We start from the raw sequence: 57,671 nt of genomic DNA on the forward strand, positions 1-57,671 counted from the left end.
TAAACCTCCATCTTCAATATAAGAGTTATGAATTAAAGTAATTATTTTACATATATTGTGTTTTGTATTAAATTTACCTCTATATATAGTATATATGGCTAGATTACATATAACTTATATAGGAGTATAAAAATAATTAGATTTATGTTGTTACTTAGGTTTTTAATATTAAAGTTCTTGGTTGTAGCATATAGCTTCTCTTTAAAGGTTATAGGCTAAAAGATAGGACTGTTCTCAAAAAATAATGAGAACAGTCCTATCATATTTATCAATTCAAATAACTATATCAATTTCACACTAAGTCCAAGAAACTCCCAATTAAAAAAGTCAATTATATATTGGAATTTAATAAACTTGTCCACTTATTTTGCTTGTTATTTCTTTCCACCATAGTTTTTATATGTTTTATATACTGCGTTTGCATATTGATCAGCTAGGATTGGTCGACCATATGAGTCTGTGCAACCTGGATACCAGTTTGGACCTCCATTATAATGCAATAAACCATTATATACACCACCAAATTGATCAACCATCTCCTTTATAATCAATCCACCTAATGCTACCTGATCTTGAAGATTTCCATGATCATAAGTTCGTCCATATGTTGATTTAAACTTTGTTGCATATGCATTTCTTGTACTTGGTTCCACTTGCATTAATCCATCACCAGATGAGGGACTGCCAGATAAGCCTGCACCAAAATTACTCTCTTTTTTTATAACTGCACATAATAATAATGCAAAATCTCCATTCTTACTAAATTTCTTATCTACATTATATGCATATTTCCATATGTTACTTGGAACTTCACTAGGCTTTGATACTGATGTCTCTGTTAGATTCGCAAGTTTTGCTGGATTTGTAGTTATTGTTGAATTTGTTGTTGCTGCCTTAGCAAGCATCGGCATTTCAGTTAATGTAAGTCCAATTACTAAAGTGAGAGCAACTAGTTTTTTTAATTTCTCGTGTTTCATAATACATCACTCCTTTAAATTTTAATGAAAATCCATAAGACACATTTACCCCATAGGGGAGAGTGCAACTCACAGGTATTTATTTCATGACTCTTTAGAGCCAAAAAATCATGTTAATACACTTACTTGGAATATAAAGATTTAATTTTGAAATTATTTTGATTAATAACCTTAAATTAAAACCTATATTATATAAATTCGAAAAGAGTAATTTTTTTCAGTGGGATAAATTTAGTTATTTTGCAATAAAATGTTTTTAGAGTCTAAATTAGTTTCGCATAATGTCTAGAATGGGTAGTTGATGTAATGGGATAAAAAGAATTAATATTAGAAGATGATTTAGGATAATGAATGGTGAACCAGTGCGGTTGAGCAAGGCTGTGTAATTTAAATGGTGGAAATCTATTCTGAAAAGATTAAGTCAAATCATTCAGTAGCGAGTCATGGAAATAAATAGGTAACTATTTATTTTAAGCGTTGACAGTTAGGTAGTAGGCTTGAATGTGAATGAGCCTCGTAATAAGTATAAATTGGGGAAGGCTGACGGTGTCGGTTCTCTGGAAAGCAATATTATAGTAGGTGATAATGACGAATCTACTATAACTTCCTCGGGGTCAAAGAGCCAAGCATGCTATACAATGATTACATAGCAACTCAGGAGACCTTATCAGCGCTCAAAAAAATGAGTATAATAAACAACCGATAAAAAGGAAGAATATTAAAAGGTTGATGGGGAGTCGGATAATCTCATAGTACCAATGATAGTGGGTAATGCCAAAGTAGGGAAGGAGATTACATATTATTGTCTTAACTAAGGAAACATTAACTGCACACAGGAGTAGATGAATTAATGGAAACAAAATTACTTAAGATAGCAGAAATTGCTAGACAAAATCCAAAAGAAAAATTTACATCATTATATCACTATATTAATAAAGAAAGCACTTTTCAAGTGGTTAAATCGCAGAAGCCAAAAGCGAAGTTTTGATTTGGAGAAGTTTAAAATGTATATGAAGTACAATCCTTTACCTAAGCCTAAAATCAATGTAAATGTATATAGATAGCAAGTTCTGTAAAATAATATGAGGAGCCGTATGCCTTAATTGGGCACGTACGGATCTGAGAGGGGGAAAGTTCGTGAGAGCTTTCTCTACTTGACTACCATATATAAAATTCAAATTCATATTATTCATATAATTAGAAGTAAAACATCTATAGAAATATAGGTGTTTTTTAATTTTAGCTAGAATAAAATTGCGAAACAGGACCTAAAAACACAAATTAAAAATATGAATCTATTAATAAAAAACTATGGCGTTAAAATGGAGTTAAAAATAGAAAAATACCAACATCCGAATCTCTTCAAACGTTGGTATTTCTAACTTGGTGACCCATAGGAGAATCGAACTCCTGATTTCACCGTGAGAGGGTGGCGTCTTAACCGCTTGACCAATGGGCCTCACAACAAATATTATTCTACACTCATTTATCTATTATGTCAACAACTTTTTTGAATATATCCGTAAAAAAGGAAAGAGTTAGAGAAGAGTGCTTTAAATGTAAAAATGATTTGTTACATTTTATACAAATCATAATTTTCTAAATATTTAAAAAACATACTTGTTTTTCGCTGAAAATCTGTTAAACTATTATATAGTTAGTAATTTAAATAGAGGTGTATATTGTAAAATATACTCATCGCTCCTCTTGTATGATTTTTTGATCATACGGAATTACGACTCCTTTTTAATATTTTGTGGGATATCCATTGAGATTTTATTGTTTATGAACAGTTTAATTTTGATGGGTATTATTTTTTATGGTAAATTACTATATTTTATAATAAATCCACATTTAGATCTCCAGTAGCCCAAATGCTTAATTAATATTAGAATGTAGAAAATTAATTGAAAGTTATGTTAACTAATAATTTTAAAAGCAAAAAGAGGATTGTCAAAATAAAATTTGATAATCCTCTTTTTAATTTATACTACAAGTTTAAGTTATATTCCTTGAAACTATTATTTTGAAATCCACTCTAATACAGCAGGATTTGCGCATGCTGAAGTTTCACCATCAATCTTTGTAACAAAAATAATATCTCCTCCATTAGCGACAGAGCTTACTTCATCAAATATTTCTTTTGCAGATAATGTATCTGTTTTTACAAAGAATCCTTCAGGCATAAATTGAGCCCATGAGCCTAAAGATTTAATTTTTCCTGGTATATTAGTACCACTGTGTACATGTTCATGAGAATGATCTTCTCCGCATCCATAGCCATCACCATGTTCATGAGAATGATCTTCTCCACATCCACAATCATCACCGTGTTCGTGATGATGGCCTTGAGTATCGCTTAAAAAATATGTAATCATATATGCTGACATTATTATATCAATCCCTTCTAGCTTTTTTTTATTTATATTAGGTTAACAAGTTATATTTAAATTATACAGTAATATTGATGGTTGTAAATTATTTCTTTGAAAATGTTAAATGTGGTTAGTATTTCAGTAAGTGGAATAGTTAACTTTTATTTAAATATAATTATTAGTGGGGTACTTGCAAAAAACAGATATTAAATCTATTTTATGGCAATTAGAGAAGTGAAAATTTGATGAGAATTTTATTAATGTAGAAACAAAACTTGACATAACGCATATAACGTAATAAAGCAGAATATTATATCATATTTAAAATTATTTTAAGTTAGAGAAATTTTTTAGTTAAAGGAGGGACAAGTATATGGATTTTGCACAGTATATAACACAAAATGCTCTGATTTTGATTCCTGCTCTATATATTGTTGGTATGGTAATAAAAAATACAGAAAAAATTAACGATAAATATATTCCGATGATATTATTATTTCTAGGAATATTAGGGGCTGTTGGAATCATGGGCCCTAGCGTAGAATCAGTAATTCAAGGCATACTGGTAACGGGAGCTACAGTCTATACTAATCAACTAATAAAACAAAGCTGTAAGAAAGAATGAGGATTTTAATTTACCAGTAAAGATTTAATGACTACAATTTTATGGTTACCTTATTATATTAAAATTATTTTGAGGTTTATTGCTGACAAGCAGATACTGTCAACAATAAACCTCATTTTTAGTTGAATAAAATACAATAGTCCTATATAATTTAAAATACAATAAGAAATGATTTTTAGGTTCATATAAGGTTAAGTGTATATGATTAAAAGGGAAAGTGGTTAAAATCCACTACAGCCCCCGCTACTGTGATGGAAGACTAATCTCTAAAGTATATATAAAAGTGCTCATTAATTAAAAATTAGCTGCTTTTAAATAGTATACTAAAAAATCCACTGAGAAATTTTCTTGGGAAGGAAGAGAATTAGGATGAGGCCAAAGTCAGGAGACCTGCCTAGGAGTTTATAAAAATGCTATTCTTCGGAGGGAAGAAAACTTGCAAATAGCGGGATGTAGTAGAGTAGATTCTACATTCTTAATTTGTTATGTATTTCCTCCTTATCTAACGATAAAGGGGATTTTTATATATTCCAAATTATAAATCTTATGAAATATTTATAAATTTATTAAATTAAGGTCTTTTTTAAGACAATTTTAGGAGGAAAATACATGAGAAAAGCTATTTTAGTAGTTAGTTTCGGAACAAGCCATTTAGAGGCGCTTAAGAATTCAATTGAAAAGATTGAAAATAAAATCAAAGAGGAATTCAAAGATTATGAAGTTTTTAGAGCTTTTACAGCTCATTTTATAATAAAGAAATTAAAGGCAAATGAAAATTTGGATATATTAACGCCAGAAGAAGCCCTAGAAGATTTGAAATCTAGAGGATTTGAAGAAGTTATAGTGCAGCCGCTTCATATAATTCCAGGAGAAGAATTTGATTACATCAAAGGTGTTGTGGAGCAAAGGAAAAATGATTTTAAAGATCTTAAGCTTGGAAGACCAATATTTTTTTATCAAGGAATGAATGGATTACCAGAAGATTATTCTTTATTTATTGAAAGTATTAAAGATGTTTTCAAAGGTGAAGAAAGTGTAATATTATTTGGTCATGGTACAGAACATCCATCTAATGCAGTCTATGGAATGCTGCAAACTGTTTTGGTAGATGAAGATTATGAGAATGTTTTTGTGGCAACAGTAGAAGGGTATCCAACAGTTGAAAATGTAGTAAAGAAGTTAAAGAAAAAAGGAATAAATAAGGCAAAACTTGTTCCTTTATTACTTGTGGCTGGTGATCATGTAAAGAATGATATGGCATCAGATGAAGATCATTCTTTAAAGACTAGGCTTCAAAAAGAAGGAATTGAAGTGGAGTTACATATGCACGGACTTGGAGAGCTTGATAAATTTGATGGACTCTATATAAATAGAATTTATGACTCAATTGAGAATAAATATATAAACGCTGGAAGGACTAAAAAACTTAGATAGTTCAATTTTTATAGTTGCAAAATTCTTTGCAGGTATTTAGGCAGAGTTAAAAAGTCTTGTTAGTACAGAAAGGAAAATAATATGAGGTCTATAATTATATCTTCGAATTGCAGCGGAGGAGGAAAAACTACTTTTACTCTTGGGCTTATGAAAGTACTTAAAAGTAGAAATTTTCATGTACAAGGTTATAAGGTAGGACCGGATTATATAGATACAGCATTTCATAAAGCAGTCACAGGGATAGCTTCAAGAAATCTTGATACTTTCTTAATGGGCGAAGAAGGTGTGAAAAAAAGTTTTCAAAAAGGTTCTGGAAATATTGGTATAATAGAAGGTGTTATGGGATTATATGACGGAATTGGAGCAAGTGAAAAAGGTTCCACTTATCATGTCTCAAAACTTTTAGGAAATATGCCGATAGTGCTAGTATTGTCTCCTAAGGGGCAAAGTGCAAGCATATGTGCTGAAATTAGCGGTTTTAAAAATTATAAGGATGCTAATATTGTTGGAGTCGTATTAAATTCTGTAAGTGAAAAGTATTATAATTTATTAAAGTATGCAATAGAAAAAAATTGTAATATAAAAGTTTTTGGATATATTCCTAAAACGCCAGAAATAGCAGTAAGCAGCAGGCATTTAGGGCTTGTTCAGAGTATGGAAATCCTTAATCTTGAAGAAAAATTAGATATATGTGCAAATTTAATGGAAAAATATGTAGATATAGATGGAATTATAAATGCAACTCAGGAGTATAAAATAAGTACAGATGGTGATCTTAATAATTCTTTTAAAGCAGATGATAAACAAAAAAGTTTTGAAAGTTTAAAAGAAGAATCTAAAAATAGAAATTTAAAAATAGGAGTGGCTTTAGATAAGGCGTTCAGTTTCTATTATAAAGATAATTTGGAAGCTTTAGAAAACTTGGGCGAGGTTGTTTATTTTAGTCCAATCAATGATAAAGAATTGCCACAAAACTTAGATTTTTTATATATAGGTGGAGGATATCCAGAAGTATTTAAAAAGGAATTAGAAAACAATTATTCTATGCGAAAAAGCATTAAAGAAGCTTTAGATAGCGGCTTGAGATGTTATGCAGAATGCGGTGGACTTATGTATCTTACAGAATCAATAGATGGATCAGAAATGGTTGGTTTTTTCCATGGCAATAGCACAATGACTAATAAGCTTCAGAATTTTGGTTACTGTAAGGTTAAAATAGATAACAAGTGTTTTAATAATAAGGGCTTAGAAGATAATGAATTTGAAGTTAATGCCCATGAGTTTCATAAGTCAAAGGTAGATTTGGATGAGGATAATGTATATGAAGTAGAAAAAACTTTATATAATGGGGAAGTATTAAAGTGGAAATGCGGATACTTTAAAAATAATACATTAGGAGGATATGCCCATATAAACTTTCTTGGAAATGAAGAATTATTAAAAGCGTTGGTTAACTATTAATCAATTTATTAAACTTGGAAAGAGGTGAGCTTGGTGAGGTGTTTGTTAAACCCCTCGCTAAAAATATATGGAATATTTAAAAAATCCTATGGGAATTGAAGAAAAAAGTTTTGAGATTATTGGTAATGAAATGGGGTCGCACTCATTTAGTGAAGAAGAACTGCTTATAGTTAAAAGAACTATTCACACTACTGCAGACTTTGAATATAAAGATTTGGTAGAAATAAGTGAAACAGCAATTGAAACTGCAAAAGGTATTTTTAAACAAGGTGCAAAAATCTATACGGATACTAATATGGCTTTAAACGGAATTAATAAAATGGCGTTAGCTAAAACTAATAGTGAAGTTATCTGTTATGTGAATGAAGAAGTAGTTCATAAAGAAGCAAAGGAAAAAAATATTACTAGAAGCATGGCTGCAGTGGAAAAAGCTTGTATGGATAATGTAGATATATTCGTTTTTGGTAATGCACCAACAGCTCTTTTTAGGCTTAAAGAGTTAATAAAAGAAGGAAAGGCAAAACCAAAGCTTATAATAGCGGCGCCAGTAGGGTTTGTTGGAGCTGCAGAAAGTAAGGAAAATATGAATGAACTTAATATACCTTACATAAGAATTAAAGGAAGAAAAGGTGGAAGTACTGTTGCAGCAGCAATAGTTAATGCCCTTATGTACATGGTGGTTTCAAGATAATTAAATTTATTAGATTAAAGATAGTTAAAAAGTTAATGATGTCAGGAGGTGATTTTTATGTTTGAAATGTACGTTGATGTAGATGGAAAAAGGTTAAGATGTGGATATACAACGGGTTCTTGTAGTGCTGGGGCAGCAAAAGCAGCAACAATTATCTTATTTAATAAAGAGAAAAATCTTAATGAAATAGAGATTGCAACTCCTAAAGGAATTGATGTAACAATGCCTATAGAATTAATAGAAAAATTTGATGATTATGTTGAGTGTACTATTTTAAAAGATGGTGGAGATGATCCTGATAACACTCATGGAATAGAAATAAAGGCCATGGTTAAAAAGATCAAACCAATAAATAATAAGATATTTCAAAATGAAGACTTGCAAAAGTATGATAGTGCTTTAGTTGAAGATAGCAGAGCAGAAAAAGAAGATGAGTTAGAAAGAGTAGTGCTTAAAGGCGGAGCTGGAGTTGGAATTGTTACTAAGGATGGGCTTTTTATTCCTAAAGGACAAGCGGCTATTAATCCGGTTCCTAGAAAGATGATAAAAGAAGAAGTATTAAAAGTGTTACCTCCAGGAGAAAGAGTTGAAGTAATAATTTCAGTGCCGCAAGGAGAAAAAGTAGCAAAAAAGACTTTTAATCCTAGACTTGGGATTGAAGGTGGGATTTCTATTCTTGGGACAACAGGAATTGTATATCCTATGTCAGAAGATGCACTTAAAGCCTCCATAAAGATAGAAATTACCCAAAAAGCAATAAATAATGAAAGATTAGTTTTAACTTTCGGAAATTTAGGCGATAATTATTGTAAGGAACTTGGGTTTAAAGAGGAAGAAGTGGTAACATGTTCAAATTTTATAGGATTTGCATTAGAGACTTGTGTTTCGTGTAAAGTTAAGTCTATTATAATAGTTGGACATATAGGAAAGATGAGTAAAATAGCTTATGGATGTTTCAATACTCATAGTAAGGTCAATGGAGTGAGGCTTGAAGTTATTGCATTAGAACTTGCGCTTCTTGGATATGATATGTCACTTGTAAAAAGAGTGCTTGAGGAAAAGACATGCGAAGGTGCAGTTAAAATGCTTGGAGATGGATATGAGAAACTTTATGAGAACATTGGAAATAAAATAGTTCAAAAAATCAAAGAGCATGTTTATGGAGAGCTAGAAGTTGACGCTGTAATGTATTATGGCGCATCAAATCCGATTTTATTATGGAAGTCCATTAAGGATAATTAATAATAAAGTTCAATATAAATTTTAGGATAATTCATTAGATTATGGATTGTGTAAAATATTTTAGGGATTAATATTAAAAAGTTAATTAAGCTTTCATAGGGGGACACAAAAATGATTTATATTGTAGGGCTTGGTCCTGGACACAGGGATTATATTATGCCTAAGGCCTTGGAAATATTAAAAAAATCTAATATAATAATAGGTTTTAAAAGAGCATTGGATTCCTTAGAGTTTATAGATAATAAAAAAATATATATAAATAAGCTAATTGATATTAACGAATATATATGTGATGAGAAAAATAGAAGTATGATTATTTCGATTGTTGCATCTGGTGATCCAACTTTTTATGGGATAACAAATTATATAAAAAGTAAAGCAACTTTAGAATTTCAAGTGATACCAGGCATAAGTTCTTTTCAATATCTGATATGTAAATTAAATATGTCATGGAATAATGCGTACCTAGGAAGTTTACATGGAAGGAAAGAAGACTTTTTGAATGTGGTTAATAATCACGACTTAAGCATTTGGCTTACAGATAAAGAGAATAATCCTGCTATTTTATGTGAAATTTTGCATAAAGAAAAAGTTAGATGTAAAGTTGTAATAGGAGAAAATTTATCCTATGAAGATGAGATTATAACTAATGGTACTCCAGAGGAATTTATGAATAAAAAATATGATTCACTGATTGTGTTTATAGTAGATAGAACAAGTCGATAGAATTTATAATGATTTTTGTGTGACGTTGACGTTTGATTAATACCTGAAATAGAGGAGGAAATTTTCATGGTTTTTATAAAAGATGAAGAGTTTATTAGAGGAAACTGCCCAATGACAAAGGAAGATATAAGAATACTTTCAATTGCGAAAATGAACTTAACAGATAATTCTTTAGTACTAGATGTTGGAAGTGGTACAGGGAGTATTACAGTTCAGGCTGCTAAAATTGCAAAAAACGGTAAAGTGCTTGCAATAGAAAAAAATTATGAAGCATATGAAATTACAGAAACTAATGTGGAAAAGTTTGAATGTGATAACGTAAAGATTTTAAATAAAGAAGCAAGTAGAGTGCTGGATACTTTGATTTTTCAAGGTTTAAAATTTGATTCCATATTCATTGGAGGAAGCAGCGGGCATTTAGAGGAGATATTACTTAAGGTAAATGCAATCGTAGTAAAAAAAGGCACGATAGTTATGAATTTTATTACCTTAGACAATGCATACAGAGCAATTGAGGTCATGAAGAAACTAGATTATAAAATTGAAATTTCATTAGTTAATATAAGTAAAAACCGTGAAGATACTTTAATGATGATAGCTAATAATCCAATATATATAATTCAATGTATAAGGAATTAAGTATAATTTAATAAAGATTTTTAAGATAAAATAATACATAGTTGTTATAAATAAAAGTGTATAAATAAATAAAGATAATATGATATCGGTAACTAGAATTAAAATAATAATATATACATATGTAGTTACTTAGGAAGAGAGGAATTATAAAATGGCAACATTATACGGAATAGGTGTAGGACCTGGAGATACTGAACTTTTAACTGTAAAGGCAGTAAGAACAATAGAAAGGTGTCAAGTTGTAGTTGCACCATCTGCTACTGAAGGTGGGGAAAGCATTGCGCTTGAAACAGCTAGAGAATATATAAAACCAGGTACCGAAGTTATTGTAAAGCATTTTCCAATGGGGAAGAAAGATAGAGTAATAAAAGCATTGGAGGCTTATGAATTTATAGAAGCAAGGCTTAAAGAAGGAAAGGATGTTGCATTTTTAACTATTGGAGATCCGTATATTTACAGTACATATAGTCATATGTTAAAGCATGTTAGAGATTGTGGATTTGATGTTCAAACAATTCCTGGAATAACATCTTTTTGCGCGGCTGGGAGCTTAGTTAATAGGACTTTAGTTGTAGGTGATGAGAAGCTAGTGATTATGCCGGCTACTAAAGTGAAAGAAATAACAGATGAAAAGTTTGTTGTAATAATGAAAGTATACAAGCATGAAGAAGAAGTTATAAATACATTAGAGGAAAAAGGCTTTGATTATGTTTATGCAAGTCGAGTTGGTAGAGAGGGCGAGACTGTTTTAACTGAAAGAGAAGAAATACTAAAACTTAGAGATTATATGTCTTTAATAATAGCAAACAGGGAATAAATATAATAAAATATTAGTTAAAGTAATATTAAAAAAGGAGTGTTTTAAGCATGATTTATTTTATAGGGGCAGGTCCTGGAGCAGCTGATTTAATAACAGTTAGAGGTCGTGATTTATTAGAAAGAGCAGATGTAGTAATATATGCTGGTTCTTTAGTTTCAAAAGAACATTTAGAATATTGCAGACTAGACGTTCAAATCTATAATTCTGCTAATATGACGTTAGAAGATGTAATGGAAATAATGACAATGGAAGAACAAATGGGAAAACTGGTTGTAAGGCTACATACAGGTGATCCATCAATTTATGGAGCTATAAGAGAGCAAATGGTTGAACTTGACAGGGTTAGTGTACCTTATGAAGTTGTTCCAGGTGTAAGTTCATTTACAGGTGCAGCAGCTGCTATAAATAGAGAATTTACTTTACCAGGAGTATCACAAACTGTCATTTTAACTAGGATTGAGGGAAGAACTCCTGTTCCAGCAAATGAGGATCTTGAAACATTGGCATCTATTGGAGCATCAATGGCTATATTTTTATCTATTTCAATGATAGACAAAGTTGTTGAGAAACTTAGAAAAGGGTATAAAAAGAATGTTTCAATAGCTGTAGTTGAAAGAGCTACATGGCCTGATCAAAGAGTAATTATGGGAACTCTTGATGATATAGCAGAAAAAGTTAAGGAAAATAACATTACTAAATGTGCTCAAATATTAGTTGGAGATTTTATTGATAGCGATTTTGAAAAAAGCTTGTTATATGATAAGAGCTTTTCGCATATGTTCAGAGACGCTGAGGATACAAGTAATGAATCGAAATAATGAAGAACTGTCTAAAAAGTCCGAAAGTGAGGCGATAAATTCACTTAGTAAAAATATAAGTATAATTTGTCCATCACCTAAAGGAAAAGAGATAGCATTGAAGCTTAAAGAAAGCTTTAATGGAAGATTATATATAAAAGAAAATGATCCATCACAAGATCAGATTAATAATGGGAAATCAGAAATAAACACTTTCGTATATGGTAAGGATTTTAATTTAAAGACTATTACAAAAGAAGCTATGAATAATTCAGAAGGGATTATATTTGTATCTTCAACAGGAATTGCAGTAAGAGCAATAGCTCCATTTCTTGAAGGCAAGGATAAGGATCCGGGAATTGTAGTAGTTGATCTATCATGTAAATATGCAATAAATATATTAAGTGGACATTTAGGTGGAGGCAATGAGCTTACTTATAAGGTATCAGAAATATTAAATTCTATGCCTATTATAACCACTGCAAGTGATAATTTAGGGCTGATTGCCCCAGATATTCTAGCCAAAGAAAATAATTTGATTATTGAAGATTTAAAAAAGGCTAAATATATGGCGGCGCTTCTAATTGATAAAAAAATAATTGGAATTAAAGATGAGTATAATATAATTAAAATCAGCAATGGATACGAAAAGATACAGTGCTTAAGAGAGGATTGTATTTGGATAACTCATTGTTTAAAAAGTAGCAACGATGAAGAAATCGAAAAAACTGATTATTCTAAGATACTTAGACTTATAAAAAAAGATATAGTTTTAGGTATCGGGTGTAGGAAAGGCACAACTTATGAAAAATTATATGACTTTGTAAATGCGAATTTAATAAAATATAATTTGGATATAAGAGCAGTGTCAAGAATTGTTTCTGTAGATATTAAAGCTAATGAAGAAGGTATTATAAAATTAGCGGAAAAAATTAATTGTCCATTCAAAACTTTTAGCAAAGATGAAATAAAAACCGTTCAAGATAAATATGATAAAAGTGAATTTGTATTTAAAACACTTGGAATAACTGGGGTCTGTGAGCCTTCCGTTGATCTTGCAGGTGCAGAGGTTATTATAAGCAAAATAAAGCATGAAGGTATGACATTAGCTATAGGGGTACTTAAAAACATGCTGGAATAAGTTCTAAAATCAATCCTTTATGTTCATGCATTGGGAAAGTATGCTATAATATATCTGATAAAGCATTTATTTTAAAAAGTAGGGGAGAAGAGAATATGACGATTTTGGACATGCTAAATAAAATGAATGAGAATAATAAATTAATGGCTAAATCATTAGAAATTATTAAAGACAATTATACAAGTTTAGTAAATGACAATTATGAATTGACTCTTGATGAAAATAGAGAATTAAGCGTAAAGATTCCTAGTCTTGAAAGAAGAAATGAATATGTATATAAAAGTGTGGCTGAGTACCCTTATCCATTAATTATGTGCATGAGAATCTTAGAAAGTAGTAATGTTGAAAGATATAACTATATGTTGTCTAAATTCATGGATTTATATAGAGATAAGTTGGATTTGTTATTTAAGGATGTACATATCGTTGATACATTAAAGGCGAAAATAGTAAAAACTAAAGATAGAATAGATTACGTAACATATTATTCAATAGCTACAGGAGCTATTGGTGCAGTATTATTAATTATATTCAATTTTACTAACAATGTAAAAAATGCAATTACAATAGGAATTATAGTTTTTTTTATTCTTGCCTTATTCATGCAGATTACAAAAGAAAGCCAAGTGAAAAAGATAGTTGATGCATATATAAGTTTAATAAAAACAGAATGGTATCAAAAAGAATTAAATAAGCAATATACATACCTTTGCAATTTTATAGAATAATATAAATTCATTTTCATTAACTAAATATCCTATACAAAAAAACTTACTAAAAATTTATTTAGTAAGTTTTTTTTGTATTTAGGAAATTATAATATAATTAAATCAGCGGATAACGTTTATATTAATCTATTTTACTAGGGTTAAATACTATAAAAGAATAAAAAATGTCATTTACTATGCTTAAATATTTTTTCTTAAAGATGATGATTCAACAAATACAAATTTATCTGGTCTATGACGAGATTCTGTATATTCAAAAAGTTTACCGGAATCAGTATAAGCATATGTTTTTACGACAGCAACACAATCATATGTACCTAAATCTAAAAATCTTTTATCCAATTCTGTTGCATGTTCAACAACAATAATCTTTTTTGAAGCAAGAATTTTTGTATTTAAATCTTTTTCAATATATTCATACACGGAATTTTGAGCAATTTCTATAGTCAAATCTTTTGCTACATCAGCACTAAAATAATTTACATCAAGAATAATTGGTTCATTATCATAAAATCTTATTCTATGAAGGTGATATACTTCAGTATCTAGTTTTAAAGCAGTTATTCTTGATAAGGATTCATCTATAGTTATTTTTGAGAAATGCACAACACTGGTAGTGAATTTCTTTTTTGTATGTAATTCTTGTAATCCGAGTAGATTACCAATAGGAAGTTCTATTGATTCTCTGCTTTCTAGTATGATTACGCCCTTTCCTTTAACGCTTTTAACATATCCATCTTTACTCAGTTCATTAATTGCTCTTCTAACAGTATTTCTACTACATTCGAATTTGTCAACTAATTCCATTTCGGTTGGAAGCATCATAGAATTATCATACTTACCACTATCTATATTGCTTTTTAATATGTGATATATATCTTTGAATTTTACATTAGGCAAAGTTAACACTCCCTTAAGTTATCTTGGGGTATATATGCTGCAATTGGATTTCTACATCTTATACTTAATTGAGCGTTTATCCAACTAGAATTTTAAATGCAGATTTATCATTGGAGCACATATAAAATATTTGTACCTTTATAGGATTCGATGAATATATTATACTTTATTTTTTTTAATAAGTTAACTAAATAATTAAAATAATAAGGCGATAAATTACTTAGTGTAATTTATTACTATAAGATAATGTCAGGTACTTCAATACCTAAATAATTTGCATTGTACACAAATAACACTATATAGATAACAAATTTTAAAACTGAATTTGTATGGTAACTTACCTAAATCATAAATATTTTTGTTATGAAAAGCTATGAAAATATATTTATGATTTCTAGTAAAGATATGAATTTGAAACTTTAATAGATTTGTAAATTTAAACTTGATTTGAGAGTTATTAAAATGATAGAAAATCTAAAATTTGAATAGGTTATTTGAACAAATTTAAAATGTGTTTAAACATATTTTGAATTTGTTTTATATAATAAAATGGCTTTAATACTGAATATTAAACATTTTCAAGAAATTTGTTTAAACAAATATTAAAAATATTATTGACTATATGTTTAAAATAGATTATTATGATATTGTAAACATTTAAATGTTAGGTTTAATATAAAATTTATTAATTAATTGTTCAATTGGACTAATACAAAACAAAATTGTATTAATATTCATGAACTTATTCTTTAAAGTAATAAAAATCAAATTGGAGGTTTTAATGATGGGGAAATTTCAAAATGATGCAAAAGAACTATTAAAGCTAGTTGGTGGAAAAGAAAACATCTCAGCAGTTACACATTGTGTTACTAGAATGAGATTTGTATTAAACGATCCAAGTAAAGCTGGCGTAAGTGAAATTGAAAAATTAAAAAGTGTAAAAGGAACATTTACACAAGCAGGGCAGTTCCAAGTTATAATTGGGAATGAAGTATCAACATTTTATAATGACTTTATAGCAGTTTCAGGAATAGATGGAGTAAGTAAAGATGCAGTAAAAGATGTTGCTAAAAACAACATGACTTTTATACAAAAGCTTATGGCAAATATAGCAGAAATATTTTCACCACTTATTCCAGCAATCATCGTTGGAGGTTTGATTTTAGGATTTAGAAATGTTATCGGAGATATGAAATTATTAGAAGGCGGAACAAAATCTTTAGTTGAAGTATCTCAGTTCTGGGCTGGGACAAACAGTTTCTTATGGTTAATTGGAGAAGCCATATTCCACTTCCTACCAGTAGGTATTACATGGTCAATTACAAAGAAAATGGGGACAACCCAAATTCTTGGTATAGTTTTAGGTATTACATTAGTTTCACCACAACTTTTAAACGCATATGCAGTGGCAAGTACACCAGCTGATAAAATACCTTTCTGGGATTTCGGATTTGCACATGTAAACATGATTGGATATCAAGCACAAGTTATACCAGCTATACTTGCAGGTTTTGCATTAGTATTTCTTGAAAGAGGCGCAAGAAAGATAAGTCCAGCATCAATATCAATGATAGTTGTACCATTCTTTGCTTTAGTACCAGCTGTTTTGATAGCTCATATTGTTATAGGACCTATAGGTTGGGCAATTGGTGCAGCGATTTCAAAAGTAGTATATGGTGGATTAACATCTTCATTTGGAATGATTTTTGCAGCAATCTTTGGATTCCTTTATGCACCACTTGTTATTACAGGACTTCACCACATGACAAATGCAATAGATCTTCAATTAATGGCACAATTTGGAGGAACATCACTTTGGCCAATGATAGCATTATCTAATATCGCACAAGGTTCAGCAGTTTTAGCTATGATATATTTACAAAGAAAGAATCAAGAAGCTCAAGAAGTTAATGTACCAGCTTGTATTTCAGCTTACCTTGGAGTTACTGAACCGGCAATGTTTGGTGTTAACTTAAAGCATGGATTCCCATTCTTCTGTGGAATGGCAGGATCAGCAATAGCAGCAATAATTTCAGTTGGAAGTGGCGTAATGGCAAACTCAATCGGTGTTGGAGGACTTCCAGGTATATTATCAATAAAACCAGCGTTCATGATGATATTTGCATTAGCAATGCTTGTAGCAGTAGTAGTACCATTTGTTCTTACAGTAATTGTAGGGAAAAAGAAAGCAATAAGCTAGGATTGGAAGGAAGAAATTATGAAGGATTTTAAGAAAAGTACTATCTATCAAATATATCCTAAATCATTTTATGATACAAACGGTGATGGAATTGGAGATTTAAACGGAGTAATAGAAAAATTAGATTATTTAAAAAATTTAGGTATAGATTATATATGGCTTACTCCTTTTTATCCTTCTCCTCAAGTAGATAACGGATATGATATCTCTGATTACTATAATATTGACCCAAGCTTTGGTACATTAGAAGATTTTGAAAAATTAGTACAAGAAGCAGAAAAAAGAGATATATATGTAATGCTTGATATGGTACTTAATCATACATCAACAGAACATAAATGGTTCAAAAAAGCTATAAGCGGAGATAGAAAATATAAAGATTTCTATATATTTAAAGAATCAGAAAAAGATAAACCACCTACAAATTGGAAATCTAAATTTGGTGGGAATGCATGGGAATATGTAGAAAAGTTTGATGAATATTATCTACATCTTTTTGATAGAACTCAGGCAGATTTGAATTGGGATAATGACGAAGTTAGAAATGAGATTTATGGTGTTGTTAACTTTTGGCTTAAAAAAGGTGTCAAAGGATTAAGATTTGATGTTATAAATTTAATTTCAAAACCAGAAAAGTTTGAAAGTGATACAGAAGGTGATGGAAGAAGATTCTATACAGATGGTCCTAAAATTCATGACTATCTCCACGAGCTTAATGAAAATACCTATGGAAAATATGAAAATATTGTAACTGTAGGAGAAATGTCATCAACTTCTCTTGAGAATTGTATAAGATATTCTAATCCAGAAGAAAAGGAATTATCAATGGTATTTAATTTTCATCATTTAAAAGTTGATTACTATAAAGGCGATAAATGGACTGTTATGGATTTTGACTTTATGAAGTTGAAGGCGTTATTTAAAACTTGGCAAGAAGAAATTCAAAATGGGTGGAATGCTCTGTTTTGGTGTAATCATGATCAGCCTAGAATAGTTTCTAGGTTTGGAAATGACAAAGAATATTTAAAAGAAAGTGCTAAAATGCTGGCAACTACAATACACATGATGAGGGGGACTCCATATGTGTATCAAGGTGAAGAGATTGGAATGATAAACCCTTATTTCGATAGCATAGAGAAGTATAGAGATGTAGAATCTATAAATTATTATAATATTTTAAAAGAGCAAGGAAAATCTGAAGAAGAGATATTACAGATTTTAAAAGCAAAATCTCGTGATAATTCTAGAACTCCAGTACAATGGGATGATAGTGAAAATGCTGGGTTTACTAAAGGTGAACCATGGATACCTGTTAGCAGTGAATATAAAAGAATAAATGTTGAACAAGCATTAAAGGATGAAGATTCGATTTTCTATCATTATCAAAAGCTAATAAGGTTGAGAAAAGATTATGAAGTGATTTCAAATGGAAGTATAAAGTTCATTCTTGAAGAAAATAATAAAGTACTTTCATATGTAAGAAATTTAGGCGACGCTACAGTACTTGTCATAAATAATTTTTATGAAGAAAGTGCAAAAGTAGAGATTCCAGATGAATATGCAAATAAAAGTGCTAAGAGTAAAATATTAATATCAAATTATAAAGATAGTAGTGTATTAAATAAAGAGTTAAATTTAAGACCATTTGAATCAATTGTATATCATATATAGAAATTACAGTAGCAACTGCTCAGCAAATGGGCGGTTGTTACTTTTTTGTACAGAAATTTATAGGAGATTCCAGCGTTAATACATGAGTTTATAATCTTTTATGTGTGCAGTTTATATATAGAGAGAAAAGATGAAGTTAAAGTTAGTTATATTAATATTTAACGAAGTGGCTGGTGGTTTTAGAAGATAAGTCTTATAAGTATAGGAATTAATATAAAAGCTATATTAATATATCTTATGAATTAGTATAATAATTAAATAAGATATATTATTGAGAAGGAAGGTGGATTAGCTCTGGGTATACTATTAAAGTATGCTGCAGACTAAAATGTAATTATGAATGAAAAGATTAGTACTATAATAAATGAAATGATAAAATACTATGCAAAAGATCCAAGAAGGGTTAATCACTTTTTAAAGGTATTTTCTTTTGCTAAATCTATAGGGGAACTTGAAAATGTAGATAAGAAGACTCAGGAAATTTTAGAAGTAGCTGCAGTAATGCATGATATAGGAATAAAAGTTAGTGAAGAAAAATATAATTCTTCTGCTGGAAATTATCAAGAACTTGAAGGGCCTCCAGTTGCAAAGGAAATGCTTTCAAAATTTAATTTTAGTGAAGAATTTATTGAAAGAGTATGCTATTTGATTGGGCATCATCATACATATAGCAAAATTGATGGCATTGACTATCAAATATTAATAGAAGCTGATTTTTTAGTTAATATTTATGAAGATGAAATAAAAACTCCTCAAATTGAAAGTATAAAAAATAAATACTTTAAAACAAAATCAGGAACAGAATTTTTAAATAGCTTATACCTGTAATATAAAATAAGGGGTAATAAAATGATAGAATATAAAAATTTAGATAGAGAAATTATTAGAGAAATTTCAGAAGTTTATGTAAAAGCTTTTAATTGTGAACCGTGGAATGACAAATGGACTATTGAAAGTGCATCTAAACGCATATCTCAGATGATAAATTGCGAAGGGTTTAATGGACTGGTTGCATTTGATGAGGAAAAATTAGTGGGAATGATACTTGGAAGCATTGAATATTATTATGATGCAGTACTTTTTCAAATTAAAGAACTTTGTGTAGACCATAAAATTAAAGGTGCAGGTATAGGTTCAAAGTTGCTGAGTGAATTTATAACAAGATTAAAAGCTAAGGGGATAGATAGAGTGATTTTGCTGACACTTAAAACTAATGAAACAGAAGGTTTTTATAAGAAGCATGGATTCAAAACTTTTGAGAATGTGATAATGATGGGAAAGGAAATCTAAAAAATATATAATATCATCGAACTGGTTTTTATATGTAAATAAACTGTCTAAAATTATATATGGGTATTCTGAAGAATAGATATTTAAATATTCTTCAGAATATCTATTGTTAGGAATATTAGAATATAGAACACTTAATCATATATTCTAATTATTCTCTAGAATCGTAACTAGCACATTTAGTTTCAGTATATAATTGGGCTCCATTACCTGCTACTTGTATAGAATCTAGGCTACAAAGTTTGTTAGTGTTATGATTACATGTTTCAACGTTGCAAGTTAGAGCATCGCATTTTCCTTGAGAATTAGTATTATTAGTTAAGTCGCTATAATGAGATTCTTGTAAAAATGAACCGCAGCAAGTTCCTCTTTCACTACTTGCAGACATTCCACCAATATCAACTCTATTTGAATAGCAAACTCCACTATTGTTGTGTGAACAATTATTTACTTCACAATTAATTTTTTCCACAAAAAACACACTCCTTTAAGTTAAATCTTAATCTAGTTATAATATTATTTGCTAAAGTATCTATCAAGTAAGCCTTTAAATGCTTTACCATGTCTTGCTTCATCTTTACACATTTCATGAACAGTATCATGTATAGCATCTAGATTATGCTCCTTAGCTAAGGTTGCAAGTTTCTTTTTGCCTTCGCAAGCACCATATTCAGCTTCAACTCTAGCACTTAAATTAGATTTAGTATCAGGAACAACAACTTCCCCTAAAAGTTCTGCGAATTTAGCAGCATGTTCTGCTTCTTCATAAGCAATTCTTTTATATGCTTCACCTACTTCAGGATAACCTTCACGGTCAGCTTGACGGGACATTGCTAAGTACATTCCGACTTCAGTACATTCACCTATGAAATTAGCTCTTAAACCTTCTAATAATTCATCATTAAGACCGCCGGCAATACCAATTCTATGTTCATCAGCAAAATTTAATGAGTCAGTCATTTCCTTGAATTTGTCAGCACCTGCTTTACAGATAGGACAAACGTCTGGTGGTGTGTCACCTTCATGGATATAACCACAAATAGTACAAACAAATCTTTTCATTTAAAATTCCTCCATAAACTATTATTGTATTTTTTAGGTATTAAACAACCTTAAAAATAGTATTACCAATTAAAACAAAAATATTAATATATAATTTTTATTAATTAAATTATTCAGGTGTCGTATAATTTTCTAAATATGTTATAATTTATTGGAGTGAGTTAAGAGTGATAAACAAGGAGGAATTTTTACTTGAATAACAATTTTGAATATATATTATTTGATTTAGATGGAACACTTACTGATTCTGGCGAAGGAATAACTAAATCAGTTCAATATGCTTTAAAGTCTTTTGGAATTTTAGTTGATGACCTTAAAGAATTAAACAAATTTATTGGACCACCTTTAAAGGATTCGTTTAAAGAATATTATAACTTCGATGAGGAAAAAGCACAGCTTGGATTGGTAAAATACAGAGAATATTTTGCTGAAAAAGGTATCTATGAAAATAAGTTATATGATGGAATACCAGAACTTCTAGAGGTACTTAAGAAAAATAATAAAAAAATTGTACTTGCTACATCAAAACCAGAAGTGTATGCAAGGCAAATTTTACAATATTTTAAAATTGATAAATATTTTGATTTTGCAGCTGGAGCAGACTTTGAAGAAACAAGAGTAAATAAAGGTGATGTAATAAAATATGCTTTACAAGAGGCTAATATTGCAGACTTATCAAAGGTTATCATGGTAGGAGACAGAGAACATGATATTATCGGCGCAAAAGAAAATAATATAAAATCAGTGGGAGTTCTTTATGGTTTTGGAGATGTTATTGAACTAACCCAAGCCAGAGCAGAATATATAGTTAAGGATACAGAAGAACTATTGAATATTCTTCTTTAAAAAATTATAAATCAGTTATATAAGGATAATTATGTTGATACCTTCAATACTCAGTAAAGAAATATAAAAATTAATTTTATTGTAACATCAGTTACGGAAGTAATGTGGAATAAACATTATAATAAGATTAAAGATAAACAATAAAAACTTAAAAGATAACTTATTAAGACATATGAGAGGAGAATGTCAACATGATAACTAAGGATTTAACAATAGGAGAAGTAATTCGTATAAAGGAAAATGCACCACAAATTTTAATGAGCTTTGGAATGGGATGTGTTGGATGCCCATCTGCACAAGCTGAAACAATTGAAGATGCAGTTAAAGTTCATGGAATAAATTTAGAAGAATTATTAGAACAATTAAATAAATAATATACTTAATAGAAAGGCTGCTTAAAACTAAGCGGTCCTTTTTTGTGTAAAGAAAATCATAGATATTTATAAATCATAAAATCTAGATTATAATATCAAATAAAGGATTTTAGCTGAAAGGGGGAAAAACATTGACTTTGCAACAATTAAAATATGCTCTTGAAATTGCAAGGTACGGGTCAATAAACGAGGCAGCTAAAAAATTATTTATATCTCAGCCAAGTCTATCTAATTCAATAAGAGAACTTGAAAGTGAACTGGGAATTGTAATATTTGAGAGGACAAATAGAGGAATTAGCATTTCTTCAGATGGGATTGAATTCTTAGGGTATGCTCGCCAAATAAGTGAACAAGCTGAATTTATTGAGGACCGCTATCATGGAAGAAGAGAAAAGATTATGCATTTCTCTGTGTCAACTCAGCATTATGCTTTTGTTGTAAATGCATTTACAAAACTCTTAAAAGAAATTGAAACAAATCAGTATGAGTTTAATTTAAGAGAAACAAAGACATATGAAATAATAGATGATGTAAAAACTCTTCGTAGTGATGTTGGGATTTTATATATTAATGAAGTGAACTCTAAGGTTATGAATAGAATTTTTAGTGATAGTAATTTGAAATTCACTCCGCTTTTTAATGCAAACCCACATATAATCATAAGTAACAATCATCCTCTTTCTACTAAAGAAAGTGTTACTACTAATGAGATGTTAGAATTTACTTATATAACATTTGAACAGGGAATTAATAATTCATTTAATTTTTCAGAAGAAATGATGAACATGACTAATGTTCCGAAAAGTATTAAAGTTATTGATAGAGCAACACTTTCAACTTTATTAACCAGTACAGATAGTTATACAATTGGAACAGGATTTATAGACTCTGATTTTGATGAAAGCAAACTTAAAGCAATACCAATAGAATGTGATGAAATTTTCACAGTTGGATGGATAGCCCATAAGGATATTAAGCTTAATAAAATAACAATGCGCTACATTGAGATTTTAAACGAAATTATTTCAACAAATTATTTAGACTTAAATTATTATCTGTTATAGCAGTTTAAATGGAGGAAAATATGAGTAATGAGATTATAGGTACAAAGAGAAATAGTCCACCTTTTCGATATGATATAGTTGGAAGTTTTCTTAGAACTGATGAAATTAAGATTGCACGGAAACAATATAATAGTGGAGAGATAAATGCTGAAGAGCTGAAAAATGTTGAAGATATAGAAATAAGGAAGCTTATAGAAAAGGAAAAAGAAATAGGATTAATAGCTGTTACTGATGGAGAGTTTAGGAGATCTTGGTGGCATCTTGATTTTTTTGTTGGAATTGAAGGTACAAAGAAAATAATATTAAATCAAGGAGGAAGTGTTCAGGGATCTAGAACAAAAGCTGAAAGCTTTCAAATTGTTGATAAGATAAGATTTAATAGGCATCCAATGTTAGAGCATTTTAAGTATTTAAATAGCATTGTTAAAGATCAAAATATTGCTAAATTTACTATTCCATCACCATCTCTATTTCATTTTGTTCAAAGTCACAATAAAAATAATGTATATAGTAGTGATGAAGAGCTGATGGAAGACATTATTAGTGTTTACAAATCTGCAATAAAGGAGTTTTACGATGCAGGCTGTCGTTATTTGCAGCTTGATGATACTGCGTGGGGAACCCTATGTAGTGAAAGACACAGAAGTTATTTTAGAAGTCAGGGAATTGACCCAGAAGCTCTTTCAAAGAATTATGTAAGATTGATAAATGAGAGCATTAAAGAAAAACCAGAAGATATGATCATAACTTTGCATGTTTGCCGTGGGAATCTACATTCAATAGGATTTGCATCAGGTGGATATGAACCTATTGCAGAAGAATTATTTTCTAATGCTAAGGTGGATGGATTCTTTCTTGAATACGATAGTGAAAGATGCGGAGATTTTAAGCCGCTAAGATTTATAAATGATCAGTTTGTTGTATTGGGAGTTGTAACAACAAAGCATGGAGGCCTTGAAAGTAAAGAGCAATTAAAAAATCGTATTGCAGAAGCTTCTCAATATGTAGATATTAATAAACTTTGCCTAAGCCCACAGTGCGGTTTTGCATCAACAGAAGAGGGAAATATAATTACTGAAGAAGAACAATGGGAGAAAATTAAACTTGTTATTGAAACAGCTAATGAAATTTGGAAGTTATAGATTTTCATAAGGGTGACTCTGTATATTGCTAATATATCTTAGGAATATGCGGAGTTGTTTTTTATTCTTTAGGAACAGCTAATGAAAGCAAAGCCTTCACAAAGCATAATGAAAATAGTTCTATTTTGGTAGGAAATTATATTATTAGATAAGCTGTGGATATTGTATGCCCTTTGGCAATATAAATTATGAGAAGGGCTAATTTATAAATTCGTCCTTTAGAAGTGAATTTGTTTGCTATAGGAAAAAATTATAGCTGGTAATAGTTTTTTGAAGTTACCTTACATGAGGTTAAACATGCTATACTGATTTCAAGAATAAAGCAAGGCAATTAAGGGGGATTAAAAAAATGAGTATAGAATTTAAAAATGCAAAACAAAGAAGTGTTGCACCATTTAGGGCTGATATTGTAGGAAGTTTTTTACGACCAGAGGTTATTAAAGAGGCGCGAGCTAAATTTCAAAATCAAGAAATTTCAAGTAATGAATTAAGAAGAATAGAAGATGAAGAAATAATAAAATTAGTGAAAAAACAAAAGGAACTTGGACTTAAAGCAGTAACAGATGGAGAATTTAGGCGCTCATGGTGGCATCTTGATTTTATGTGGGGATTAGATGGGGTAGAAAAACGTGTACTAGAAACAGGTTATAAATTTAATGGGCTAGAAACTAGAGCAGAAACAGCCACATTAACAGGAAAAATAGATTTTAGTAATCATCCGATGGTTGAACATTATAAATTTTTAAAGAGTATCTCGGGAGATGATGTAGTCGCTAGACAGACTATTCCAGCACCAGCACAATTTCTTGCAGAACTTCAACGTGGTGAAAATAAGGAGATTACAGAATCTATTTATAAAAACATAGATGAGCTAATTTTAGATATTGCAAATGCTTACAAAAAAGCTATTAAAGCATTTTATAACGAAGGTTGCAGAAATCTTCAACTTGACGATTGTACTTGGGGTATGCTTTGTGATAAAAAATATTGGGAAGCTAGACAACAAGAAGGCGTAGATACAAATGATATTGCTAAACTATACGCAAAGGTAAACAACTTAGCAATTGAAGATCATCCTGAAGATTTGGTTATTACAATGCATGTTTGCCGTGGAAATTATAATTCAACATGGGCAGGATCTGGCGGATATGAACCAGTAGCAGAAATTCTTTTTGGAACTGTAAATGTAGATGGATTTTATCTAGAGTATGATACAGATCGTGCAGGAGATTTTGCACCATTAAGGTTTATTAAAAATCAACAAGTAGTTTTAGGGTTAATAAGTTCCAAGACAGGAATATTAGAAAATAAAGAAGAAGTTAGAGAAAGAATTAGAGAAGCAACAAAATGCGTAGATATTAACCAAGTTTGCTTAAGTCCACAATGTGGTTTTGCCTCTACTGAGGAGGGAAATATTCTAACAGAAGAGGAGCAATGGAATAAGATAAAGTTAGTAAGAGAAATTTCAGAAGAAATTTGGAAATAAAAATATATGATTTCTTCCTTAAGTGAGTATAATATAATTATATTTATAGGCTAATTTGAAAGATAAAAAGCAAATTAGAAGGAGGATTCAAATGAGAGTAATGACCTTTAATTTAAGACGCGATGTTCCTATAGATTTTAATGATAGATGGAATACTAGAAGGAGCTTAATTTATAACGTAATAAATGAGTATAAATGCGATATAATAGGGGTTCAGGAAATTAAAGATAATATGCTTAATGATATTAAAGAAAATATTGAGGGATATAATATTATTGGAGCTCCAAGAGGGAAAAAAGTTTCTTCCGAAAGGAACAGTTTATTAATCTCTAGAAATTATTTAATTGAAGATTATAAAACTTTCTGGCTATCTGAAACTCCAGATAAGATAGGAAGCCGCGTATGGTACTCATATCTTCCAAGAATTTGCACAACAGCCATTTTACAAATGGATAATGGAAGAAGAGTTAGGGTTTGTAATACTCATTTAGATAATCTGCTTCCAAAGGCAAGAATGTATGGTTTAAGAAAAATTCTAGAATTTATAGAAGATGAAAAATTTCCTGTTATACTAATGGGAGATTTTAATGATAGACCTAATAGTAAGTTGATTAAAAGTCTTAAAGAGGGGAAAATATCAAGTAAAAAATTATTACCAGTACAAGACGTAAACATGGGTTTATATAATGAATCTACAATAGGAAATTTCAAAAGGTCAGGAAAAGGGCTTCATATAGATTATATATTTGTATCGGAGGAAATAGATGTGGTTAATGCTGAAATAATTAAATATAATGATAACGGGAAGTATCCCTCTGATCATTACCCTTTAATGGCAGATATAGTAATAAATTAAATATATAAAAATTGAAATAAAGCATTAGTAAAAAAAACTTGGAATTCTAAGATTATGAATCCAAGTTTTTTTTATTGTCTAGGAAAGTATAAAAAAATTGAATTTTGAAAGCTAGTTATATGAATGGTTAAGAGGATGTTGGCTTGTAAAAATATGATTAAGAAAATAAATCATATTCGCCTACATAAAATGTTCTTATATGCACAATACGGAACTTAACAACAGTCGCCTGCGATTTTTTTACTTCTCTAGAATTTTATATTATAGTGGAATCTCAAGCTACACAGCCGGCGGAGATTTTGTTGTTATGGGATTTTTAGTAAATTAACAAGTTGAAATTATATTTTGTTGATTATACTGGATATAAATACATAATACCCCAATTAACTTTAAAGTGAAGAAAAAATATTATATAATAGTATATATTGTAAATAAATTAAAAATAAAATAAAAAAATATATTATTAATATAAAGGAGAATAAATTTATTGTCGAAATTAGAGAAATGTGTATGCGTAACATACATATGTTTAGCAATTGTCTTAGGTGGGCTTGCAGCTTATTGTAAAGTAACATTTGGAGAAATAAATTACAGCGGCTTAATAGCTAGAAAAGATAAGAAGCCCTCTGATGTAAATGTGAATACTACTAATAACAATGAGAGCATAGAAAAAGTATTAATTGCCGCACCTAAAGTGCCGATAAAAGCAGAATTAACAGCCTACTGTAATTGCGCTATATGTTCAGAAGCCTGGGGCTCAGAAACTGCAATGCAGACTCATACTAGAGTTGGAACTATAGCTGTACCTAAAAACATTCCGTTAGGAAGTAAAATATATATTCCGGATTTAAAAGATTACAAAGATGACGGTATTTTTGATGCAGAAGATAGAGGTGGCGCAGTTAAAGTTAAAAGCGATGGCACCTATATAATAGATGTGTGGCTTCCAACCCATGAGCAAGTCAAGGAATTTGGAAGAAAAAAGACTACAGTTTATTTAATAAAATAATAGTAGCTTGAAGTTTTTCTAATATTCAATTAAAATTATGTTAGTATGAGGAAATAAAGCAAGAAAAAAATAGAATATATATATTGTAAAAATAGTCCTTTATCATAATTCTAAAAAATATTACAAGAATTTTAGTTGTAATTGTGAATTGTGAAATGTGCATTGTGAATTGCAATATATATTACATATATTTTGTTAAGAAGAGTCTTTTTTAGACTAAGGGGGACAATAGGCTTATGGGTCAATCAAAAGAAAATGATCAAATATTTTGGGACAGTAGAGAAAACATTATATCACCAGAATTAGTTGAAGAAAGAATAGAAGAGATGAATGAAACGTTACTTGTTTATAGATCAGCAATAAAGGAAGTTAAGACTAAATTAGATATTTTAGATGATGAACTTAAGATAAAGAGGAAGAGGAATCCGATTGAATACATGAAATCTAGAGTGAAGACTCCAAGCAGTATTATGGATAAACTTAAACGTAAAGGGTTCGAAATGAGTATTGAATCTGCTAAAAAGAATTTAAATGATATTGCGGGAATTAGAGTTATCTGTTCTTTTGTAGGTGATATATATGATATCGCCAATATGCTAATAAGACAGGATGATATAACACTAATTGAAGAAAAAGATTATATAAACAGTCCTAAGCCAAATGGCTATAGAAGTCTTCATTTAGTTATAGAGGTTCCAATATTTTTTTCAGATCATGTGGAGCCAGTCAGAGTTGAAGTTCAAATTAGAACGATAGCTATGGACTTTTGGGCTAGCCTTGAGCATAAATTATATTATAAGACATCTGGAGATGGACCGCTGCATATTACGCAAGACTTAAAGGAATGTGCGGAGCTTATAGCATCTACAGATATGAGGATGCAGGATATACAAAGAAAGGTAGAAAAACTAAGATAGGTGGTTTGTTAAAATGATAAAAGAGCTTGTATTGAAAAATAGGTCATATAGGAGGTTTTATCAGGATAAGAGCGTTGATATGAATGCTTTAAGAGACTTGGTGGATTTAGCGAGGCTATCACCATCAGGAGCTAATAAACAAGTATTAAGGTACATTTTATCAAATGAAAAAGAACAAAATGAAAAAATAAGTAAATGCATATTTTGGGCAGGTTACTATAAGGATTGGGATGGTCCTAAAGAAGGCGAAAAACCAAGTGCTTATATAGTAGTACTAAAGGATACGAGTCTTGGTCAAGGTGCGCCGCAAGATGATGGAATAGCAGTACAAAGTATGTTACTTGGAGCTGTTGAAAATAATTTGGGCGGATGCATTATAGGAAATATAGATAGAAAGAATCTAAGAGAAGAACTAAATTTAGATGAAAAATTTGAAATTTCCTTGGTAGTAGCTCTTGGTTATCCTAAAGAAGAAGTAGTTATAGAAAATATAAATGAATCTGGAGATGTAAAGTATTGGAGAGATGACAAACAAGTACATCATGTTCCAAAAAGAACATTGGATGATTTGATTTTATAAGTAGTGAACTCGAATCTGTTATTTGATGTGAATCAGTTAAGCAGACATTTCAAAAGTGATGATCAAAATCTTGTATTTTGCTATAAGTGAAGGGTTCTTAATTGCAGAATAGCTGTTTAATTTATAGGTGCAGAACTTTCTCTGTAAGCATCTATGATTTGATTATGGTCGCTTACTCTGTGAGTATCAGCGAGCAAATGTGAGTCGATTTTCTTTAAAAAATATTGATATAATAGTGTGATTTTGAACATACTATACTTGTTACTTTGTAGAAAAAGGAGAATAGTATATATGGAAAGAATACATTATAATGTTGATGGATTAGCAAATGAAAATATGAAAACACAAGTCAAAAATGCACTGGAAAAAATCCAAGGTGTAGATAAGGTTTGTGTAGATCTTGCACGTGGAAGTGTTGAAGTAGTATATAATGCTCCTGCAACAGTAGAAGAAATTAAAAGCTGTATAGAGAATACAGGACATGATGCTAGATAAAAGAAATTTAGATTTGTTGCTAAAGAGGAATGTATTTAGGTTTACATTCCTCTTTAGTTTTTATGTAAATATAAAATTTAATCAGGATTAGCCTTCTATTATTTTTACATAAAACATTCTATCCCTAGGACCATCAAACTCGCAGAAATATACGTTTTGCCATCGTCCTAAAATTAGATTGCCATTATTTAAAATAAGAGTTTGCGAAGCACCTACTGTTGAAGATTTTAGATGAGAATGTGAATTTCCTTCAAAATGCTTATAATTCGGATCTGTGGTTGGATAAATTTTTTCAAAACCATATATTAAATCGCTAACTACATCTGGATCTGCATTTTCATTTATAGTTATTCCAGCTGTAGTATGAGGGCAATAAACTACTATGATTCCATTTCTAATATTACTGTTTTTAATATCTTCTCTTATATAAGAAGTTATATCAACCATAGATTGTCTAGGTTTAATTTCGAGGGAGTGTTTAAATAAATTTGACATAATAAAGCCTCCTTAACATTGTTTTTACATAATATTATAATATACCAGTTATGTAAATATATAAACAATTTTATAAATCTATATTGCAATAATAGACTTAGATTTTAGATTCTAATGAACCAGATAATTAATTAGGAGTAGAGTGTAGAAACTTAATTTCATCATATATACAGCAGTGTAATTAAATTTTTTTATTTCAAAATTTTAAGTCTATTTTATAAATTATGTTAATAAAAATAATAGTAAATATAGATTTTTGATTTGGAGAGGATAAGAAAATGATAAAAACTATTAGTTTTAAATATATATTAATGTTAGGAACTTTATTAAGTTTTGTATTTGCATTTCAGTTAGTTTATGATGTAAAGGCAAATGGGGAATGGGTATATGTAAACAATAGCTGGCGATATTATAGCGGTCCCGAACAGAATACTGGTTGGTATAAATACAAAGATAATTGGTATTATTTGGATGAAAACGGTATGGCAAAAACCGGATGGTTTAAAAGTGAAGGCAAGTGGTATTATCTAGACACAGTTACAGGAAAAATGCTGACTGGATGGATCCAAAATAGAGGGAATTGGTATTATTTAAATAGTTCTGGAGAAATGGTGACAGGGTGGCTTAGATATAATGGAAATTTATATTATTTAAATTCCTCTGGAGTAATGGTTAAGGACATATATATTGGAACTTATTATTTAGGACCAGATGGGGCATGGGAGGAAGGATAGATAGTTGAAATAAATTATCTTACAGATATAAAGTAAAATTACCAATCTGTAAAAACTTGAAAAAATAAAAAATACTATTTCAAAATGTATTAGTAAAAAACATTGAGAGATAGTATTTTTTATATAATAATTCTATATCTAAAGCTTGTCCTAGAAAATGCTAAATTGGAGCTTTATTGACCTATCAACTTATCGTTTTCAAAGATGTGTTCAATTAACCAATCATTTAAAAGCTGTAATAGAGTAGAAATCGATTCATTCTGATTTTCATCAATACTCCTAAAATTTACTTCATTAATTCTTTTTATAAAAGCGTCATGTTCTATCTTTTGAGTGAACATTCTTTTATAGTTAATTTTCTTCATATATTCTTCTTCTGCTTTAAAATGGAATGATGTATAATCACGTAGCTCATCTACTAACTCTAATATGTTATCATATTTATCAGTTGTAAAATCATTTTTTAGTAGATTGTAAGCTTTGTCTGCTATTTCGAAGAGAACTTTGTGCTGTTCGTCAATAAAATCAATTCCAGTCTTAAATTCTTCTTTAAATTCATACATTAAATGTTACCTTCTTTCTTATAATTGTATAATTACATATAAAACAATTATATATCACTTTTGTAAAATTTTCTAGATTAGGGATAAAGATAATTCTTATCAATAAGAGTAAATAGAATTGGTATATATAAGAAACTATATAAATCCTGCTAAATTAATGATACAGTAGTATTAGATAATTTTACAGCAATTATCAATATAAACTATATATTGCACTTAAGTTTTTACATTTTAAGATTAATTGAGTTCTTTTTTATTAATATTTTAAATGTAAACTTGCTATTGCAATACAAAAACTATGAAAAAATAAATGAGAAAAGGAATTGGAATTTATGGAAGTGATTCAGAACATAGATAATAATATTTTAGAATTTATACAAATCCATATGAGGACTCCCGTTTTAGATAAGGTTATGCCACTAATAACTATTCTTGGAAGCAAAATTACTATATGGACGTTTATCGCTTTAATACTTATAATGGGAAAAGAATATAGGAAGTATGGTATTATGATAATATGTTCTTTGATATTATGTTTTATTGTAGGAAATTTAGGTTTAAAACCTTTAGTAGCCAGAACTCGTCCTTTTAATGCTGAACCAATATTAAATATGATTCATATGAAGCTGCCAACAGATTTTTCTTTTCCGTCAGGCCATACTATGTGTTCATTTGCACCAGCAACTGTAATTAATTATATGAATAAGAGAGCTGGGATACTTGCATTAACTCTAAGCACATTAATAGGCTTTTCAAGGTTATACTTATATGTACATTATCCATCAGATGTTTTTGCAGGGATGGTTATTGGGCTTTTAATAGGTAATTTAGTTATTGCAGCATTTAATAAAAGAGCATTAAGTTCTATTTTGAGTTAAACCAAGTTACTATTGATTCCGAAACCCATATTTAATAACTTTGAAAATAATTTCTTATTATTAGTAAATTATTATTTTGAAAATTAGAGATATACATTATAATAATTATGAGGAAGATTATTATAAAAGCAAATTAGCGAAAATGATACTTGAGCTTATTACAAAGGGGGAAGAATGTGAGTTGGGATTGTGCGGTATGGCACTGCAATGTTGTAAAAAATAAAGAGGATGCAGAAATTCTATATAAACGACTATGCGAAGGAGATACTTCGTTAATTGGTCCTACACAAAAAATACAAGATTTTTATGAAGAATTAACAGCTAAGCATCCTGAAATTGATGATATAAGTGAAGAGGAAATTGGGGATTTAGATTTATGCCCATGGAGTGTAACTTTTGATAAATCAGAAGGACACATTATTATGTCTTGTGTATTTAGCAAGGCTGATCATGTAAGCGATTTGATAAAGGAATTAGCTCAAAAACATGAACTATCCTTCTATGAACCTCAAAATAAAAATTTTATTTATAATTAAAAGTACATAGATAATAATCTTTGCTGTTTGTGGTTAAATGTGGTAATATAGAAAGGTGGTTTTTTATTATAATTTAAATTCTTTACTTTAAATTATAATGGGATATGAGAAAAATAAATTGGGGAGGGATATTAAATATTATATGGTCAAGGTAAAATATTCTGCTATATATACTGATAATTTTGGCTGTGAGCAGGCAGAACTATACTTTCTAAAAGGGGGACTTCAATTTAATATAAGAGATTGCGTCTTTTATGATGATCATTTTGATTTCGATTTTTATACTAAGAGACCTAATGAGCATAAACAACTTTTCTATTTAAAGGATGATGAATTAATAGAATATGTTATGGATGTGAGAATTCCATTAATAATGACATATGATGGTGAGGAATGTGTGAAAGAATCTATATTATTCATTAAGAGACAGAGAAATTCTTATAATAATATGCTTTCGCTCGATCTAGATGGAAAATCTTATACTGTTGAAGGATATAATTTGCAAGAATTATTATATAAAATTAAGAAAAAATTGCCTAAAGAATATACTATGGAATCTGATTTTTCATGTATGCTTGGTGTATATTCTATTGAAGCAAATAAAGAAAATGATTTTTATTGTTTTAGAAATTTCGAAGAAGATGATGATGAAAGTGTTTCTAGCGAATCTTTTTGTTTGGAATCCTCTGATTTTAGAAGTAGAGATGCTTTTAATGGACTTAAAAAGTATCCAATTACTTATATATTCAATGAATATTGTTTAAGTAAGATTTAATCAGTCATATTTATGTATAATAATATAAAAAAGAGATGGCGCATATAAGATGTGCTATCTCTTTTTGGTTAATACCACGATTCATAAAATCATGTTCATATAATAGTATAATCCAAATTTTTTAAAATTATACCAAGAGTTAAAAATTATATTGCTTGATTTATTTTTTCCTTTGATTCTAGTGTTAGTGAAGAATTCAATTGTGTCATTAAATTTGGATCTAAAATTTGTTCTAATTCCTCAGAAGTTAATATACCTTTTGCTAGAACAAGTTCCTTTACGGAAATTCCTGATTTTAATGATTCTTTTGCAATGTCAGCGGAATTTTGGTATCCAATGTATGGGCAAAGTGCTGTTACAATTCCAACACTATTGTCTAAGAGTTCTTTACATCTTACTTCATTAGCAGTAATACCTAGAATACAATTATCAACTAAAGTTGTAGTGGCATTTTGAAGCGTTTCTATTGACTCAAACAATTTATAGAATAGAACAGGTTCAAAAGCATTAAGCTCTAATTGACCTGCTTCTGCTGCCATAGTTATTGTTAAATCATTACCTATAATGTTAAATGCGACTTGTGAGACTACTTCTAAAATAACAGGATTAACTTTACCAGGCATAATAGAAGAACCATTTTGCATTGAAGGCAGGTTGATTTCAGCAAAACCTGTTTTGGGTCCGCTAGATAGCAGTCTTAAATCATTTGCCATTTTAGATAGATTAACTGCACATGTTTTTAGAAGTCCTGATACACTTACAAAACAGTCAAGATTTTGAGTCGCATCAATTAAATCATTTGATTGAGTTAAATTAAGACCGCAAATTTTTCTTAAATTAGGAGTTATATTATGAAAATATTCAGGGCTCACATTTATTGCTGTACCAATAGCTGTGCCCCCTATATTTAGAACAAGCATATCTTTTTCAGCCTTTTTTAAGCGTTCTATATCACGTTTTATCATCGATGCAAAAGCATTGAATGATTGTCCAAGTCTAATTGGAACCGCATCTTGAAGTTGAGTACGTCCCATTTTAATTATATTATTAAATTCTAGCGATTTTAATTTAAGAGTATTATATAAACGTTGAAGCTCTGCAATAGTTTTTGGAAGCATTTTTAGAACTGTAAGTTTTCCGGCTGTAGGGAATACATCATTAGTAGATTGGGCCATATTTACGTGATCGTTTGGGTGTACAACATTATAACTCCCTTTAATTTCTCCAAGGAGTTCAATTGCACGATTAGCTATAACTTCATTAGCATTCATGTTAGCAGAAGTTCCTGCGCCTCCTTGAATTGAATCTACTATAAATTCTTCATGTAATTTTCCGCAAATAATCTCATCGCAAGCATTTATTATAGCATTGGCAATCGTTGAAGTTAAGAAATTTGCATCTCTATTTGTAATAGCAGCAGCTTTTTTTATTTCAGCAAGACTAATTATAAATTCCTTATTTAATTTTCTTTCAGTAATAGGAAAATTGTTTTTTGCTCTTAATGATTGAATGCCATAATATGCACTAGCTGGTACCTCCATAGTTCCTATTGAGTCTGATTCCATACGTGTTTTCATTTAAAAATTCCTCGCTTTCATAACTTAAATCATTTCGAAAATTTAAAATAATAGATTACTTAAAATAATTTCTAACAACAAAAGATAAATTTATAATCAAGATATATCTACCGTTATTTTTTTTATTAATCTCTATGACTGAAGATTATCACGCTTTAAAATCAATGTAAATATTAGAAACAAAATTGTGAATAAAAGCTAAAAATTAGCATAATACACTTAAATAAAATTATAGTAGATATAAAAATGCTTAATTTTATTAAGTCTTAAATTTTAAATAAAATGCGAACATAAGTATTAAATTATATTTATAAATTCGTGATATTGCTAAAATTATAGATAATGTTTTACTTAATAATAAGAAAAAATTCATAAAGACAATAAAATAATATAAAAATTGAGAATTAATAAGGAAAAGAATGGAATATACGAGCGGTATAATAGTTTATGCTAAAATATAAAGTTAATTTTTTAAATCAAAACCTCAAAAAGTACTTGTAAATTTCTAATAATCACCTTAAAATATAAATATAACAGATAGGCAATTTGAATAAGTATAAAGGAAGAATAGATTGCTGAAAATTTAATAATAAAGCGCAAAGGGGCGTATCAATAATCAGAAGCTATTAGGATTATTTGATATGTTTTTTTATTCTTTAATTTTGCTATTATAATTAATTCATAAGGAGACAGAGGTATAGTATATGGACAAGATTGATTTTAAGATTATTGAACTTCTACAAGAAAATGCTCGTTATCCACTAAAGCATTTAGCAGAGGAAGTGTTTTTATCAACTCCCGCAGTATCAGCACGTATTGAAAAATTGGAACAAGCAGGTGTTATCACAGGATATTCTGCACACGTTGATCCACTAAAGTTAGGCTATAATATTAAGGCGTTTATTAATTTGGAAATGACGCCTAAGCAGAAACCTGAGTTTTATCCTTTTATATCAAATTGCCCAAATGTACTTGAGTGCAATTGCGTAACAGGCAAGTATTCCATGTTAATAAAGGTTGCTTATCACACAACTTTAGAATTAGATGCCTTTATTGGAGAATTACAAAAGTTTGGAAATACGGAAACTCAAATAGTGTTCTCTACAGCAGTTGAACATAGAGGAATAGATGTGACATCAGAAATTGGTGATAAATAGATTTAAGAAATAAGGCTGTTCTAGATATAAACATGGTTTATATCTAGAACAGTTTTTATTATTACAACATAAAATATAGAATAATTTGGAGGTCTATATCATAGAATTGTAATAGTATAAATATATGTCAAGGAAAGTTTCTATAAGAAAATAATTTGGGAATTATATATATGTCGAGTTGGAGGGAGGAAATATTGTGAGTGAATATGAAGAAAAATTAAACGAAAATAAGAACATAATATTGAGAAACATTGAGCAAGGTAAAAAATCGGGGGTCAATAAAGTTTCAGCCGTTTTTGCCATAAGTAAAAGAGATGAGCTTCGAAAAAACATGGTTACAGATTTGGCTACATGGTTAATTACTGATGGATATAAAGTTTCTCTTAAAGAAGGAGAACTCGAGATATTAACTATTGAATGGGAATAAAACAGAAATTTGTACAAACCCTCAAAATAAGAGGGTTTACATATATGCTATATAAAATAACATAAATATCAAAGTCTTAAGCATCTAAATTTATAGGTGCTTTTTGTTATGTGTATAAATAATGCTATTTTTTCACAACAAAAAGAATTAAAGCAAAAATATTGTTGTTTTATAGTCAGATTTGTGCGTTTAGAGTAAAAAGCATTTTTAAAGTTTGAATGTTGTGATAACATTTACAGTATAAGAAGTGAAATACTTATAAAATTAACACTTAATTTAAATTTTTTCTTCGGAATTTGCTACACAAATTTTACCAACTTAATTGTATTCTATAGAATATTAGAGGGGATGAGAATGGATGGGGAATATAATTAAAATAAACATATATTATGCAGACTTTACAAGAAAAAATAAAGGCAAATTAAGATTGGAAACAGTAGAAAAATCCATTTTGAGGTATGATAAATGGTTAAAGGATACAAATAGAAAAGATAATATAGAAACTTATGAGGAATTTTTACGGGTTCAGTAATATTGACGGGGGATAGTAAGTGATATTAATATTACTTACTATCCTTTAGAGTTTATAGTATTAGTTTGTTTATTACATTTGGTTGGCATGGTGGAAAACAAAATATATAGACATAAGTATAAGAAATTTTCATAAATATATTAATGTGGATACATATATAGATAAATCAGCTATAATCTAGACTTATGCGTATGTATCGCCGAAATGAATAATATACTTAAATTTAAACACTAGAAGTTGTGTTTAAGTAAAATGAAAAGATAATTTAAAGAGCTAGAACAAGGAAATTTAATATAGCCTTTATAAAATTAATAATCTAAATAAGGGAGAGGTTTTAAATGGTTAAAGATGAATTTAAAGGTTTAGTAAAAGAGTATAATGATGAAAGTTGTTCATGGTGCAAAAGCGAATCGAACTGCTTTTATAAAAGAAAGGCAATGGAGGCTACTAGAGAAGCTATAAAAGAAATCACAATTTGTACATCAGCTTATTGTACTGCAAAGGTTTCTTGCGATTATTATAGAAGGGACAGCGAGAAATACAATCTTTATAATGTTAAAGAAGCTTAGGAATAATTGATAATTTTATGAAAGGTGCTACTTTTTATTGTGGCGCCTTTTTTATTTAAAAAAGTTAAATATTCAATTAAGGCTGGAATATAGAACTTCAATTTGAATGTATATCTTTATTTGAAATTAGCTACAACCTGCTGCTTAGAACCTTCAGCGATATTTTTATAGCTTTTCGGAACAAAATATTTATGATTTTGGCGAGTTATATGCATAAGTTCAGGTCTTAGTCGGGTTATCTATAAGAGTACTAGAAAGAATATAAATGCTTTTGCTAAATAAATTAGCAAAAAATATATGCTAGATACGAATATAATTAAATATTGCTCATATACATCTATATTGTCTGGTAATATTATAGGACTAATATATGGATGCGTTATGGAGGGCAATATGAAATTCGACTATAATTTATTAATTTTACTGCTGATTAATTTCTTTTTGTTATTCATAGTTATAGGTGTAATATTTAATGTAGTTAGAGGTTATAAGGCACATGTAGACAGGAATAAAAAAATTGAACAGAAATTTGATGAGATATTGAATGAGTTTATAATAAAAACATTAAATAATAGTAAATAAAGCGTTAATACAAGAATATTTCTGCTTTAGGCGAATATATCAATGAATAACATGTAAGTAAATTTACTTAGTACTTAGGGACATACAGTAATATTAACTAATACAAGCTATCAATACTATTTTTGTTAATATTTTTATAGATTATATTTTGTGTTATTGGTTAATATATTACTGCCAAACAAAATTAAAATAAAAGGAGGTAGATTCAAATGGCATCAAATAATAGTGGAAACAATAGAACATTAGTACCTGAAGCAAAGCAAGGTTTAAACAGATTAAAAACTGAGGTTGCATCAGAAATTGGATTACAAAACTATGAAAACATCGATAAAGGGAACCTATCTTCAAGGCAAAATGGTAGCGTTGGTGGAGAAATGGTAAAAAGAATGATAGAAAGCTACGAACAAGGGTTATAAAAAATAATTATACAAAAGAGCACTCATAGAATTATGAGTGCTTTTTAATATAAGAATGTATATTAGTTTATATGTTAAAAACAGTTAATAACATATATTGCTACAATGAACATATGTCTAATGTTCTAATAAACTAGGATTAATTAAGGAAAAAGTATAAACTAAATTAGGGCATATCACATTCTTTATAAATTAAACAATATGAACCATGAAATATGATATAATTAATATTAGAAAAAAATATTATAAAAAATATGGAGGGACTATAATGAAAATAAATGATAGAGTTGAATTTTTAGAAAATGATAATAAAGGTAAGACAGGGACTGTAATTAAATTGATGGGAGAACATAGCGCTGTTGTTGTAATAGATGGAGAAGAAGATGATGTTCCAACTTTAGCAAGAGTGACGAATTTAAAGGTGATTTAATCTAATATTTAAATTTACATATATTAATATATACATAATTTTATTATATGTTACGTATAAAATCTAAAAATAATTTCCTCTTTTTTATATAATTGGTTATATATTTCTTTTGATTATATATAATTAATTATATATAAAGGAGGGAGACTTATGTTAGACGGTAAAAAAGAGATATTAACAATGTTTAAAAATAAAAATGATGGGTTGACATTTGAAGAAATACACACCAATGAAAAATTTCAGCCAGAGGTATATTTTAAAAATGGAACCCTAACTAAAATAAATATTTTCTTAGTTGGAGCCTTAAATCAAATGGTGAATAGTGACATACTTGTTTGGAGACAAGGAAAGTATTACTTAAAAGAAAACGATATAGGTTAATTTTCTAATGAAGAATAAGCGAAGAAAATGCCACTATACACAATTTTCTTTGCTTATTTAAGGCTATCTTTGAATATCAAGCTTCTCCTAGAATTTTATATATCTGGAATATTTAATCTATAATGTCCTTTTTCTGGCTCATAGCGTAAGATTATTTCAATATTATTAAAGTTATCAATATTATTCATGCGTTCCATGCGTTTCAATAATGGTACTATCTGGGTTGAACTGTCTGTGTGAGAACATAAATTGGCATGTGTATATAACTTAGGCACATAATTGTTCTTTTCAAAAGCATCTACTACGTTAAATCGATCTTTGTATTTTAGAAAAGGTTTATCATCATTAAAGCAAAGAGTTGCAACAGTTTCAAATGCTTCCTTTTATATTCCAAGTTATAAACAATAATTTTTTCATTAGTTCACCTTCTTAATTAGATTATATGTTAAGGTAACAGAATTTAGCTTTCCTACTAAATATATGAAAAGCAACATAGTTTTCTGAACTGCATAATTAAGTTAACTTATTTTTGATTTTTCAGACAAAATAAAGTATAATTAAATGTATATTAAAAAGGAGGGCGAAATTTGTGGAATTGTTTGAGGTAGGTAAACCATTTAAGGATGGTATTACAAGGTATCCAGAAGGAATAAGTTTCGATATAAATAAAAATGGGTGCAATTTATTGATTTATACTACGAAATTTACAGAAAAATCTAGACAAGCTATTATAAAAGGTGATCTGAAATACGGATATTTCAAAGAAGATAATGTTATTATAATGTTATTCAGGTTTGGTAATCACCAATGGATAGAAGTTCCGTACTCTATACATATGTGTAAAAATTCCGTTGAATTAGAAGAAGTTACAGAAACTGAGGGCTTCTCTCTTAATATATATATTATTAATTCGGGGACAGGAGTTTTAGAAGATACTAGACAAGTTGAACTTGATATTAGATTATCTAAAATGTTAAGAGATGATGTCTTAGAACAGAAAAGTATGCCATATAGTGGATTTAATATTAGAGTAAGTGAATTTAATAGAAAATATTCAACTAAAGCATTAGTTAGCATGTCTAGAGCATTAGTTTAAAATCATTTTGGGTATGTATAATTAACTGATACTTAAAATTAAGATATTTTTAGTAAGAAAAATTTTGAGATATGTATATGATGCAATAATAAATTTATATTTAAAACCCTGGTAAGTTACGTGTTAAATTAAAAACTAGAATGTAGAAATTTAATTGCAACATATACATACGTAAATATTAAATTATAGAACGGATAAGTAAGTATAATATTAATTTCATAAGCTAATTGCTATTCATAAGTCTAATCCCTAGATTTTAGATATTGAAATAATAATTCTTAATTTATATAATTTTAGTAACAGAAAGGGGTGGAAGCTATGAAGGTTGAGTTTTGTCTTGTAGAAAGTGATGATATTGTTTTTACAAAAGAATCTAAAGATTTGAAGGATATAATAAATGTCATTACCAAAGTAGGTACAGAGATCAATTTGTTTTTTAGCAAAGATGATTTCATCCATGGGTACGTACAAAATGTAGCATATCAAGTTAATGCGGAAAGTAATGATGAGAGTCTAATAATATATTTTTCAAATGATTATAAAAAATCTAAGAACACAGAGAGAATATCAGCTGAACATTTAAGTACTACGAAATTAAGTGCTAAAAATAATGATAAGGCATAATCGAAAAAATAATAAGTCCATCTGCTAAGACCATTTCCTATTATTCTGCGTCAGCAGATTGTCATAGTAATTTTGCTATTAGATTAATATACCTACGTGTAAAAGAATAATAAGACTGGTATCTTATACTTGTTATTTTCATTCATATGTCTAAATAAAAATTAAGGTGAGATAGTAAATTTTATAATTGTATTTACTATCTCACCTTAATTTTTTTGTTAAATTATAAAAAAAGTAATTAAATATATATGCAACAATTGGATTTTTGTGTTGAGTTCTTAATTGAAGTGATCTGCATGCTAGAGTATTAAGCATAAATTTATTATTGCAATATAATTGAAATAGCCATTATTTATAGGTTTAAGTTATTTGTAAATAATATATTTTGGGATTTAATATATACATATTTTATAAATGTTGCCTTGTGTGCTATAATTTATATGAATTTTTATTTATAAATTGTAATTTTTGTGAAGTATATTGAAAATAGTGAAGGTTGCAAGTAAAAGCGGGTGAACTTTATGATACATATAGGCTAAATATGAAAGAAATTATATATGAATAAAATTAAATTTGTAACTATAAAAAATAAAGTTTAAGATACATTTATGCTTTATATTATAAGGAGATATATTATGAAAGAAAAAAAGAATAGAAAAAGATTTAATAATAGCAGGAGAAGTAATTCTATAAAATTAGTTAAAATAGTATCACTTTTAGTTGTAATTGGAATAATTGCTTTTATTGGGATTAATAAAGGAATAAATTCTTTTGCTAATATGGCTACTAGTCCAAATAGTGATAAAAAAGATGTTATCGAAAACCCATCAGAGGATGAGAAAAAAGAGTTTGGGGAAGTTCCGTTAATAAATGATAATAGAGGCGTGCCGGTAATTTGTTTTCATTCTATAAATGATGATTCTTCAGTAAAAAGCCCTATTATTATTTCAAAGGATAAATTTAGAACACAGCTTCAAGCTATTAAAGATAATGGATATACGACATTAACAATGGCTCAACTTAATGATTACCTTTCTAAGGACAAGGCTATTCCAGAAAAAAGTGTTGTTCTAACCTTTGATGATGGATATAGAGATAATTACACTAATGTATTTCCAATATTAAAAGAGTTTAATATGAATGCAACGATTTTTGTTATACAAAGTTATTTAGATAGAGATGGATATCTAACTACTGACCAAGTTAAAGAGTTGAGTAGTAGTGGAATAATTGATATAGAGTCTCACACAGTTTCTCATATTGATCTTCCGACTATGTCATATGAAGAACAATTAAAAGAACTAAAAAATTCTAAGGAAAAGTTAGAAAGTTTAATTAATAAGCCTATAATTTCGATTGCTTATCCAGAAGGAAAATATAATGATGATACTAAGAAAGCTTTTAGTGAAGTTGGTTATTCAATGGGATTTACTACTGAAAGAGGATACGCTGACAGAGATGATAATTCTGCAGAGCTAAATAGAATATGTGTAGATTATACATATAAGCCTAAAGACATTCTAAAGGTATTAAAAAACTTAAAGAAGTAAGGTGAAATTTTCTTTTAAGTAATATTTAGAAAAATCCGAACGAAAAGAAAAAATATTTACAAAACGTTCTCTTAAAATTGACAAAATATAATATAAATTATAGAATAAAGAGAGCAATAAAGATGCTTATTGTATATTATCCAATTCAATTAGAATTGGATAATATTTTTAATAAGGATCTTAAAAATAACTTATGAATGGAGTAGATAAGCATGAAAGCAATATTAACAGTAATTGGGCAGGACAAAGTTGGTATTATAGCAGGGGTTAGTCAGAAAATGTTAGAATATAGTATCAATATATTAGATGTTAATCAAACTATAATGCAAGGTTTTTTTACCATGATAATGGTATTAGACTGCAAAGATATGAATGCGACTTTTGAGGAAGTTCGTGCAGGACTTACAGCAGAGGGTGAAAGACTTGGGGTAGAAGTAAAGATTCAAAGAGAAGAAATATTTAAGTCAATGCATTCACTATAATAGGAGGGGCTTATGAATACTAATAATATACTTGAAACGATAAAAATGATTGAGGAAGAAAAACTTGACGTTAGAACTATAACAATGGGAATATCCTTGCTTGATTGTATAGATCCAGATGGAGATAAAGCTAGAATTAAGATATATGATAAAATTACAAAATCTGCAGAGCATTTAGTAGAGGTTGGAAGGCAAATAGAAACAGAATTTGGTATTCCAATAGTAAATAAAAGAGTTTCAATAACTCCTATGTCAATAATTGCTGGAGCTACTAATGAAACTAGCTATGTTGAATTTGCAAGAACTTTAGATAGAGCAGCAGAGACTCTTGGAATAGATTTCTTAGGAGGATTTTCAGCATTAGTTCAAAAAGGCTGTACAAAAGGTGATAAGATTTTAATAAGTTCAATTCCTGAAGCTTTAGCAGTAACAAAAAAAGTTTGTGCGTCAGTTAATGTAGGGTGTACAAAATCAGGAATAAACATGAACGCTGTAAGAGATATGGCAGATGTTATAAAGAGAACTGCAGAACTTACAAAAGATCAAAAAGGTTTTGGTTGCGCTAAGTTAGTTGTATTTGCAAATGCAGTAGAAGATAATCCGTTTATGGCAGGAGCTTTCCACGGAGTTGGAGAAGCTGAGAGAATTATAAATGTTGGTGTAAGCGGACCAGGAGTTGTTAAGAGAGCACTTGAGAAAGTAAGAGGAGCATCTTTTGATGTTGTCGCTGAAACAATTAAGCAAACCGCATTTAAAGTTACAAGGATGGGAGAATTAGTTGCTAATGAGGCTTCTAGAAGATTAGATGTACCTTTTGGTATAGTTGACTTATCTTTAGCTCCAACACCAGCCGTTGGTGACTCGGTTGCAGAAATTCTAGAAGAAATAGGATTAGAACAAGTTGGAACTCATGGTACAATTGCAGCACTTGCTATGCTTAACGATGCAGTTAAAAAAGGTGGAGTTATGGCATGTAGCCATGTTGGAGGCTTAAGTGGAGCTTTCATTCCAGTATCTGAAGATGCAGGTATGATTGATGCTGTTATAAGTGGATCATTAAATTTAGAGAAATTAGAAGGAATGACATGTGTATGCTCAGTTGGTCTTGATATGATTGCAATTCCTGGAGATACTCCAGCATCTACGATTGCAGGAATGATAGCCGATGAAGCTGCGATTGGAGTAATAAATAATAAGACTACAGCGGTTAGAATTATACCAGCACCAGGTTGTGAAATCGGTGATATGGTAGAGTTCGGTGGATTATTGGGTAGAGCACCTGTAATGAAGGTAAATGGTAAATCATCAGAATTATTTGCTCAAAGAGGTGGAAGAATTCCTGCACCTATACATTCATTCAAAAACTAATAAGCATAAAAATAAGACCTACAAGATATTAATTATCTTTAGGTCTTATTTCATATTCCATATTATTTCTAAAATAAGCAATTATAGAAATTCTTTTCTTTTGTAATATCGAGGTGTAAAAATAGCCTTACAGGATAAAATTAGTTAGTTGTTTTATAATAAAAATAATAGTGGCCATAATGCCCAAGCATTATTAAAACCATATCCACCACCATATCCGCCATAACCACCGTATCCACAAAAGTTTCCGTAATTGTATCCACAGCAATTATTGCAACATCTGTTATAACAGCATCTGCTCATAGTTCATTTCTCCTTTGTTAATCTATATCATTTGTTATATTAATAATATATTAAACATAATTAAAAATTGTTACATATTAAACTTAAAAATAAAATTATCTATAAGGATATAACCTGCCATATTTTTATTATACAAATTTATGTAAATAAGATCTTATAGGTGTACATACTGGGGTAGAATAGTTTAAATAAAGCATTTTAATACTAGAATAATTGAAAATAATGTTTAAAAAGACATGAAATTAATAAATAACATAATACGGATTTAGAATTTGGTGTCTTTATGTTATAATAGGCAAAGAGAAAATAAGGTGTGTATGATTTTTGAAAATTAAACCATAAGAAGAATAAGTAGGTGAAGATATGACAACTGAAAGAAAGTTTTTGCCCATAAGCAAAAAAGATATGAGAGAAAGAGGTTGGGAGCAATTAGATTTTATAATTGTTACAGCTGATGCATACATTGATCATCATAGTTTTGGTACTGCAATTATTTCGAGAGTACTTGAAGCAAATGGATATAAAGTTGGGATAATACCACAACCGGATTGGGATAATATTTATGATTTTCAGAGATTTGGGAAGCCTAAATATGCTTTCCTAGTTAATGGTGGAAACATGGATCCTATGGTCAATCATTATACTGTAAGTAAAAGATTAAGAGAAAAAGATTTTTATTCTCCAGGTGGACAAATGGGACTTAGGCCTGATAGAGCAACAATTGTTTATTGCAATAAGATAAGAGAAGCTTATAAAGATATAGATATTGTAATAGGAGGAATAGAAGCAAGTCTTAGAAGATTTGCTCATTACGATTATTGGAGTGATAAAGTAAGAAAATCAATATTAATTGATAGTACAGCTGACTTGTTGATTTATGGTATGGGTGAAAAACAAATAGTGGCCGTTGCAGAAAGTTTAAAGAATAAAGTTCGAGCAAAGGATATAACTTATATTAGAGGCACTTGTTATGCTACAGAAAGTTTAGAAGATGTGCAGGATTATATTGAAATTCCTTCGTATAAGGAAGTATCTACAAATAGATATAAATATGCGGAAGCAAGCAAAGTAGAATATGAAGAACAGGATTCTGTTCGTGGTAATATTATCGTACAAAAGCATGGAAGTAAATATGTGGTACAAAATATTCCAGAAGCCCCTTTAAATAGAGAGGAATTAGATGAAGTGTATGGACTTCCATATATGAGAGATTACCATCCTGTTTATGAAGGGAAAGGCGGAATAGCTGCAATTGAAGAAGTTAAATTTAGTACAGTAAGTTCAAGAGGCTGTTTTGGAGACTGTAAATTTTGTGCTATAACTTTCCATCAGGGAAGAGTTGTTCAAAGTAGAAGTAAAGAATCAATATTACAAGAAGTAGAAGATATTACAAAACTTCCAGATTTTAAGGGATATATTCATGATGTAGGAGGGCCGACTGCAAACTTTAGAAAACCAGCTTGTTCTAAGCAGTTAGCTTTTGGAGCATGTAAAAATAAAGAGTGTTTATCTCCAGATGTTTGTAGAAATATGGATGTAGATCATACTGAATACCTTGATTTGTTAAGATCTATAAGGAATGTACCAAAAGTTAAAAAGGCATTTGTGCGCTCAGGTCTTAGATATGATTATATTATGGCTGATAAAGATGATACGTTTTTTAAAGAATTGGTAGAACATCATGTAAGTGGAAAATTAAAAGTTGCACCTGAACATATTTCAAAAGATGTACTAAAATATATGGGTAAACCGGCTGGCGAAACTTATGATAAATTTGTAAATAAGTTTGAAAAAATAACAAAGAAACTTGGAAAAAAACAATATATAATTCCATATTTAATGTCATCTCATCCGGGAAGTACTTTAGAATGTGCAATTGAGCTTGCTGAGTATCTAAGAGATATTAACTATCAACCAGAGCAGGTACAAGATTTTTATCCAACACCAGGTACATTGGCTACAACAATGTATTATACCGGATTAGACCCAATGACAATGAAAGAAGTTTATGTACCAAAGACTAAGCATGAAAAAGCTATGCAAAGAGCTCTGCTTCAATATAAGAATCCAAAGTACTATACACTGGTCTATGAGGCATTAACACAAGCTGGTAGAACTGATTTGATAGGAAATGGTCCGAAATGTCTTATAAAAGATAAAAATAAAAGTGTCAAAGGTTATAATCCTAGCGTTTCTAGAGGTAATGAAAGCCAAGGAACTAATAGGAAAAAGCCTTCAGACAGATTAAAGGGTGATAGAATTTCTGATAGAAGAGAAAAAGGTAATAAAACAAAAGAAAAAAACTTGCCAAATGGCAAAAAGAAGACTATTAAGAAAAGATAAAATAGTAAATAGCATTGTAAAATTGCTGCAATGAAATAATAAAATGTTTTTGTCAGATCTTATATTTAGTTCATGAATTGTAGCAATTTACTAATTTAATCGATAGTATATATTGAAATTAAGAATAAGTTATTGATTTTTCAGCATGTATTTGCATACATGCTGAAGTTAAATTTCTACATTTTGATCCTAATTTGGTAGTTACGTATTAGAGTGCTGGATGTGGAGTTTTATTATTTCGGTATAATTAAGAGAAAGGGGTAAAAATGGGGGATATTTTAATAAAAGCGTTTAGCTTTATATTGATTATTGCGATAGGATATAGTTTCAAAAGGATAGGGGTTTTTGGGCCTAAAGACTATAAAATTATAACTAAAATTATAATGAATATTACTTTACCGTGTGCACTTATTACTGGATTTGCAAATTTTAAAATGGATACATCAATGCTTTTTATTATTTTGCTTGGATTTTTGGGAAACATTATAATGTCTTTCGTTGGTTTTGTTTTAGCTAGGAATAAGGATAATAAAGAAAAAGCCTTTAATATGCTAAATTTAGCTGGATATAATATAGGATGTTTTACCCTACCATATGTGCAGAGTTTTATGGGAGCATATGCTGTTGGGATAACAAGTCTCTTCGATATAGGTAATTCGATTATGTGTACAGGAGGCACATATGCACTTGCATCAGGTGTTGTTGGGGAAGAAAATGACCAAAGCATTAGAGCATTTCTTAGAAAAATGTTCTCATCTGTACCTTTTGATACTTATATGCTTATGTTTATAGTGACAATTACAGGTATTAAGTTGCCACAGGTGATATATACAGTAACTTCAAATCTAAGTGCAGGAAATGCGTTTTTGTCCATGCTTATGATTGGCATGGTTTTTGAATGCAAATTCCGAAAAGAACAGCTAGTTAAAGTTGCTTCTATTATAAGTATACGTTACTTGTTTGCAGCAATATTTGCAGTTATTATTTATTTTTGTGTACCGTTCTCAATGGAAATTAAGCATGTACTAGTTATTTTGGTATTTGGCCCAGTTCCTGTTCTTGCACCAGTCTTTACGGCTAGATGTAAATGTGATGAAGGCTTAGCGGGGGTAGTAAATTCTTTATGTATACCCATAAGCATAGTTATAATAACTTTATTGTTGTTTATTATTAATTAGTATAATCGAAAAAGTAGTATTTTGATAAATAAATTAAACCACTAGGCATAAAAAGCGTGTGGTTTTTTTGTTGTATTAATAAATTATTTAATAAATAATACGTGTGTTCTAATAATAAATTTATATTTAAAACTCTAGAGGTCAAAGTGTCCAATTAAATCTAATAGAAAGTAGAAAGATAATTGTGATATATATAGATAATATTTCTAAAATATTATATAATAATAATTATTATTTAAGATTTTAAGGAGGAGATGAAATTGAAAAAATTAATCTCATGGAATGTAAATGGGTTAAGAGCCTGCGTAAAAAAAGGCTTTTTAGAATATTTTAAGGAAATAGATGCTGATATATTTTGCATACAGGAAAGTAAGCTTCAAGAAGGTCAAATAGATTTGGAACTAGATGGATATACAAGTTACTGGAATTATGCTGAAAAGAAAGGTTATTCAGGCACTGCTGTATTTACAAAAGAGGAGCCTTTAACTGTAAAAAGAGGTATTGGGATAGAAGAACATGATAACGAAGGAAGGGTACTTACTTTAGAATATAATAATTTTTACTTAGTAAATGTTTATACTCCTAATTCTAAGCAAGGATTAGAAAGACTTGATTATAGAATGGTATGGGAAGATGTGTTTAGAAAATATTTAAAAGAACTTGAGAAAAACAAACCTGTAATAATTTGTGGGGATTTAAATGTTGCACATAAAGAAATAGATTTAAAAAATCCTACATCTAATAGAAAGAATGCAGGATTTACAGATGAGGAAAGATCTAAGATAACTGAACTATTAGAAGCAGGATTTATAGATACATATAGATATTTCTATCCTGATAAAGAAGGCATGTACTCATGGTGGTCATATAGATTTAATGCCAGAGCTAATAATGCTGGATGGAGAATAGATTATTTCTTGGTTTCAGAAAGTCTTAAGGATAAATTAGAAGATGCAAAAATTCATATGGAAGTAACAGGATCAGATCATTGTCCAGTTGAGTTGACAATTAATCTATAATAGATAAAAAACAAAGCATAACAGCTATATTTGAGTAGTTGGTTATGCTTTGTTTTTTTATTCATTGTACAATAAATCTTTTTATGCCTATCCAAGCGGTAAAGCTGGAAATGAAAGATAGTATACCAAATGTTAGTATCAAGAAAAGCGGAAGTGATATAGGAAAAAAGAAAATATGAATTCCTAATATTAGTGCACAGGCTAATTCGCCTAACAATGTATTTCTTATACACACAATACAAAGTAATATGGAATTTTTAAAAACATCTTTTAGAGGAAGAGAAACAGTAGTAAGCAACGGATAAATATACATGGATGCAAGTGCAAGTAAAACTGTGATAAAAAGACATAAATAGAAAACAAAATAGAAAATAGATTTCTCTTGAGCTAATTTTAAATAAAAGGATAGTGAAACACCTAAAAATGAAAATGCAATTAATATTATTAATCCACTAAATAATGATTGTTTCCAGTTGTTTTTAAAGGCTTCATGGAAATCCGAAAAAATATAAGTATGCTTTCTTTGGAGCATAGACATTAAAATTGAAGTCATAGCACCGAAAGCTGGACCGATTGTAATAATAGGGAGGGAATATAAAACAAAGACAAAATTCAATTTAATTATATCCCAAAATCTCATAGTAAATAATTCAAAAAATAAATGTATACCTTCCTTTGGAGGCTCGTCCTTTTCTATACCAGGACCTTCACGTTCGAAATTTGGGGTTAATAGTTTCATATTAATCAATCTCCTCAAATAAAATTTATCTCATATTATTGATATGTTTATTTTAGATAAGTTTAAAGATAGTATATCATTTGGAAATTTAAAGTTCAAGATTATAAAAACATTTACATGCCATTAAGAAGTTCATTATAATATAAAACATCTTAAGTTTTGTATAAAAAGGTCAAAATATGATTTAAATAAATCTAAAATAATTTAAATAAATATAACTTGAAAGTATTGACTTTAATAGATATAAGTATATAATAAATTTATGATAATAAGTTGCAACTTAAAAATAATGCATATGAAAAGGATTACTGGTGGCAAAATATCGATAAATTAACAAAAGGATTAAATAAACTAAAAAAATATATACATAAAATAATTTAAAAGGAATACAAGTTTATTGATATACTTTAAAATTAATTAAAATAAAGCGCGTATTTGTACAAGCTTTGTTTATAAAAGTTATTTTGATCACTGTTTTTAAAGGCATATATTTAATTAACAAAAATGAAATGGTGCTCACTAAATATATTAACTTCAAATAAATAATGGGAGGTAAAAATATGAAAAGTGTAAAAATATTAAAAAAACTTGCTGCTATTGCTGCTGTAACATCCATTGCTGCAACAATGTTAATCGGATGTGGTGGAAGTAGTTCGAGTACTAGCTCGAGTGGAGGAAAGGATTCAGCATCATCTTCTTCAGGAGATCAGTTAGAAATGTGGACATTTATTGAGATGCATAAAACGTTTTATGAAAAGATGTTAGAAAAATGGAATCAGAAAAATCCTGACAAGAAGTTAAATATTAATTTTACAGTTCTTCCTTATGATGATATGCATAATAAATTGCAATCTGCACTCTTGTCCGGACAAGGAGCCCCTGATGCATGTGATATAGAAGTTGGTAAATTCCCTAATTTTCTTAAAGGAGACCCACAATTAGAGAATCTTGATGATGTTATTTCGCCTTATAAAGATAAGTTGGTTAAATCTCGTATAGATCTTTACAGTAAAGATGGACATAATTATGGACTACCAACACACGTTGGAGCATGTGTAGCATACTACAATACTGAAATCTTAGAAAAGGCGGGGATTGATTATAAATCTATAGCTACCTGGGATGATTTTAAAGCAGCAGGTGCTAAATATTATGCTGCAACTGGTAAAAACTTTGGGACAGCAGATACAAGTGCTCAATGGCAAGAAAGTCTTATGCTAGCAGAACAAAAATCAGATTTTACTGATGCGGATGGTAAGCCACAATTAAATAGTCCGCAAATGGTTAAAGCACTTACTACGTTAAGAGATTTACAAGATGCCCATGCAATAGCTACTATTCCAGGTGGACAACCTGACCAAACAGATGCTGAAGGTGCGATAAATAATGGGGACTATGCAGTTGCAATTATGCCTCTTTGGTATATGTCAAGATTTTTACAATACATGCCTGATCAAGCAGGTAAATGGGCAATTGCTCCAGCTCCAGTATTTGAAAAAGGTCAACCACGTTCTGTAGGTTTAGGTGGTACAGGTACAGCTGTAACTAAAACAGCTAAGAATAAAGAAAATCTTAAAGAATTCTTAGCATATGCAAAACTTTCAGATGAAGGTGAACAGGCAATATGGGAAGATTTAGGCTTCGATCCATGCAATACGGATTTATGGACTAAAAATGATATTACTCATAATCCAGAAAATAAGTTTGTAAAATACTTTAAGACTAATCCTTTTGATACATTAAATGAAATTAAAAATGAAATACAATTAATTAAATCAAATGACGCTATTCCAAGTATAAACAACGTTTTAAATACAGTTACATTAAATAGCATATTTGAAGATAAGAAAGATATAAAACAAGCATTAGATGAAGCACAGCAACAAGTAGAAAATGAATTGAAATAATTAAAAACATCCACACAGAGAAGCTTTTTACAAGCATATTGAGTTACAAAGATGGCTTCTCTGTATTATTTAAGCGTGGGAGGAGGAAGTTAAGAAATGGTAAAGAGATTTATATATAATAAAAAAGCAGCACCATATGTATTTATATTACCATTTATTCTTGTATTTTTACTTTTTTTCATATCTCCAATGGTAAATACGGTAATAATGAGCTTTGAGAATGTATTACCAGGATCGAGAAAATTTGTTGGGCTTGAAAATTATACAAAACTATTAGGGGATAAGGTTTTCTTAGTTGCGTTATGGAACAGTTTTAAATATATGATATGGACATTGATATTGCTTATTCCAATTCCAATGATACTTGCATGTATAATAGACAGCAAACTAATGGTTGGAAAAGAATTCTTTAAATCTGCATTATATTTACCGGCTTTAACATCTGTTGCTGTGGCAGGTATAATATTTAGATTTGCCTTTGGAGAACAATCTACTTCATTAATGAATCAGGTTGTTGCGCTATTTGGAATGGATCCATTTAAATGGCTAAAAAATGGAACTACAGGATTTATAGTATTGCTAGTATTGGCATGTTGGAGATGGACTGGTGTTAATATGTTATATTTCTTATCAGGACTTAAAAACATTCCTGCAGAATTATATGAATCAGCTGATATAGATGGAGCAAATACATTGCAAAAGTTTAGATATATAACAATACCTCAACTTAAACCGACAACAATTTATGTGCTTACTATATCTATTTACGCAGGTCTTGCAATGTTTATAGAAAGTTATATGGTGTTTAATGGTAATAACTCGCCTAATAATATAGGTCTTACAATTGTAGGATATTTATATAGACAAGGTATTGAAAAAAATGCCATGGGCTATGCATCTGCGGTAGGATTAGTATTGTTTATTATAGGAATGGCTATTAATTTAGTGCAATTAAAACTAAATGGAACATTTAAGAAAGGAGATTAGTATGCAAAGCAATATTAGTTTGAATAATAAAAAAAATACACAAAAAAATACAGTAAGTCATGTAAAAAATTTGCCAAAAAGAATATTAATTTTTATGCTTTTTGCAGTTATAGCTGTAATACTACTAATTCCCTTTTATACATTATTTGTTTCTACGTTCAAGGATGGTGCATTAGTAATAGCAAATGGTATGGATGTATCAATAGATACTGCTAAAATGTCGTTTAAAAATTATATAATTCTATTCACAGAAAAAAATAGCTTATTTACATGGTTTTTTAATAGTTTATTTTTAACTATAGTGCAAGTAGTTTGCCAATTATTTATCAGCGCATTTGTTGCATATGGTTTCGCAATGTACGATTTTAAAGGAAAGAATTTTCTATTTATATGTGTTTTATTCGTTATGATGGTACCTTTTGAGATTTTAATGTTACCTTTGTATAACCAAATAAGTGATATGCATTTAACAAATACCTATATTGGAATAATTTTGCCGACTATAGCAAGTGCATCAACTATATTTTTCTTTAGGCAATACCTCTCCGGAATACCAAGAGACCTTGTTGAAGCAGGTAGGATAGATGGGGCATCGGAATATGGTATTTTCTTCAGATTAATTTTACCGATTATGAAGCCATCTTTTGCGGCAATGGCTATATTAAATGCAATGTTTAGTTGGAATAACTTATTATGGCCAATGTTAGTGTTGAAAGATGGTGCAAAATTTACTTTACCAATAGGATTAAATACATTATTAACCCCTTATGGAAACAACTATAATTTATTATTTGTAGGTTCTTTCATTTCAGTAATACCAGTATTTATTTTATTTGCATGCTTCCAAAAATATTTTGTAGAAGGTATGACAGCTGGAGCTGTAAAGGGGTAATATGATTTGATTTTCACTAAGGACTAGAAAGTCCAAACTAAATACTTAAGGAGATGAATTATAATGGCAAAAAAAGCAAAAATGGTGGTAGACAAAGACTTTAAAATATCCGAAATAGATAAAAGAATTTATGGTTCTTTCATTGAACATTTAGGAAGGGCAGTATATGGAGGGATTTATCAGCCAGGCCATATGTCAGCTGATGAAAATGGCTTCCGCACCGATGTAATGGAATTAGTAAAAGAATTAGATGTTCCAATTATAAGATACCCAGGTGGTAATTTTGTATCAAATTTCTTTTGGGAAGATAGTGTTGGAGAAGTAGCAGAAAGGCCAAAGAGACTAGAATTAGCTTGGAGAAGCTTAGAAACTAATGAAATTGGATTAAACGAATTCTCAAAATGGACTAATGCTGTAGGATCTGAAATAATGATGGCAATAAATCTTGGAACAAGAGGAATTGCAGATGCCTGCAATCTTTTAGAATATTGTAATCATAAAGGTGGTACGAAATATAGTGATTTAAGAATAAAACATGGTGTTAAAGAACCACATAAAATAAAAACATGGTGTTTAGGAAATGAAATGGATGGACCATGGCAGATAGGACATAAAACTTCTAAAGAGTATGGAAGATTAGCTCTAGAAACAGGTAAAGCTATGAAATTAATAGATCCAGATATTGAATTAGTTTCATGCGGAAGTTCAAATACAGCAATGCCTACTTTCCCTGAATGGGAAGCATCAACTCTTGATCATACTTACGATGTTGTAGATTTTGTATCTCTTCATCAATATTATGGTAATAGATTAAATGATACTGCAAACTTCTTAGCACAAAGTGATGATATGGAGCACTTTATTAAAACAGTTACTTCAACTTGTGATTATATAAAAGCAAAAAAACGTAGTAAAAAGACTATGCACTTAAGCTTCGATGAGTGGAATGTATGGTTCCATTCTAATAATGAAGATGATGATATAATGAAGAATCATCCATGGCAAAAGGCACCTGCACTTTTAGAAGATATGTATAATTTTGAAGATGCACTTTTAGTTGGATTAATGTTAATTGTTTTAATGAAACATTCTGATAGAGTTAAAATGGCATGCTTAGCGCAATTGGTTAATGTTATCGCACCAATTATGACAGAAGAAAATGGACCAGCTTGGAAGCAGACTATATACTATCCATATTTGCATGCATCTAAATACGGTAGAGGAATTGCACTTCAACCAGTAGTTTCTTCGCCAAAACATGATACTGTAGATTTTACTGACGTAAAAGACGTTGAATCGATAGCAGTATATAATGAAGAAAAGGAAGAAGTTACAATATTTGCAGTTAATCGTAATTTAGAGGAAGATATTGAATTAACTTGTGATGTAAGAAGTTTTGAAGGATTTAAAATCATTGAACATATTGTGTTAGAGCATGATAATATGAAAATAGTGAATTCTCCAACAGGTGAAGCTGTTACTCCAAAATCTGTAGATAGAAGTAATCTGGTTGATGGAATTATAACTTCATCTTTGGGAAAAGCGTCTTGGAATGTAATTCGTTTAGGAAAGAATAAATAAAAAGCAATATATATTAAATAGGATTTAACAACTAAAATTAATAGTGTTAAATCCTATTTTATTGGCAAAGAATCACATCCATCAAAATTACCAATGAAACATTCCATATTATGACAACTGCGATTACAAAAGTATATTACTTATTTCTGGTTAGAAAACATTTGAAATGGTATATAAATAAAATAAGAAGTAATATTTATGCCCTATAAATATTACTTCTTATTTATTATAAAAACAGATCTAATTCAATATATTTTAATATATATTGCAAAAATGATTCTTCATTATAATTCTAAAAATATTGCAACATATATATATAATTAGATACAATAATCAACATCAAGATTCTTGAGTTAATGTATTATAAACAAGTCTTACACTTATGCCTTGATTGTAATTGCCAAAGTTTTTTCCGAAAATAGTTAATCCACCAACATGTTTTGTTTCTTCTGGAACAGCTAACTTTAGAAGGATATCACTTTTATAATTTAATTCTAAATCTTCTAGAGTGACATCTGAAATCTTTATTCCATCAATAAAAGTTCCGAAAGAATTTATGGTTAAAAGTTTTAATAATCCGTATTGATTCCAATGAGGATTCCACCAAGATGGAGTCAAAATACCTTTACTATCACCAAAATCTCCAGGACTGGTCCATCTACCAACATTGACATTATTTAAATAGAAATGTATATCAGATGGCCATATGCTGCATACTCCAGGGGCTTCTGAACTTATTTCCATAGATATTTGCAATTCAGAAAATACTTCACTTGGTTTTAAATAGTTAGGAATTCTATATTCTATACTTCCTTTAGTGAACCAAAGAATATCTGCATTAATTCTTTCAGGATCAGCAAAGTAATTTGGATTGTCTACTTCTCCTATAATACTATCCTTAGTTGCGATGCCGCATGTAGGGGTAATATCATAATTTGAATAGTGACCTATATTTAAATCTATATGATATGAATTTTCTACATCTTGTTTGCCAATATCAATTACAAATTTATCCTCGTGAAGAGAACATATCTTTTGCAATCCATGCTTTCCAGTTAAATTAGTCGTTTTTATTAATCCACACTCTTCTAATTTTTTTATATGCATAGTAACGGCACCATTAGTTAAATCAAGTTTCTCTGATAACTCATTCATATTTAATTGCTTATACTGTGATAAAATCTCTAATATATTCATTCTTACATCCGAACTTAAAGCTTTGAAAAGTGGCAAACTTTCCTTTAGATTTGTAATGTGAATCATAATAATCTCCTCTGTGTTGTTAATATTCGTTGAATTGAAATTAATGTTGAAGTATTAATTTCAGAAAAATTGTACTTAAGTTATAGTTCGTTATAAAATTATCAAATAATAATACACTATATTAAGATTATTATACCCTTTTATGGATTAGATGTGAATAATCATTTTAAATATTTTTAAAATAAAGTCATAATATAAACAATTATTTTTTGTTTAAGTTTTTTCTAAAATATGCGTTTTTATATTCAGTTGGTGTGACATCTTCAAATTTTTTGAAAAGTTTCATAAAATGCTTATCATCATTAAATCCAACCTGAAGAGCAATTTCTTTTATTGAGAAAGATGAATTTAATAGAAGTTGTTTAGAAGCATAAATTCTTGTTTTGTTGATGTATTTTAAAAGAGACGTACCAGTATATTTTTTAAATGCCGAAGAAAGATAATCCTGATTGTAGTTAAATGTTTTGGCGATTTTATGTGCAGTTAAATTTGAATTATAATTTATATTTATCCAGTTTGCAATTTCATTTATTTTGCAATTGGTATTAGATAGTTTTTCATTTTGATGAATTATATTATCCATGAAATCTTGAGAGATTTCCATCGCCAACAGGCTTAATGCATAATTTGTTAAATATTCTGAATAACTCTTTTTGTTTGATAGATCAAGCAGTTGACGAAAAATGAGGCTTGTTCTTGCAGCAGAAGAAATTGAACCATATTCAGGTAAAAGATAAAC

64 protein-coding genes, 1 tRNA gene and 1 riboswitch (1 of these 66 only partly in view) are annotated in these 57,671 nt (G+C 29.3%); of the genes, 51 read left to right on the forward strand and 14 right to left on the reverse strand.

Annotated features, from left to right (window positions below; translation table 11 throughout):
* Positions 1-374: 374 nt before the first annotated feature.
* Entirely contained in the window at positions 375-977 is a 603-nt protein-coding gene (locus L1S46_RS09880; protein ID WP_238899860.1) for a transglycosylase SLT domain-containing protein, read from the reverse strand.
* A gap of 503 nt (positions 978-1,480) precedes the next feature.
* Here L1S46_RS09880 and L1S46_RS09885 point away from each other — a divergent pair.
* Positions 1,481-1,627, forward strand: coding sequence for a hypothetical protein (locus L1S46_RS09885; RefSeq protein WP_155268553.1), 147 nt, complete (start codon positions 1,481-1,483; stop codon positions 1,625-1,627).
* Between the two features lie 200 nt (positions 1,628-1,827).
* The gene (locus L1S46_RS09890) at positions 1,828-1,965 is read left to right on the forward strand and encodes a hypothetical protein (protein ID WP_173706884.1); all 138 of its coding nucleotides are present in this window, start codon (positions 1,828-1,830) and stop codon (positions 1,963-1,965) included.
* A 396-nt stretch (positions 1,966-2,361) separates the two neighbouring features.
* Here the strand turns inward: L1S46_RS09890 and L1S46_RS09895 are convergent.
* Positions 2,362-2,436 (reverse strand) — tRNA-Glu (locus tag L1S46_RS09895).
* 562 nt (positions 2,437-2,998) lie between these two features.
* Positions 2,999-3,367: a hypothetical protein gene (locus L1S46_RS09900; RefSeq protein WP_238899861.1), complete on the reverse strand. Its 369-nt coding sequence runs from the start codon at positions 3,365-3,367 to the stop codon at positions 2,999-3,001.
* A gap of 358 nt (positions 3,368-3,725) precedes the next feature.
* Between L1S46_RS09900 and L1S46_RS09905 the strand changes: the two genes are divergently transcribed.
* The 11 genes from L1S46_RS09905 to L1S46_RS09955 all read left to right on the forward strand — a co-directional run bounded on the left by L1S46_RS09905 (position 3,726) and on the right by L1S46_RS09955 (position 13,656).
* On the forward strand, positions 3,726-3,977 hold the full coding sequence (locus L1S46_RS09905) for a phage holin family protein (RefSeq protein WP_012058524.1): 252 nt from the start codon (positions 3,726-3,728) through the stop codon (positions 3,975-3,977).
* Between the two features lie 160 nt (positions 3,978-4,137).
* Positions 4,138-4,390, forward strand: a riboswitch (cobalamin riboswitch).
* 196 nt (positions 4,391-4,586) lie between these two features.
* A complete protein-coding gene (locus L1S46_RS09910) occupies positions 4,587-5,411 on the forward strand; it encodes a sirohydrochlorin cobaltochelatase (RefSeq protein WP_238899862.1) in 825 nt (274 codons plus the stop codon).
* Between the two features lie 81 nt (positions 5,412-5,492).
* The gene (locus L1S46_RS09915) at positions 5,493-6,872 is read left to right on the forward strand and encodes a cobyrinate a,c-diamide synthase (protein ID WP_238899863.1); all 1,380 of its coding nucleotides are present in this window, start codon (positions 5,493-5,495) and stop codon (positions 6,870-6,872) included.
* A 67-nt stretch (positions 6,873-6,939) separates the two neighbouring features.
* Positions 6,940-7,563 carry a precorrin-8X methylmutase gene (locus L1S46_RS09920; protein ID WP_238899864.1) on the forward strand — a complete coding sequence of 208 codons (624 nt, stop codon included), beginning with the start codon at positions 6,940-6,942 and terminating at the stop codon, positions 7,561-7,563.
* 57 nt (positions 7,564-7,620) lie between these two features.
* Positions 7,621-8,805 carry a cobalt-precorrin-5B (C(1))-methyltransferase CbiD gene (gene cbiD, locus L1S46_RS09925; protein ID WP_238899865.1) on the forward strand — a complete coding sequence of 395 codons (1,185 nt, stop codon included), beginning with the start codon at positions 7,621-7,623 and terminating at the stop codon, positions 8,803-8,805.
* Between the two features lie 111 nt (positions 8,806-8,916).
* The gene (gene cbiE, locus L1S46_RS09930; protein ID WP_238899866.1) at positions 8,917-9,531 is read left to right on the forward strand and encodes a precorrin-6y C5,15-methyltransferase (decarboxylating) subunit CbiE; all 615 of its coding nucleotides are present in this window, start codon (positions 8,917-8,919) and stop codon (positions 9,529-9,531) included.
* Between the two features lie 66 nt (positions 9,532-9,597).
* Positions 9,598-10,170 carry a precorrin-6Y C5,15-methyltransferase (decarboxylating) subunit CbiT gene (cbiT, locus tag L1S46_RS09935; protein ID WP_012058530.1) on the forward strand — a complete coding sequence of 191 codons (573 nt, stop codon included), beginning with the start codon at positions 9,598-9,600 and terminating at the stop codon, positions 10,168-10,170.
* 151 nt (positions 10,171-10,321) lie between these two features.
* Entirely contained in the window at positions 10,322-10,987 is a 666-nt protein-coding gene (locus L1S46_RS09940) for a cobalt-factor II C(20)-methyltransferase (protein WP_238899867.1), read from the forward strand.
* 50 nt (positions 10,988-11,037) lie between these two features.
* Entirely contained in the window at positions 11,038-11,808 is a 771-nt protein-coding gene (gene cobM / locus L1S46_RS09945) for a precorrin-4 C(11)-methyltransferase (RefSeq protein ID WP_238899868.1), read from the forward strand.
* Positions 11,795-12,928 (forward strand): cobalt-precorrin 5A hydrolase, encoded by a 1,134-nt coding sequence (cbiG, locus tag L1S46_RS09950; protein WP_238899869.1) that lies wholly within the window; start codon positions 11,795-11,797, stop codon positions 12,926-12,928. The genes cobM and cbiG overlap by 14 nt, the downstream gene beginning before the upstream one ends.
* A 95-nt stretch (positions 12,929-13,023) precedes the next feature.
* Entirely contained in the window at positions 13,024-13,656 is a 633-nt protein-coding gene (locus L1S46_RS09955) for a hypothetical protein (protein WP_238899870.1), read from the forward strand.
* Positions 13,657-13,836: 180 nt separating this feature from the next.
* Here L1S46_RS09955 and L1S46_RS09960 read toward each other — a convergent pair whose 3' ends face one another.
* Positions 13,837-14,556 (reverse strand): UTRA domain-containing protein, encoded by a 720-nt coding sequence (locus L1S46_RS09960; protein ID WP_238899871.1) that lies wholly within the window; start codon positions 14,554-14,556, stop codon positions 13,837-13,839.
* Between the two features lie 784 nt (positions 14,557-15,340).
* Here L1S46_RS09960 and treP point away from each other — a divergent pair.
* From treP to L1S46_RS09980, 4 genes are all read left to right on the forward strand, one after another.
* Positions 15,341-16,756: a PTS system trehalose-specific EIIBC component gene (gene treP / locus L1S46_RS09965; RefSeq protein ID WP_023976630.1), complete on the forward strand. Its 1,416-nt coding sequence runs from the start codon at positions 15,341-15,343 to the stop codon at positions 16,754-16,756.
* 18 nt (positions 16,757-16,774) lie between these two features.
* Positions 16,775-18,427, forward strand: coding sequence for an alpha,alpha-phosphotrehalase (treC, locus tag L1S46_RS09970; protein WP_238899872.1), 1,653 nt, complete (start codon positions 16,775-16,777; stop codon positions 18,425-18,427).
* 336 nt (positions 18,428-18,763) lie between these two features.
* The gene (locus L1S46_RS09975) at positions 18,764-19,255 is read left to right on the forward strand and encodes an HD domain-containing protein (RefSeq protein ID WP_238899873.1); all 492 of its coding nucleotides are present in this window, start codon (positions 18,764-18,766) and stop codon (positions 19,253-19,255) included.
* 21 nt (positions 19,256-19,276) lie between these two features.
* Entirely contained in the window at positions 19,277-19,717 is a 441-nt protein-coding gene (locus L1S46_RS09980) for a GNAT family N-acetyltransferase (RefSeq protein WP_238899874.1), read from the forward strand.
* A 151-nt stretch (positions 19,718-19,868) separates the two neighbouring features.
* Here the strand turns inward: L1S46_RS09980 and L1S46_RS09985 are convergent, their stop codons facing one another.
* Together L1S46_RS09985 and L1S46_RS09990 are read right to left on the reverse strand one after the other, a co-directional pair.
* Complete coding sequence (locus tag L1S46_RS09985) at positions 19,869-20,189, reverse strand: DUF1540 domain-containing protein (RefSeq protein WP_012058540.1); 321 nt, start codon at positions 20,187-20,189, stop codon at positions 19,869-19,871.
* A 44-nt stretch (positions 20,190-20,233) separates the two neighbouring features.
* On the reverse strand, positions 20,234-20,779 hold the full coding sequence (locus L1S46_RS09990) for an NADH peroxidase (RefSeq protein WP_017209325.1): 546 nt from the start codon (positions 20,777-20,779) through the stop codon (positions 20,234-20,236).
* A gap of 192 nt (positions 20,780-20,971) precedes the next feature.
* On the opposite strand from L1S46_RS09990, the gene L1S46_RS09995 reads away from it, so the two are divergent.
* From L1S46_RS09995 to L1S46_RS10040, 10 genes are all read left to right on the forward strand, one after another.
* Positions 20,972-21,625 carry an HAD family hydrolase gene (locus L1S46_RS09995; RefSeq protein ID WP_238899875.1) on the forward strand — a complete coding sequence of 218 codons (654 nt, stop codon included), beginning with the start codon at positions 20,972-20,974 and terminating at the stop codon, positions 21,623-21,625.
* A 191-nt stretch (positions 21,626-21,816) separates the two neighbouring features.
* Complete coding sequence (locus tag L1S46_RS10000; RefSeq protein WP_077840636.1) at positions 21,817-21,999, forward strand: DUF1858 domain-containing protein; 183 nt, start codon at positions 21,817-21,819, stop codon at positions 21,997-21,999.
* A gap of 131 nt (positions 22,000-22,130) precedes the next feature.
* Complete coding sequence (locus tag L1S46_RS10005; protein WP_238899876.1) at positions 22,131-23,063, forward strand: LysR family transcriptional regulator; 933 nt, start codon at positions 22,131-22,133, stop codon at positions 23,061-23,063.
* A gap of 20 nt (positions 23,064-23,083) precedes the next feature.
* Positions 23,084-24,205, forward strand: a complete 1,122-nt coding sequence (locus tag L1S46_RS10010; RefSeq protein WP_077306640.1) for a 5-methyltetrahydropteroyltriglutamate--homocysteine S-methyltransferase — start codon at positions 23,084-23,086, stop codon at positions 24,203-24,205.
* 349 nt (positions 24,206-24,554) lie between these two features.
* Positions 24,555-25,691 carry a 5-methyltetrahydropteroyltriglutamate--homocysteine S-methyltransferase gene (locus L1S46_RS10015; RefSeq protein WP_236898294.1) on the forward strand — a complete coding sequence of 379 codons (1,137 nt, stop codon included), beginning with the start codon at positions 24,555-24,557 and terminating at the stop codon, positions 25,689-25,691.
* A 91-nt stretch (positions 25,692-25,782) separates the two neighbouring features.
* On the forward strand, positions 25,783-26,547 hold the full coding sequence (locus tag L1S46_RS10020; RefSeq protein ID WP_238899877.1) for an endonuclease/exonuclease/phosphatase family protein: 765 nt from the start codon (positions 25,783-25,785) through the stop codon (positions 26,545-26,547).
* A 487-nt stretch (positions 26,548-27,034) separates the two neighbouring features.
* Positions 27,035-27,556 (forward strand): 3D domain-containing protein, encoded by a 522-nt coding sequence (locus L1S46_RS10025; RefSeq protein ID WP_238899878.1) that lies wholly within the window; start codon positions 27,035-27,037, stop codon positions 27,554-27,556.
* A gap of 236 nt (positions 27,557-27,792) precedes the next feature.
* Positions 27,793-28,473 carry a GTP pyrophosphokinase family protein gene (locus L1S46_RS10030; RefSeq protein ID WP_012058549.1) on the forward strand — a complete coding sequence of 227 codons (681 nt, stop codon included), beginning with the start codon at positions 27,793-27,795 and terminating at the stop codon, positions 28,471-28,473.
* Positions 28,474-28,486: 13 nt separating this feature from the next.
* Positions 28,487-29,053, forward strand: a complete 567-nt coding sequence (locus L1S46_RS10035) for a nitroreductase family protein (protein ID WP_236898288.1) — start codon at positions 28,487-28,489, stop codon at positions 29,051-29,053.
* Positions 29,054-29,344: 291 nt separating this feature from the next.
* A complete protein-coding gene (locus L1S46_RS10040) occupies positions 29,345-29,548 on the forward strand; it encodes a heavy metal-associated domain-containing protein (RefSeq protein ID WP_012058551.1) in 204 nt (67 codons plus the stop codon).
* 87 nt (positions 29,549-29,635) lie between these two features.
* On the opposite strand, the gene L1S46_RS10045 is transcribed toward L1S46_RS10040, so the two are convergent.
* Entirely contained in the window at positions 29,636-30,043 is a 408-nt protein-coding gene (locus tag L1S46_RS10045) for a secondary thiamine-phosphate synthase enzyme YjbQ (protein WP_077830037.1), read from the reverse strand.
* Positions 30,044-30,321: 278 nt separating this feature from the next.
* Between L1S46_RS10045 and L1S46_RS10050 the strand changes: the two genes are divergently transcribed.
* Positions 30,322-30,777, forward strand: coding sequence for an N-acetylmuramoyl-L-alanine amidase family protein (locus L1S46_RS10050; protein ID WP_236898286.1), 456 nt, complete (start codon positions 30,322-30,324; stop codon positions 30,775-30,777).
* 173 nt (positions 30,778-30,950) lie between these two features.
* Here the strand turns inward: L1S46_RS10050 and L1S46_RS10055 are convergent, their stop codons facing one another.
* Positions 30,951-31,340: a hemerythrin family protein gene (locus L1S46_RS10055; protein WP_238899879.1), complete on the reverse strand. Its 390-nt coding sequence runs from the start codon at positions 31,338-31,340 to the stop codon at positions 30,951-30,953.
* A gap of 332 nt (positions 31,341-31,672) precedes the next feature.
* On the opposite strand from L1S46_RS10055, the gene L1S46_RS10060 reads away from it, so the two are divergent.
* The 3 genes from L1S46_RS10060 (at position 31,673) to L1S46_RS10070 (ending at position 33,529) form a co-directional block, all read left to right on the forward strand.
* Positions 31,673-32,218, forward strand: coding sequence for a phosphatase PAP2 family protein (locus tag L1S46_RS10060; RefSeq protein ID WP_238899880.1), 546 nt, complete (start codon positions 31,673-31,675; stop codon positions 32,216-32,218).
* 176 nt (positions 32,219-32,394) lie between these two features.
* Positions 32,395-32,754 (forward strand): hypothetical protein, encoded by a 360-nt coding sequence (locus L1S46_RS10065; protein WP_238899881.1) that lies wholly within the window; start codon positions 32,395-32,397, stop codon positions 32,752-32,754.
* A 142-nt stretch (positions 32,755-32,896) separates the two neighbouring features.
* Positions 32,897-33,529 carry a DUF6304 family protein gene (locus L1S46_RS10070; protein ID WP_238899882.1) on the forward strand — a complete coding sequence of 211 codons (633 nt, stop codon included), beginning with the start codon at positions 32,897-32,899 and terminating at the stop codon, positions 33,527-33,529.
* A 146-nt stretch (positions 33,530-33,675) separates the two neighbouring features.
* Here L1S46_RS10070 and L1S46_RS10075 read toward each other — a convergent pair whose 3' ends face one another.
* Positions 33,676-35,106 (reverse strand): aspartate ammonia-lyase, encoded by a 1,431-nt coding sequence (locus tag L1S46_RS10075; RefSeq protein ID WP_061114855.1) that lies wholly within the window; start codon positions 35,104-35,106, stop codon positions 33,676-33,678.
* Positions 35,107-35,810: 704 nt separating this feature from the next.
* On the opposite strand from L1S46_RS10075, the gene L1S46_RS10080 reads away from it, so the two are divergent.
* From L1S46_RS10080 to L1S46_RS10115, 8 genes are all read left to right on the forward strand, one after another.
* Complete coding sequence (locus tag L1S46_RS10080) at positions 35,811-36,263, forward strand: Lrp/AsnC family transcriptional regulator (protein ID WP_012058559.1); 453 nt, start codon at positions 35,811-35,813, stop codon at positions 36,261-36,263.
* 196 nt (positions 36,264-36,459) lie between these two features.
* Positions 36,460-36,690: a hypothetical protein gene (locus L1S46_RS10085; protein WP_012058560.1), complete on the forward strand. Its 231-nt coding sequence runs from the start codon at positions 36,460-36,462 to the stop codon at positions 36,688-36,690.
* Between the two features lie 358 nt (positions 36,691-37,048).
* Positions 37,049-37,222 (forward strand): hypothetical protein, encoded by a 174-nt coding sequence (locus L1S46_RS10090; RefSeq protein WP_167595043.1) that lies wholly within the window; start codon positions 37,049-37,051, stop codon positions 37,220-37,222.
* 338 nt (positions 37,223-37,560) lie between these two features.
* Positions 37,561-37,791, forward strand: a complete 231-nt coding sequence (locus L1S46_RS10095) for a hypothetical protein (RefSeq protein WP_065416484.1) — start codon at positions 37,561-37,563, stop codon at positions 37,789-37,791.
* A 393-nt stretch (positions 37,792-38,184) separates the two neighbouring features.
* Positions 38,185-38,373 (forward strand): hypothetical protein, encoded by a 189-nt coding sequence (locus L1S46_RS10100; protein WP_023976614.1) that lies wholly within the window; start codon positions 38,185-38,187, stop codon positions 38,371-38,373.
* Between the two features lie 209 nt (positions 38,374-38,582).
* The gene (locus L1S46_RS10105; protein ID WP_012058561.1) at positions 38,583-38,789 is read left to right on the forward strand and encodes an alpha/beta-type small acid-soluble spore protein; all 207 of its coding nucleotides are present in this window, start codon (positions 38,583-38,585) and stop codon (positions 38,787-38,789) included.
* Between the two features lie 268 nt (positions 38,790-39,057).
* Positions 39,058-39,219, forward strand: coding sequence for a hypothetical protein (locus tag L1S46_RS10110; RefSeq protein ID WP_012058562.1), 162 nt, complete (start codon positions 39,058-39,060; stop codon positions 39,217-39,219).
* A gap of 150 nt (positions 39,220-39,369) precedes the next feature.
* Positions 39,370-39,600 (forward strand): hypothetical protein, encoded by a 231-nt coding sequence (locus L1S46_RS10115; protein WP_012058563.1) that lies wholly within the window; start codon positions 39,370-39,372, stop codon positions 39,598-39,600.
* Between the two features lie 95 nt (positions 39,601-39,695).
* Here the strand turns inward: L1S46_RS10115 and L1S46_RS10120 are convergent, their stop codons facing one another.
* Entirely contained in the window at positions 39,696-39,875 is a 180-nt protein-coding gene (locus L1S46_RS10120) for a hypothetical protein (RefSeq protein ID WP_238899883.1), read from the reverse strand.
* A 314-nt stretch (positions 39,876-40,189) separates the two neighbouring features.
* Between L1S46_RS10120 and L1S46_RS10125 the strand changes: the two genes are divergently transcribed.
* From L1S46_RS10125 to L1S46_RS10145, 5 genes are all read left to right on the forward strand, one after another.
* The gene (locus L1S46_RS10125; protein ID WP_012058564.1) at positions 40,190-40,696 is read left to right on the forward strand and encodes a hypothetical protein; all 507 of its coding nucleotides are present in this window, start codon (positions 40,190-40,192) and stop codon (positions 40,694-40,696) included.
* A 318-nt stretch (positions 40,697-41,014) separates the two neighbouring features.
* Positions 41,015-41,320: a hypothetical protein gene (locus L1S46_RS10130; protein WP_012058565.1), complete on the forward strand. Its 306-nt coding sequence runs from the start codon at positions 41,015-41,017 to the stop codon at positions 41,318-41,320.
* 635 nt (positions 41,321-41,955) lie between these two features.
* Positions 41,956-42,870, forward strand: coding sequence for a polysaccharide deacetylase family protein (locus L1S46_RS10135; protein WP_238899884.1), 915 nt, complete (start codon positions 41,956-41,958; stop codon positions 42,868-42,870).
* A 212-nt stretch (positions 42,871-43,082) separates the two neighbouring features.
* Complete coding sequence (locus tag L1S46_RS10140; RefSeq protein ID WP_012058567.1) at positions 43,083-43,352, forward strand: ACT domain-containing protein; 270 nt, start codon at positions 43,083-43,085, stop codon at positions 43,350-43,352.
* Between the two features lie 12 nt (positions 43,353-43,364).
* Positions 43,365-44,720 (forward strand): PFL family protein, encoded by a 1,356-nt coding sequence (locus tag L1S46_RS10145; protein WP_012058568.1) that lies wholly within the window; start codon positions 43,365-43,367, stop codon positions 44,718-44,720.
* 153 nt (positions 44,721-44,873) lie between these two features.
* Here L1S46_RS10145 and L1S46_RS10150 read toward each other — a convergent pair whose 3' ends face one another.
* Positions 44,874-45,023, reverse strand: coding sequence for a hypothetical protein (locus L1S46_RS10150; protein ID WP_017209305.1), 150 nt, complete (start codon positions 45,021-45,023; stop codon positions 44,874-44,876).
* 363 nt (positions 45,024-45,386) lie between these two features.
* Here L1S46_RS10150 and L1S46_RS10155 point away from each other — a divergent pair, with 363 nt between their 5' ends.
* The 3 genes from L1S46_RS10155 to L1S46_RS10165 all read left to right on the forward strand — a co-directional run bounded on the left by L1S46_RS10155 (position 45,387) and on the right by L1S46_RS10165 (position 49,563).
* Positions 45,387-47,366 carry a YgiQ family radical SAM protein gene (locus L1S46_RS10155; RefSeq protein ID WP_238899885.1) on the forward strand — a complete coding sequence of 660 codons (1,980 nt, stop codon included), beginning with the start codon at positions 45,387-45,389 and terminating at the stop codon, positions 47,364-47,366.
* A gap of 266 nt (positions 47,367-47,632) precedes the next feature.
* Positions 47,633-48,544 (forward strand): AEC family transporter, encoded by a 912-nt coding sequence (locus L1S46_RS10160; RefSeq protein WP_171786339.1) that lies wholly within the window; start codon positions 47,633-47,635, stop codon positions 48,542-48,544.
* Positions 48,545-48,798: 254 nt separating this feature from the next.
* Positions 48,799-49,563, forward strand: coding sequence for an exodeoxyribonuclease III (locus L1S46_RS10165; RefSeq protein WP_171786338.1), 765 nt, complete (start codon positions 48,799-48,801; stop codon positions 49,561-49,563).
* Between the two features lie 61 nt (positions 49,564-49,624).
* On the opposite strand, the gene L1S46_RS10170 is transcribed toward L1S46_RS10165, so the two are convergent.
* Entirely contained in the window at positions 49,625-50,302 is a 678-nt protein-coding gene (locus L1S46_RS10170) for a DUF624 domain-containing protein (RefSeq protein WP_171781050.1), read from the reverse strand.
* A 560-nt stretch (positions 50,303-50,862) separates the two neighbouring features.
* Here L1S46_RS10170 and L1S46_RS10175 point away from each other — a divergent pair.
* The 4 genes from L1S46_RS10175 to L1S46_RS10190 all read left to right on the forward strand — a co-directional run bounded on the left by L1S46_RS10175 (position 50,863) and on the right by L1S46_RS10190 (position 55,669).
* Positions 50,863-52,209, forward strand: a complete 1,347-nt coding sequence (locus L1S46_RS10175) for an extracellular solute-binding protein (protein WP_012058573.1) — start codon at positions 50,863-50,865, stop codon at positions 52,207-52,209.
* A gap of 96 nt (positions 52,210-52,305) precedes the next feature.
* Entirely contained in the window at positions 52,306-53,196 is an 891-nt protein-coding gene (locus L1S46_RS10180) for a sugar ABC transporter permease (protein WP_077856349.1), read from the forward strand.
* A gap of 1 nt (position 53,197) precedes the next feature.
* Positions 53,198-54,088, forward strand: a complete 891-nt coding sequence (locus L1S46_RS10185) for a carbohydrate ABC transporter permease (RefSeq protein ID WP_023976144.1) — start codon at positions 53,198-53,200, stop codon at positions 54,086-54,088.
* A 63-nt stretch (positions 54,089-54,151) separates the two neighbouring features.
* Entirely contained in the window at positions 54,152-55,669 is a 1,518-nt protein-coding gene (locus L1S46_RS10190; RefSeq protein ID WP_238899886.1) for an alpha-N-arabinofuranosidase, read from the forward strand.
* 339 nt (positions 55,670-56,008) lie between these two features.
* Here the strand turns inward: L1S46_RS10190 and L1S46_RS10195 are convergent, their stop codons facing one another.
* Both L1S46_RS10195 and L1S46_RS10200 read right to left on the reverse strand, forming a co-directional pair.
* On the reverse strand, positions 56,009-56,932 hold the full coding sequence (locus L1S46_RS10195; RefSeq protein ID WP_017209299.1) for a winged helix-turn-helix transcriptional regulator: 924 nt from the start codon (positions 56,930-56,932) through the stop codon (positions 56,009-56,011).
* Between the two features lie 202 nt (positions 56,933-57,134).
* Positions 57,135-57,671, reverse strand: the 3' portion of a protein-coding gene (locus L1S46_RS10200) for an AraC family transcriptional regulator (protein WP_238899887.1). It continues 360 nt past the right edge of the window; only the last 537 of its 897 coding nucleotides appear in the window; the start codon falls outside the window, past its right edge; its stop codon occupies positions 57,135-57,137.

Origin of the sequence: Clostridium sp. YIM B02500 (assembly GCF_022324665.1) — a bacterium.
In the GTDB taxonomy this organism is placed as follows: Bacteria; Bacillota; Clostridia; order Clostridiales; family Clostridiaceae; genus Clostridium; species Clostridium beijerinckii.

Bases quoted from the DNA above. Each gene is read 5' to 3' on its own strand.
- L1S46_RS10035 (WP_236898288.1), top strand. From the start codon at position 28,487: ATGATAAAAGAGCTTGTATTGAAAAATAGGTCATATAGGAGGTTTTAT.
- L1S46_RS09890 (WP_173706884.1), top strand. From the start codon at position 1,828: ATGGAAACAAAATTACTTAAGATAGCAGAAATTGCTAGACAAAATCCA.
- L1S46_RS10195 (WP_017209299.1), bottom strand. From the start codon at position 56,932: ATGATTCACATTACAAATCTAAAGGAAAGTTTGCCACTTTTCAAAGCT.
- L1S46_RS10180 (WP_077856349.1), top strand. From the start codon at position 52,306: ATGGTAAAGAGATTTATATATAATAAAAAAGCAGCACCATATGTATTT.
- L1S46_RS10140 (WP_012058567.1), top strand. From the start codon at position 43,083: ATGAAAGCAATATTAACAGTAATTGGGCAGGACAAAGTTGGTATTATA.
- L1S46_RS10045 (WP_077830037.1), bottom strand. From the start codon at position 30,043: ATGTCAAATTTATTTAAACACTCCCTCGAAATTAAACCTAGACAATCT.
- L1S46_RS10175 (WP_012058573.1), top strand. From the start codon at position 50,863: ATGAAAAGTGTAAAAATATTAAAAAAACTTGCTGCTATTGCTGCTGTA.
- L1S46_RS10000 (WP_077840636.1), top strand. From the start codon at position 21,817: ATGATAACTAAGGATTTAACAATAGGAGAAGTAATTCGTATAAAGGAA.
- L1S46_RS10080 (WP_012058559.1), top strand. From the start codon at position 35,811: ATGGACAAGATTGATTTTAAGATTATTGAACTTCTACAAGAAAATGCT.
- L1S46_RS10010 (WP_077306640.1), top strand. From the start codon at position 23,084: ATGAGTAATGAGATTATAGGTACAAAGAGAAATAGTCCACCTTTTCGA.
- L1S46_RS09990 (WP_017209325.1), bottom strand. From the start codon at position 20,779: ATGAAAAGATTTGTTTGTACTATTTGTGGTTATATCCATGAAGGTGAC.
- L1S46_RS09975 (WP_238899873.1), top strand. From the start codon at position 18,764: ATGAATGAAAAGATTAGTACTATAATAAATGAAATGATAAAATACTAT.
- L1S46_RS10115 (WP_012058563.1), top strand. From the start codon at position 39,370: ATGTTAGACGGTAAAAAAGAGATATTAACAATGTTTAAAAATAAAAAT.
- L1S46_RS10185 (WP_023976144.1), top strand. From the start codon at position 53,198: ATGCAAAGCAATATTAGTTTGAATAATAAAAAAAATACACAAAAAAAT.
- L1S46_RS09980 (WP_238899874.1), top strand. From the start codon at position 19,277: ATGATAGAATATAAAAATTTAGATAGAGAAATTATTAGAGAAATTTCA.
- L1S46_RS09920 (WP_238899864.1), top strand. From the start codon at position 6,940: ATGGAATATTTAAAAAATCCTATGGGAATTGAAGAAAAAAGTTTTGAG.
- L1S46_RS10060 (WP_238899880.1), top strand. From the start codon at position 31,673: ATGGAAGTGATTCAGAACATAGATAATAATATTTTAGAATTTATACAA.
- treC (WP_238899872.1), top strand. From the start codon at position 16,775: ATGAAGGATTTTAAGAAAAGTACTATCTATCAAATATATCCTAAATCA.
- L1S46_RS09910 (WP_238899862.1), top strand. From the start codon at position 4,587: ATGAGAAAAGCTATTTTAGTAGTTAGTTTCGGAACAAGCCATTTAGAG.
- L1S46_RS10040 (WP_012058551.1), top strand. From the start codon at position 29,345: ATGGAAAGAATACATTATAATGTTGATGGATTAGCAAATGAAAATATG.
- treP (WP_023976630.1), top strand. From the start codon at position 15,341: ATGGGGAAATTTCAAAATGATGCAAAAGAACTATTAAAGCTAGTTGGT.
- L1S46_RS10055 (WP_238899879.1), bottom strand. From the start codon at position 31,340: ATGTATGAATTTAAAGAAGAATTTAAGACTGGAATTGATTTTATTGAC.
- L1S46_RS09915 (WP_238899863.1), top strand. From the start codon at position 5,493: ATGAGGTCTATAATTATATCTTCGAATTGCAGCGGAGGAGGAAAAACT.
- cbiT (WP_012058530.1), top strand. From the start codon at position 9,598: ATGGTTTTTATAAAAGATGAAGAGTTTATTAGAGGAAACTGCCCAATG.
- L1S46_RS10150 (WP_017209305.1), bottom strand. From the start codon at position 45,023: ATGAGCAGATGCTGTTATAACAGATGTTGCAATAATTGCTGTGGATAC.
- L1S46_RS10170 (WP_171781050.1), bottom strand. From the start codon at position 50,302: ATGAAACTATTAACCCCAAATTTCGAACGTGAAGGTCCTGGTATAGAA.
- L1S46_RS10155 (WP_238899885.1), top strand. From the start codon at position 45,387: ATGACAACTGAAAGAAAGTTTTTGCCCATAAGCAAAAAAGATATGAGA.
- L1S46_RS09880 (WP_238899860.1), bottom strand. From the start codon at position 977: ATGAAACACGAGAAATTAAAAAAACTAGTTGCTCTCACTTTAGTAATT.
- L1S46_RS10160 (WP_171786339.1), top strand. From the start codon at position 47,633: ATGGGGGATATTTTAATAAAAGCGTTTAGCTTTATATTGATTATTGCG.
- cobM (WP_238899868.1), top strand. From the start codon at position 11,038: ATGATTTATTTTATAGGGGCAGGTCCTGGAGCAGCTGATTTAATAACA.
- L1S46_RS10135 (WP_238899884.1), top strand. From the start codon at position 41,956: ATGAAAGAAAAAAAGAATAGAAAAAGATTTAATAATAGCAGGAGAAGT.
- L1S46_RS10095 (WP_065416484.1), top strand. From the start codon at position 37,561: ATGGTTAAAGATGAATTTAAAGGTTTAGTAAAAGAGTATAATGATGAA.
- L1S46_RS10110 (WP_012058562.1), top strand. From the start codon at position 39,058: ATGAAAATAAATGATAGAGTTGAATTTTTAGAAAATGATAATAAAGGT.
- L1S46_RS10030 (WP_012058549.1), top strand. From the start codon at position 27,793: ATGGGTCAATCAAAAGAAAATGATCAAATATTTTGGGACAGTAGAGAA.
- L1S46_RS10165 (WP_171786338.1), top strand. From the start codon at position 48,799: ATGAAATTGAAAAAATTAATCTCATGGAATGTAAATGGGTTAAGAGCC.
- L1S46_RS10100 (WP_023976614.1), top strand. From the start codon at position 38,185: ATGAAATTCGACTATAATTTATTAATTTTACTGCTGATTAATTTCTTT.
- L1S46_RS10070 (WP_238899882.1), top strand. From the start codon at position 32,897: ATGGTCAAGGTAAAATATTCTGCTATATATACTGATAATTTTGGCTGT.
- cbiE (WP_238899866.1), top strand. From the start codon at position 8,917: ATGATTTATATTGTAGGGCTTGGTCCTGGACACAGGGATTATATTATG.
- L1S46_RS10105 (WP_012058561.1), top strand. From the start codon at position 38,583: ATGGCATCAAATAATAGTGGAAACAATAGAACATTAGTACCTGAAGCA.
- L1S46_RS09900 (WP_238899861.1), bottom strand. From the start codon at position 3,367: ATGTCAGCATATATGATTACATATTTTTTAAGCGATACTCAAGGCCAT.
- L1S46_RS10015 (WP_236898294.1), top strand. From the start codon at position 24,555: ATGAGTATAGAATTTAAAAATGCAAAACAAAGAAGTGTTGCACCATTT.
- cbiD (WP_238899865.1), top strand. From the start codon at position 7,621: ATGTTTGAAATGTACGTTGATGTAGATGGAAAAAGGTTAAGATGTGGA.
- L1S46_RS09940 (WP_238899867.1), top strand. From the start codon at position 10,322: ATGGCAACATTATACGGAATAGGTGTAGGACCTGGAGATACTGAACTT.
- cbiG (WP_238899869.1), top strand. From the start codon at position 11,795: ATGAATCGAAATAATGAAGAACTGTCTAAAAAGTCCGAAAGTGAGGCG.
- L1S46_RS10050 (WP_236898286.1), top strand. From the start codon at position 30,322: ATGATAAAAACTATTAGTTTTAAATATATATTAATGTTAGGAACTTTA.
- L1S46_RS10130 (WP_012058565.1), top strand. From the start codon at position 41,015: ATGAAGGTTGAGTTTTGTCTTGTAGAAAGTGATGATATTGTTTTTACA.
- L1S46_RS10020 (WP_238899877.1), top strand. From the start codon at position 25,783: ATGAGAGTAATGACCTTTAATTTAAGACGCGATGTTCCTATAGATTTT.
- L1S46_RS10075 (WP_061114855.1), bottom strand. From the start codon at position 35,106: ATGAAAACACGTATGGAATCAGACTCAATAGGAACTATGGAGGTACCA.
- L1S46_RS10190 (WP_238899886.1), top strand. From the start codon at position 54,152: ATGGCAAAAAAAGCAAAAATGGTGGTAGACAAAGACTTTAAAATATCC.
- L1S46_RS09905 (WP_012058524.1), top strand. From the start codon at position 3,726: ATGGATTTTGCACAGTATATAACACAAAATGCTCTGATTTTGATTCCT.
- L1S46_RS09955 (WP_238899870.1), top strand. From the start codon at position 13,024: ATGACGATTTTGGACATGCTAAATAAAATGAATGAGAATAATAAATTA.
- L1S46_RS10145 (WP_012058568.1), top strand. From the start codon at position 43,365: ATGAATACTAATAATATACTTGAAACGATAAAAATGATTGAGGAAGAA.
- L1S46_RS10090 (WP_167595043.1), top strand. From the start codon at position 37,049: ATGGGGAATATAATTAAAATAAACATATATTATGCAGACTTTACAAGA.